Annotated in this window: 55 protein-coding genes (1 of these 55 running past the window's edge); 17 read left to right on the top strand and 38 right to left on the bottom strand. The window is 50.0% G+C overall.

Features of this window, described 5'->3' with window-relative positions:
• From P2H89_RS16685 to P2H89_RS16675, 3 genes are all read right to left on the bottom strand, one after another.
• Positions 1–250, bottom strand: the 5' end (the start) of a protein-coding gene (locus P2H89_RS16685; RefSeq protein WP_275828828.1) for a hypothetical protein. Its footprint begins 629 nt before the window's first position; only the first 250 of its 879 coding nucleotides appear in the window; it begins with the start codon at positions 248–250; the stop codon falls past the left edge of the window.
• A 10-nt stretch (positions 251–260) separates the two neighbouring features.
• Positions 261–989, bottom strand: coding sequence for a hypothetical protein (locus tag P2H89_RS16680; RefSeq protein WP_275828826.1), 729 nt, complete (start codon positions 987–989; stop codon positions 261–263).
• 907 nt (positions 990–1,896) lie between these two features.
• Positions 1,897–3,054, bottom strand: a complete 1,158-nt coding sequence (locus P2H89_RS16675) for a homogentisate 1,2-dioxygenase (protein WP_275828824.1) — start codon at positions 3,052–3,054, stop codon at positions 1,897–1,899.
• Between the two features lie 280 nt (positions 3,055–3,334).
• Here P2H89_RS16675 and P2H89_RS16670 point away from each other — a divergent pair, with 280 nt between their 5' ends.
• Positions 3,335–3,760: an NUDIX domain-containing protein gene (locus P2H89_RS16670; protein WP_275828822.1), complete on the top strand. Its 426-nt coding sequence runs from the start codon at positions 3,335–3,337 to the stop codon at positions 3,758–3,760.
• Between the two features lie 51 nt (positions 3,761–3,811).
• Here P2H89_RS16670 and P2H89_RS16665 read toward each other — a convergent pair whose 3' ends face one another.
• Both P2H89_RS16665 and P2H89_RS16660 read right to left on the bottom strand, forming a co-directional pair.
• Complete coding sequence (locus P2H89_RS16665) at positions 3,812–4,147, bottom strand: hypothetical protein (RefSeq protein WP_275828820.1); 336 nt, start codon at positions 4,145–4,147, stop codon at positions 3,812–3,814.
• Between the two features lie 15 nt (positions 4,148–4,162).
• A complete protein-coding gene (locus P2H89_RS16660) occupies positions 4,163–4,378 on the bottom strand; it encodes a hypothetical protein (RefSeq protein ID WP_275828818.1) in 216 nt (71 codons plus the stop codon).
• 193 nt (positions 4,379–4,571) lie between these two features.
• Between P2H89_RS16660 and P2H89_RS16655 the strand changes: the two genes are divergently transcribed.
• Entirely contained in the window at positions 4,572–5,066 is a 495-nt protein-coding gene (locus P2H89_RS16655) for a metallophosphoesterase family protein (RefSeq protein WP_275828816.1), read from the top strand.
• A 200-nt stretch (positions 5,067–5,266) separates the two neighbouring features.
• Positions 5,267–7,879 carry a gliding motility-associated C-terminal domain-containing protein gene (locus P2H89_RS16650; RefSeq protein ID WP_275828815.1) on the top strand — a complete coding sequence of 871 codons (2,613 nt, stop codon included), beginning with the start codon at positions 5,267–5,269 and terminating at the stop codon, positions 7,877–7,879.
• 1 nt (position 7,880) lies between these two features.
• Here the strand turns inward: P2H89_RS16650 and P2H89_RS16645 are convergent, their stop codons facing one another.
• Positions 7,881–8,291 (bottom strand): hypothetical protein, encoded by a 411-nt coding sequence (locus P2H89_RS16645; RefSeq protein WP_275828813.1) that lies wholly within the window; start codon positions 8,289–8,291, stop codon positions 7,881–7,883.
• Between the two features lie 335 nt (positions 8,292–8,626).
• Between P2H89_RS16645 and P2H89_RS16640 the strand changes: the two genes are divergently transcribed.
• On the top strand, positions 8,627–8,947 hold the full coding sequence (locus P2H89_RS16640; RefSeq protein ID WP_275828811.1) for an antibiotic biosynthesis monooxygenase: 321 nt from the start codon (positions 8,627–8,629) through the stop codon (positions 8,945–8,947).
• A gap of 96 nt (positions 8,948–9,043) precedes the next feature.
• Here the strand turns inward: P2H89_RS16640 and P2H89_RS16635 are convergent, their stop codons facing one another.
• From P2H89_RS16635 to P2H89_RS16625, 3 genes are all read right to left on the bottom strand, one after another.
• Positions 9,044–9,520, bottom strand: coding sequence for a nuclear transport factor 2 family protein (locus tag P2H89_RS16635; protein WP_275828809.1), 477 nt, complete (start codon positions 9,518–9,520; stop codon positions 9,044–9,046).
• Between the two features lie 117 nt (positions 9,521–9,637).
• Positions 9,638–10,342 carry a LytTR family DNA-binding domain-containing protein gene (locus P2H89_RS16630; protein WP_275828807.1) on the bottom strand — a complete coding sequence of 235 codons (705 nt, stop codon included), beginning with the start codon at positions 10,340–10,342 and terminating at the stop codon, positions 9,638–9,640.
• Positions 10,339–11,370, bottom strand: a complete 1,032-nt coding sequence (locus P2H89_RS16625; RefSeq protein ID WP_275830003.1) for a histidine kinase — start codon at positions 11,368–11,370, stop codon at positions 10,339–10,341. The genes P2H89_RS16630 and P2H89_RS16625 overlap by 4 nt, the downstream gene beginning before the upstream one ends.
• 199 nt (positions 11,371–11,569) lie before the next feature.
• Between P2H89_RS16625 and P2H89_RS16620 the strand changes: the two genes are divergently transcribed.
• Positions 11,570–11,989, top strand: a complete 420-nt coding sequence (locus tag P2H89_RS16620; protein WP_275828805.1) for a nuclear transport factor 2 family protein — start codon at positions 11,570–11,572, stop codon at positions 11,987–11,989.
• Between the two features lie 59 nt (positions 11,990–12,048).
• Here the strand turns inward: P2H89_RS16620 and P2H89_RS16615 are convergent, their stop codons facing one another.
• Together P2H89_RS16615 and P2H89_RS16610 are read right to left on the bottom strand one after the other, a co-directional pair.
• On the bottom strand, positions 12,049–12,765 hold the full coding sequence (locus P2H89_RS16615; RefSeq protein WP_275828804.1) for a LytTR family DNA-binding domain-containing protein: 717 nt from the start codon (positions 12,763–12,765) through the stop codon (positions 12,049–12,051).
• The gene (locus P2H89_RS16610; protein ID WP_275828802.1) at positions 12,762–13,793 is read right to left on the bottom strand and encodes a histidine kinase; all 1,032 of its coding nucleotides are present in this window, start codon (positions 13,791–13,793) and stop codon (positions 12,762–12,764) included. The genes P2H89_RS16615 and P2H89_RS16610 overlap by 4 nt, the downstream gene beginning before the upstream one ends.
• Before the next feature lie 183 nt (positions 13,794–13,976).
• Between P2H89_RS16610 and P2H89_RS16605 the strand changes: the two genes are divergently transcribed.
• Positions 13,977–14,702, top strand: coding sequence for a hypothetical protein (locus tag P2H89_RS16605; protein ID WP_275828800.1), 726 nt, complete (start codon positions 13,977–13,979; stop codon positions 14,700–14,702).
• A gap of 77 nt (positions 14,703–14,779) precedes the next feature.
• Here P2H89_RS16605 and P2H89_RS16600 read toward each other — a convergent pair whose 3' ends face one another.
• Positions 14,780–15,250 (bottom strand): hypothetical protein, encoded by a 471-nt coding sequence (locus P2H89_RS16600; RefSeq protein ID WP_275828798.1) that lies wholly within the window; start codon positions 15,248–15,250, stop codon positions 14,780–14,782.
• Between the two features lie 72 nt (positions 15,251–15,322).
• Positions 15,323–16,429: a hypothetical protein gene (locus P2H89_RS16595; RefSeq protein ID WP_275828796.1), complete on the bottom strand. Its 1,107-nt coding sequence runs from the start codon at positions 16,427–16,429 to the stop codon at positions 15,323–15,325.
• A 116-nt stretch (positions 16,430–16,545) separates the two neighbouring features.
• Between P2H89_RS16595 and P2H89_RS16590 the strand changes: the two genes are divergently transcribed.
• Both P2H89_RS16590 and rpe read left to right on the top strand, forming a co-directional pair.
• Complete coding sequence (locus P2H89_RS16590; RefSeq protein WP_275828794.1) at positions 16,546–17,544, top strand: tetratricopeptide repeat protein; 999 nt, start codon at positions 16,546–16,548, stop codon at positions 17,542–17,544.
• Between the two features lie 62 nt (positions 17,545–17,606).
• A complete protein-coding gene (rpe, locus tag P2H89_RS16585) occupies positions 17,607–18,257 on the top strand; it encodes a ribulose-phosphate 3-epimerase (protein WP_275828792.1) in 651 nt (216 codons plus the stop codon).
• 63 nt (positions 18,258–18,320) lie between these two features.
• On the opposite strand, the gene P2H89_RS16580 is transcribed toward rpe, so the two are convergent.
• Together P2H89_RS16580 and P2H89_RS16575 are read right to left on the bottom strand one after the other, a co-directional pair.
• Complete coding sequence (locus P2H89_RS16580; protein WP_275828790.1) at positions 18,321–18,794, bottom strand: hypothetical protein; 474 nt, start codon at positions 18,792–18,794, stop codon at positions 18,321–18,323.
• Between the two features lie 6 nt (positions 18,795–18,800).
• Complete coding sequence (locus P2H89_RS16575) at positions 18,801–19,460, bottom strand: DKNYY domain-containing protein (protein ID WP_275828788.1); 660 nt, start codon at positions 19,458–19,460, stop codon at positions 18,801–18,803.
• Positions 19,461–19,603: 143 nt separating this feature from the next.
• On the opposite strand from P2H89_RS16575, the gene P2H89_RS16570 reads away from it, so the two are divergent.
• Positions 19,604–20,686 carry a Gfo/Idh/MocA family oxidoreductase gene (locus P2H89_RS16570; protein WP_275828786.1) on the top strand — a complete coding sequence of 361 codons (1,083 nt, stop codon included), beginning with the start codon at positions 19,604–19,606 and terminating at the stop codon, positions 20,684–20,686.
• A gap of 3 nt (positions 20,687–20,689) precedes the next feature.
• Here P2H89_RS16570 and P2H89_RS16565 read toward each other — a convergent pair whose 3' ends face one another.
• The gene (locus P2H89_RS16565) at positions 20,690–21,610 is read right to left on the bottom strand and encodes a hypothetical protein (protein WP_275828784.1); all 921 of its coding nucleotides are present in this window, start codon (positions 21,608–21,610) and stop codon (positions 20,690–20,692) included.
• A 133-nt stretch (positions 21,611–21,743) separates the two neighbouring features.
• On the opposite strand from P2H89_RS16565, the gene P2H89_RS16560 reads away from it, so the two are divergent.
• The 3 genes from P2H89_RS16560 (at position 21,744) to P2H89_RS16550 (ending at position 25,686) form a co-directional block, all read left to right on the top strand.
• Entirely contained in the window at positions 21,744–24,227 is a 2,484-nt protein-coding gene (locus tag P2H89_RS16560) for a TonB-dependent receptor (RefSeq protein WP_275828782.1), read from the top strand.
• 210 nt (positions 24,228–24,437) lie between these two features.
• Positions 24,438–24,854: a hypothetical protein gene (locus P2H89_RS16555; RefSeq protein ID WP_275828780.1), complete on the top strand. Its 417-nt coding sequence runs from the start codon at positions 24,438–24,440 to the stop codon at positions 24,852–24,854.
• Between the two features lie 115 nt (positions 24,855–24,969).
• Complete coding sequence (locus P2H89_RS16550) at positions 24,970–25,686, top strand: pyridoxine 5'-phosphate synthase (RefSeq protein ID WP_275828778.1); 717 nt, start codon at positions 24,970–24,972, stop codon at positions 25,684–25,686.
• Positions 25,687–25,754: 68 nt separating this feature from the next.
• On the opposite strand, the gene P2H89_RS16545 is transcribed toward P2H89_RS16550, so the two are convergent.
• From P2H89_RS16545 to P2H89_RS16535, 3 genes are all read right to left on the bottom strand, one after another.
• Positions 25,755–26,375 carry a hypothetical protein gene (locus tag P2H89_RS16545; protein ID WP_275828776.1) on the bottom strand — a complete coding sequence of 207 codons (621 nt, stop codon included), beginning with the start codon at positions 26,373–26,375 and terminating at the stop codon, positions 25,755–25,757.
• A gap of 62 nt (positions 26,376–26,437) precedes the next feature.
• Positions 26,438–26,881 (bottom strand): septal ring lytic transglycosylase RlpA family protein, encoded by a 444-nt coding sequence (locus P2H89_RS16540; protein WP_275828774.1) that lies wholly within the window; start codon positions 26,879–26,881, stop codon positions 26,438–26,440.
• An 18-nt stretch (positions 26,882–26,899) separates the two neighbouring features.
• On the bottom strand, positions 26,900–28,513 hold the full coding sequence (locus P2H89_RS16535) for a L,D-transpeptidase family protein (protein WP_275828771.1): 1,614 nt from the start codon (positions 28,511–28,513) through the stop codon (positions 26,900–26,902).
• A 194-nt stretch (positions 28,514–28,707) separates the two neighbouring features.
• On the opposite strand from P2H89_RS16535, the gene P2H89_RS16530 reads away from it, so the two are divergent.
• A complete protein-coding gene (locus P2H89_RS16530; RefSeq protein ID WP_275828769.1) occupies positions 28,708–29,394 on the top strand; it encodes a M15 family metallopeptidase in 687 nt (228 codons plus the stop codon).
• Between the two features lie 14 nt (positions 29,395–29,408).
• Here the strand turns inward: P2H89_RS16530 and P2H89_RS16525 are convergent, their stop codons facing one another.
• The 15 genes from P2H89_RS16525 to P2H89_RS16455 form a co-directional block, all read right to left on the bottom strand.
• Positions 29,409–29,729 (bottom strand): DUF952 domain-containing protein, encoded by a 321-nt coding sequence (locus tag P2H89_RS16525; protein WP_275828767.1) that lies wholly within the window; start codon positions 29,727–29,729, stop codon positions 29,409–29,411.
• A gap of 4 nt (positions 29,730–29,733) precedes the next feature.
• Positions 29,734–30,732, bottom strand: a complete 999-nt coding sequence (locus tag P2H89_RS16520) for a chorismate synthase (protein WP_275828765.1) — start codon at positions 30,730–30,732, stop codon at positions 29,734–29,736.
• A gap of 58 nt (positions 30,733–30,790) precedes the next feature.
• Positions 30,791–32,086, bottom strand: a complete 1,296-nt coding sequence (gene aroA / locus P2H89_RS16515; RefSeq protein ID WP_275828764.1) for a 3-phosphoshikimate 1-carboxyvinyltransferase — start codon at positions 32,084–32,086, stop codon at positions 30,791–30,793.
• A 3-nt stretch (positions 32,087–32,089) separates the two neighbouring features.
• Positions 32,090–33,109, bottom strand: a complete 1,020-nt coding sequence (aroB, locus tag P2H89_RS16510) for a 3-dehydroquinate synthase (RefSeq protein ID WP_275828762.1) — start codon at positions 33,107–33,109, stop codon at positions 32,090–32,092.
• 3 nt (positions 33,110–33,112) lie between these two features.
• Positions 33,113–33,541 (bottom strand): transposase, encoded by a 429-nt coding sequence (locus P2H89_RS16505; RefSeq protein ID WP_275828760.1) that lies wholly within the window; start codon positions 33,539–33,541, stop codon positions 33,113–33,115.
• Positions 33,542–33,702: 161 nt separating this feature from the next.
• Positions 33,703–34,794, bottom strand: a complete 1,092-nt coding sequence (locus P2H89_RS16500; protein WP_275828758.1) for a chorismate mutase — start codon at positions 34,792–34,794, stop codon at positions 33,703–33,705.
• Between the two features lie 106 nt (positions 34,795–34,900).
• A complete protein-coding gene (locus tag P2H89_RS16495; RefSeq protein ID WP_275828756.1) occupies positions 34,901–36,589 on the bottom strand; it encodes a DEAD/DEAH box helicase in 1,689 nt (562 codons plus the stop codon).
• Between the two features lie 293 nt (positions 36,590–36,882).
• Entirely contained in the window at positions 36,883–37,731 is an 849-nt protein-coding gene (locus P2H89_RS16490) for a prephenate dehydrogenase (protein WP_275828753.1), read from the bottom strand.
• Positions 37,732–37,786: 55 nt separating this feature from the next.
• On the bottom strand, positions 37,787–38,968 hold the full coding sequence (locus P2H89_RS16485) for an aminotransferase class I/II-fold pyridoxal phosphate-dependent enzyme (RefSeq protein WP_275828751.1): 1,182 nt from the start codon (positions 38,966–38,968) through the stop codon (positions 37,787–37,789).
• A gap of 28 nt (positions 38,969–38,996) precedes the next feature.
• Positions 38,997–39,881: a prephenate dehydratase gene (locus P2H89_RS16480; protein ID WP_275828749.1), complete on the bottom strand. Its 885-nt coding sequence runs from the start codon at positions 39,879–39,881 to the stop codon at positions 38,997–38,999.
• Positions 39,882–40,174: 293 nt separating this feature from the next.
• Positions 40,175–40,738: a hypothetical protein gene (locus tag P2H89_RS16475; RefSeq protein WP_275828747.1), complete on the bottom strand. Its 564-nt coding sequence runs from the start codon at positions 40,736–40,738 to the stop codon at positions 40,175–40,177.
• A gap of 223 nt (positions 40,739–40,961) precedes the next feature.
• Complete coding sequence (locus P2H89_RS16470) at positions 40,962–44,426, bottom strand: T9SS type A sorting domain-containing protein (RefSeq protein WP_275828745.1); 3,465 nt, start codon at positions 44,424–44,426, stop codon at positions 40,962–40,964.
• A gap of 361 nt (positions 44,427–44,787) precedes the next feature.
• On the bottom strand, positions 44,788–46,032 hold the full coding sequence (locus P2H89_RS16465; protein ID WP_275828743.1) for a T9SS type A sorting domain-containing protein: 1,245 nt from the start codon (positions 46,030–46,032) through the stop codon (positions 44,788–44,790).
• 209 nt (positions 46,033–46,241) lie between these two features.
• Positions 46,242–47,054 (bottom strand): N-acetylmuramic acid 6-phosphate etherase, encoded by an 813-nt coding sequence (murQ, locus tag P2H89_RS16460; RefSeq protein ID WP_275828741.1) that lies wholly within the window; start codon positions 47,052–47,054, stop codon positions 46,242–46,244.
• Between the two features lie 123 nt (positions 47,055–47,177).
• Complete coding sequence (locus P2H89_RS16455; protein ID WP_275828739.1) at positions 47,178–48,026, bottom strand: N-acetylglucosamine kinase; 849 nt, start codon at positions 48,024–48,026, stop codon at positions 47,178–47,180.
• Between the two features lie 237 nt (positions 48,027–48,263).
• Here P2H89_RS16455 and P2H89_RS16450 point away from each other — a divergent pair, with 237 nt between their 5' ends.
• Complete coding sequence (locus P2H89_RS16450; protein ID WP_275828737.1) at positions 48,264–49,847, top strand: S41 family peptidase; 1,584 nt, start codon at positions 48,264–48,266, stop codon at positions 49,845–49,847.
• Positions 49,848–49,993: 146 nt separating this feature from the next.
• Here the strand turns inward: P2H89_RS16450 and P2H89_RS16445 are convergent, their stop codons facing one another.
• A complete protein-coding gene (locus P2H89_RS16445; protein WP_275828735.1) occupies positions 49,994–50,383 on the bottom strand; it encodes a DUF6249 domain-containing protein in 390 nt (129 codons plus the stop codon).
• Positions 50,384–50,685: 302 nt separating this feature from the next.
• On the opposite strand from P2H89_RS16445, the gene P2H89_RS16440 reads away from it, so the two are divergent.
• On the top strand, positions 50,686–51,270 hold the full coding sequence (locus P2H89_RS16440; protein ID WP_275828734.1) for a sigma-70 family RNA polymerase sigma factor: 585 nt from the start codon (positions 50,686–50,688) through the stop codon (positions 51,268–51,270).
• Between the two features lie 16 nt (positions 51,271–51,286).
• Positions 51,287–51,820: a hypothetical protein gene (locus P2H89_RS16435; protein WP_275828732.1), complete on the top strand. Its 534-nt coding sequence runs from the start codon at positions 51,287–51,289 to the stop codon at positions 51,818–51,820.
• 258 nt (positions 51,821–52,078) lie between these two features.
• Here P2H89_RS16435 and P2H89_RS16430 read toward each other — a convergent pair whose 3' ends face one another.
• Together P2H89_RS16430 and P2H89_RS16425 are read right to left on the bottom strand one after the other, a co-directional pair.
• Positions 52,079–54,370, bottom strand: coding sequence for a Tex family protein (locus tag P2H89_RS16430; RefSeq protein WP_275828730.1), 2,292 nt, complete (start codon positions 54,368–54,370; stop codon positions 52,079–52,081).
• 315 nt (positions 54,371–54,685) lie between these two features.
• A complete protein-coding gene (locus tag P2H89_RS16425; RefSeq protein ID WP_275828728.1) occupies positions 54,686–55,327 on the bottom strand; it encodes an alpha/beta hydrolase in 642 nt (213 codons plus the stop codon).
• A gap of 141 nt (positions 55,328–55,468) precedes the next feature.
• Here P2H89_RS16425 and P2H89_RS16420 point away from each other — a divergent pair, with 141 nt between their 5' ends.
• Positions 55,469–56,830, top strand: a complete 1,362-nt coding sequence (locus P2H89_RS16420; RefSeq protein ID WP_275828726.1) for a pyridoxal-phosphate dependent enzyme — start codon at positions 55,469–55,471, stop codon at positions 56,828–56,830.
• A 41-nt stretch (positions 56,831–56,871) separates the two neighbouring features.
• On the opposite strand, the gene P2H89_RS16415 is transcribed toward P2H89_RS16420, so the two are convergent.
• Positions 56,872–57,426, bottom strand: a complete 555-nt coding sequence (locus tag P2H89_RS16415) for a hypothetical protein (protein ID WP_275828724.1) — start codon at positions 57,424–57,426, stop codon at positions 56,872–56,874.
• Positions 57,427–57,671 lie beyond the last annotated feature (245 nt).

Below are 57,671 nucleotides of genomic sequence, written 5' to 3'. Positions count from 1 at the left end.
TTATCAAACCATGCGCCGAATCCTTATTCAACGTATTGCTAACAGCAGCCAGCATTACCGGGGTCAGCGAGTCGATCTGCAAGCTATCGTGACGAAGCAGGTCGTCATGAGTAAAGCTGATGGATGCATTGTTTTCTGGGGATGTATCGGCCAAAGCATCAGCAACACTCGTGGATGGCTGCGAGTCTTTATGACGCGCTTGTCCGCATGAAACTACCAATACCGCTATTAAAATGCTGATGTATTTCATTCACCAATAATTACAATGTTTGCCGGTTTCTTTGGGAGCGTAATATTTGTTCGGCCCAGGAGATGGTGCTGGCCAATTCTTCGTTTTCATATTCATAGAAAGCAGTTTCCAACCGGGCGATCATGGCGTCGCTCAACAACCAATTGATCAACAACTGTGTTGCGGGGCCCCCTTTCCTTTGGCCCCTATCGAATAACAGGTGTTGTTGTGCATAGACATAGTTGGCCAGGTGTTTTGTAGCCGCCTTTCCCCTTTCACTTTCCCAAACCGTCAGCAACTTTTCGGTTCCGGGATACTCATTGAAAATGGCAGTAAAATAACTTTCGAATTCATCAGCTGCATTTTCTGAATCATCCAGCAAAAGACATTTCCATAGCTCATACATGAATAACTCAATTGCTTCCTGCTCCCGCTTTTCCCAGGATCGCCAGTTACCATATTCCAGTTTTTCAAAAATAACCACTACCCAATAAGGCGGGTCTAATGCTGCTACCAATTCCAGTATGCGCGGCAGGAAATGTTTAAAATCGTCCACATCGCCCCAGGTAGTCATTGCCTTTCCTGAAAAAGTGGCTAATTGATTGGCGGTAAGGTCTCTTAGCGGCGCTGCAAAGAGGTCGCTTGTCCACGACTCTATCCTATCAGCCAGTAACGGACTTGCATGCATTTGCCGGTTGGCGGGATAAACGCTGAATACCTCATAGAGTTCCAATATGGCTGTCAGTAAACGGGGAGTCATCTTTCCAGGGATCATTTAAGCTAACGGCATGGGCGCCACTAATGTAACAAATTAACGACCTCCCTATAACGAATAAGCCGCCATTTTTCGGCCGTAAAACTTCAAAGTTGATAAACTTAACGCAGGTCCAAATTACAAGGGTTTTCAGGGCCCAATCGGCCGCTTTTTTGTATCTTTCTGAAAGGATCGCTGGTTCCTTCTTTTTATGAACTTCTCTCTACTTTTAAATTTCCCTATTTCGAGCAAACCCGCCATGGGACTGCATCCGCCAATTCACTTGGCAAAAAATCCGCATTCAGCCTGCATTTGAGCCCTGTTACCTCACTATTCCCTCGGAGTTCCCTTGGACCTCCCTCAGACTTCCTTTGCCCTTCCCATCGGCTTACCCAGGGAGTACTCTGGACTTGAACGGAGAGTGACCGGGCAGCGATCAGACAGCGATCACCCCAACATCAGGCAACGATTACAACCTGCCTTTCGCGGGGGAATGGCGCCGGCCCGGCACCGAAGTGGTAGCGACATCCGCGGCGAATGCGCACCAGGTCGCCTAAGGGTGCTCAAAGGGTTGTCTGCAGGTTCTACAGGAGTCCTACTCCACGCTGGTTTTTAGAGCACCCTCAGACCACTCCCAGTGAACCCCCAGTGAACTATTAGTGTACAACCCGCGTGCTTCCGGCGCATCCCGGGTGGCCCGGAAGCCTCCACGTTGGCCTGAATACGCCGAAAACCGCCAACTTAAGCACTACACATTGTAGCCAGATTGCCCAAACATAGGATCTATAGATTGACGTTTCAGGCAAGTTCCAGGCAAGTGGCAGGCAAGTTCCAGACAAGTGGCAGTGAAGTGGCAACGGAGAGGAGGTTAATTTGCCCCTCTCCGCCTTCCTTCATTGGTTCTGGCAAAGTTTTATTCGGCCCAGCTCATCGTATAGTCCGGATTTTCAATCATTACTGCCTCCATGGTTAATTGCAGGGGATGGAATGTATCGACCATGACCGCCAATTCTTTGGTTTCCTTCGCCCCGATGCTCTTTTCAACAGCTCCGGGATGAGGTCCGTGGGGTATGCCGCCGGGGTGCAGGGTGATCATTCCGCGGGTCACATTTTTGCGGCTCATGAAGTCTCCATCCACATAATACAACAGCTCATCGCTGTCGATATTGCTGTGGTTGTAAGGTGCCGGGACTGCCTGGGGATGATAATCGAACAGACGCGGGCAGAATGAACAAACCACATAATTGTTACCCTCGAAGGTTTGGTGTACTGGCGGCGGCTGGTGCACCCGGCCGGTGATGGGTTCGAAGTCATGTATACTAAAGGCAAAGGGATAACAGCATCCATCCCACCCTACTACATCAAACGGATGATGACCATAGTGAATGCCATACAACATGCCCTTCTTTTTCGTTTTGATCAGGAAATCGCCCTTCTCATCAAAAGAAGGCAGGTTTTGCGGTGCCCGGATGTCACGTTCGCAATAAGGCGCATGTTCGAGCAACTGACCGTACTTGCTTAGGTATCTTTTGGGGAAACGAATGGGGCTGAATGATTCTACTATGAACAGGCGATTGTGGTTATCGGCAAACTGGATCTGATAAATGGTGCCACGGGGTATCACCAGGTAATCTCCATAGTCAAAAGGCAATTCACCATACATGGTACGCAATACGCCCTTGCCTTCGTGCACAAAGATCATTTCATCGGCATCGGCATTCTTGAAAAAATAGCCGTTCATGCTCTCCGAGGGCGCTGCCAGCACTACATGGCAATCATTGTTGACCAATATCGCCCGGCGGCTTTGCAGATAGTCTTCTTCGGGCTTGATCTTAAACCCTTCAAAGCTCCGGTGTTTCAGCATTTTCTCCTCAGCCACCACCGGCGCTACGTTTATTGGTTCGTCGGTGCTGATGATCTGCGTAGGTGGATGACAATGATAAAGCAGGGAATAGTCGTTGGAGAATCCTTCGGTGGAAAACAACTGTTCGGAATACAGGGTTCCGTCTGATTTGCGGAATTGCGTATGGCGTTTATGGGGTACTTTCCCCAGTTTATGATAGTAAGGCATTACAACTGTTTGATTTGAGGTTTGTAAATTGAACCAATCTCAGCGCCGGCCCTATGAGCAGGCAGGTTGCTGATCGACAGACAAAAACAGCGATATAAGTCGGGCATTACCTGCCGGCGACGGCAAGTGGCGGATTGAGCGGTCAAACAGTTGGGCTGCTTTCGAGAGACACCATCAGGAAATAGTATTTCCAGCGGCGCTTATCGATCCAATAGGTGAAATTGCGGTGAAATGGCATAATTTCAATCGTTGCTATAAAGATAGGAAATACCCGATTACCATGGCACAACCAATTACTACCACGCAACTCCAGACCGTTGGCTTACTCATTATCCGGAACCGGCAGCTTTTGCTGGCTTTCAGCAACAACAAACAATGCTTTTATTTACCGGGCGGTAAGGTCGATGCCGGTGAAACGCCCCAGCAGGCGCTATGCCGGGAAATTGCCGAAGAACTGAACATTCAACTAACTCCTGCTGACCTGGTCTTCTACACCCATACGACGGCCCCCGCCTACGGCGAACGAACGGGAATTATTATGGAGCAGGATTGCTATTTCGTGAACCGGCCGGTGGAACCGGTTGCCTCGGCGGAGATCGGGAAGATCGCTTACTTCACGATCGATACCTACCTGCTGGAAGAAAATCGTGCACCCGGTGCAGTTATGGTCCTGGAGCAATTGAAACAGGATGGGTTTATAGATTGAGGCAGGCAAAGGCTGCTGTTTTGCTTTCGTGCAGGACCAACAAAAATCAGCCTATCCCAGCCTTCTGGCAATAATCGACCGCAGTTTTTCGGGATCGTTCTTATAGGCCTCTATTTCACCAATCTTTGTTCGCACAAACGTTCTCAAATAATCGGTAGGTGCTGTTGCGTGGGACAACTTCTTATTGACCAGGTTAAAACCTACTCCTTTGATCGTATAGACGATCCCCCAGGGAATTCCCCACCAGCCGGCAAATAAGGTGGTGGTCATCGCCTTATTCCAGGTCTTTCTCAATGCTTCGGGACTGCCCACTACAATCTGTGGCCGATACTGGGTAAAAAACACATAACTCTTCACCGTTACGATCATATTAGCATTCAAATCCATATCGGAAGCGCCGTTTTACGCATCGATCTCCGCTACGGTATACTCTTTCTGCTGCGCATCGACTGCATTTGAAAACTGTGCAGAAAGGCCTCTCCTTTCGATCTCGCTCTTAACAACGGCTGTAGCCTCCGGTGTAAGTCCTTCCATCCGCTGCGTAAGGATCGCTACCAATTCTTCATCAGATTTTCTGCGATAAGTATCTTCAATAAATTTCAGGTCAACATTGCTCATGGTCGGGGTTTGGCCCAGCAAAATAGTCAAATTGGGTAACAGTGTCAATCACACCCTTACATTTAGATTTGCGGGCATCTTGCTTTTGGCCTCTTTGCGGGAATAGACAATATTTGTGCAAGCGGATCAACATCACTTCAATCATCCTGTTCACCTGTTCTCTTGTTATCTTCGCTGCCTTATTGTTTCCTGCATGACACGAATTGGATTGATCTCGGATACGCATAGCTACCTCGACCCGGCAGTTTTCAAGCATTTTGACAATTGCGACGAGATCTGGCATGCCGGCGATTTCGGCACCCTGGCGCTCGCCGATCAACTGAAAGATTTCAAACCACTGAAAGGTGTTTACGGCAATATCGATGGCAACGATATCCGGCGCGTGTTTCCTGAAAAGCTGCGTTGGACGTGTGAGGGCGTAGAGGTCTATATGACGCATATCGGAGGATACCCACCCCGGTATACGCCGGCAGTGAAGAAGGAGCTGACGGCCAATCCGCCGCAGCTGTTCATCGACGGCCATTCGCATATCCTGAAAGTGATGTTCGACGACCAACTGCAATGCCTGCACATGAACCCCGGTGCTGCCGGCAGGGAAGGCTGGCACAAAGTGCGTACCCTTATCACGTTCGTGATCGACGGCAAAACCATGCGCGACTGTAATGTGATCGAACTGGGCAACCGCTAAGCCCGGCTTTTTTCGTAACTTACCCTCTCTGCTGCTTACTGCTTTCGCACTATGCCTGATCTGCCCGAAAGTTTAACCCTGATGGGCCAACCTTCTGCCTAAAATTTCGTATATTAAAGGTAGAAGAGACCTTTTAGGAATTTCACCCACCAAATCATACAGTCATTGCTGCCATTGTACATACCAATGGAAACAGTCGCATGAGGACAGGTGGCTTCGTCCTTGTTTTCCTCATGGCTTTTTTGCCCGCCAGCGCAGACCATATCACCGGCGGTGAAACTCACTATACCCTCCTCAGCATCACCAACGGCCAATACCGCTACCATGTTACCGTAAAACTCTTCATGGATTGTTTCAGCAACCGGCAATTCAGCAACCCAGGCGTGATCGGGATCTTCAATAAAGGCACCAATGCCCGTGTTACGGACGTTACTGTTTCGCTGGCCAACCAGGAAACACTCAACCTTACCGATGCCGGTCCCTGCATCACCAACCCGCCGGCCGTTTGTTATAAAGTAGCTTATTATATTTTCGACGTTACGCTGCCAGGTTCAGCCGATGGCTACGTGCTGGCTACGCAGGTCAACTACCGGGTAAATGGCATCAGCAACCTGACCAGTGGCTACAGTAATGTAGGCGCCACCTATTGCGGGGAGATCCCGGGCACCAACTCACACCCCGATGGCCCCAATAACAACAGCGCCCGGTTTACCGGTGATGATATGGTCATCGTATGCGCCAATAATTCGTTCACGTACGATTTTGGTGCGGTAGACAACGACACCAAAGATGTACTGTCTTATTCTTTCTGCGAAGCCTATGTAGGCGGTTCTATCGGTGGCGGCGGTAATGCTACTCCTCCCAACCCGCCTCCTTATTTTCCCGTTCCGTATGGTAATGGTTTTAATGGCAGCGTTCCGTTGGGCATCGATGTAAAGATCAATCCCAATACCGGCATGATCACGGGCATTGCGCCTTCGGAGGGTACCTATGTCGTAACCGTATGCGTGCAGGAGATCCGTGACAGCAAGGTGATCGCCACCCAACGAAAAGACCTGCAGATCAAGATCACCTCCTGTAATGTGGCTGCGGCTTCTATTCCTCCTGCCTATATGCTTTGTGGCAACACGCAAACCATCAACTTGGTGAACCTGTCGACCAGTCCGCTCATCAACAGCCATAACTGGGAGATCTTCAACGAAGCCGGTTCGAAGCTTTTTTCGGCTACCACACCTACGGCTTCCTTTAATTTCACGGATACCGGTACTTATTCCGTTAGACTCGTCATCAACCGCAATGGACAATGTGCCGACTCGTCCACCGCCATTGCGCGCGTGTACCCGGGTTTTGAACCCGCCTTTACGGTGGCCGGCATCTGCGTCAATAAACCCACCCAATTCCACGATGCTACTACTTCCGTGTATGGCATCGTGAATAAATGGTCGTGGGATTTTGCCCAACCGGGTGATCCTGCTGCCCTGTCGATAGCACAGCATCCCATCTATACTTATTCGTCGCTGGGCGTTAAGAACGTGCGGCTCATCGTGAACGATTCAAAGGGTTGTATCGATACTTTGTTTAAACCTATATCGATCGTCGACAAACCGCCTATCTTACTGGCTTTCCGCGATACGCTGATCTGTCCGCCCGACGCGCTGCGGCTGAAAGCCAATGGCGGCGGCATCTTTAGCTGGGACCCTGCGCCTACCCTGACGGATGGCAATACCCCCACCCCAACAGTATCGCCTGTTGTGAACTCCAAATATTATGTTACGCTGAATGACAATGGCTGCATCAACCGCGATTCGGTACAGGTGCGGGTGGTGGACCATGTAACACTGGAGGTGATGGATGATACCATTATTTGCCAGAGCGATGCCATTCAACTGCGACTTACTTCTGATGCGCTGCGGTACGAATGGACACCGCCTCAACAGTTGATAAATCCCTATATGGCCATTCCTACTGCCACTACCCCCATCACTACCCTGTACAAAGTCACGGCCTTTATCAGTAACTGCCGGGCTACAGGAGATGTGGAAGTAAAAGCAGTACCCTACCCGGTTGCCAATGCCGGCCCGGATATCATGATCTGTCACGACGCGATGGTTCAATTGAATGGCAGTACAGATGGGAAGTCGGTGGACTGGACGCCCGCTTCGACGCTTAGCAATCCGAAGATCCTGAATCCGGTGGCCAAACCCAAAGGAACAACCGACTATGTGCTTGCCGCTTATGATGACAAGGGATGTACCAAGGCCGGCCGGGATACGGTGAAAGTAACGGTGCTGCCGGATATCATTGCTTTTGCCGGAAGGGATACGGCGGCTATCGTTGGGCAACCGATGCATTTACAAGCTAGCGGCGGCATCAAATATACCTGGATACCTGCCGAAGGGCTATCGGCTTCCGATATTGCGAACCCTGTTGTAACCCATTTTTATCCTTCGCCCGGTATTAAATACAAAGTGCTGGTGTATAATGAAGCGAATTGTGTAGACTCGGCCTTTGTGATGGTGAGGGTGTTCAAAACACGTCCATCCATCTTTGTACCATCGGCTTTTTCGCCCAACGGCGACCGGAACAATGACGTGTTCCGGTTTATCGCTGCCGGTATGGAACGCATCGAGTTCTTCCAGGTATTCAACCGATGGGGGCAGATGGTGTACAGCACTACTTCGGGTGAAACCGGCTGGGATGGCACGCTGGGCGGCAAACCCCAATCGCCGGGCATGTACGTGTGGTCCGTGAAAGCCGTCGACTATACCGGCGCTATTTATACGCAAAAAGGCACCGTAACGCTGGTGCGGTAGGTTAGCTGTTGATCAACCCCACCCCCAACGTTATCATCGAAACAGCCAGCAGCAAGGCACCTATGTAGAGCATACGGATCCATGCGTTGGGTGTTGTTCTTCCCTTACCGGCTGCCGCGGCGAAAAATCCTCCACTGATCAGGATGGCCGACAGCGGCATGCCGATGCGCACCAGCCACAGCCAGTTGATGGGCAGCGTGGCATAATCGCACAACACTTCTCCGATGAGCGACAGGATCACGATGACGCCGGCGTGCGCATGGCCTGCCCGGAACATCGACTTTTGAAAGGGGGTAAGGCCGAGGCCATCCATCCTCCCCGACAGTACGCGCAACAGGAAGGCACCACCGAATTCGATGGAGGGTACCGTGATGAAGATGATGCCGCAGAGAAGCCTTGACATTTCTGACATATAGCAGGTTTTTAATACCTAAAGGTACCTGATCGGGGAAGCCGTTTCATTGATAAATGTTAAGAAAAGGCATCCAGGCAACTGAGGCAACCAGGCAACGAGGGAAGAAAGGCAGCGAGGCAGCGAGACATTCCCGACATGCGTCGGGACAACTGAGGCACCGAGGGAATACAGGAAATGGGCATTGGGAGGCAGGCGGAGAGAACGTAAGAGCGCTGGAAAGCTGCATCCGGGCGGCGTAAAAGGCTTTTCATAAAAAAGCCGGCACTTGATCGAACCCGGCCGTCCGGCGCCGTGTTAAGGGGCTATCAGCCATTAAAAACAAATAACTAACTATGATCACCCGCATCTGGCACGGCCGCACCCGCACCGCCGACGCCGACGTTTATCGCCAATACGTTATCGACACCGGAATCCCCGACTATTTATCTACGCCCGGCAACCGGGGCGCTCATATCTGGCAAAGAACAGAAGGCGACATTACTCATATCTGGACCGTTTCGTGGTGGGACAGCTACGACAGCATCCGTGCTTTTGCCGGTGATGAGCTGGAAAAAGCGCGCTACTATGAGGAAGACAAAAAATACCTGCTGGAATTTGAACCGCAGGTTATACACTGTGATACCTATGTTTTTCAGGCCGGTCCCTCGGTGTGATGCAAAAGTCTTTCAGCGCCGGGTTTCGGTAGGATACGTATGTTCTCAGGCGAGACCTTCAGTGTGATTCTAAGCATTTCAGCAGGGGCCTTCGGTTTAATCGGCCGCCCGGGCTGTATCGCCCTGGATCTCGACACAGTGCTCGGACAACAACTTCAGCTGACCATTTTGCTTCTGGATCACCAGCCCACAGCGCTGGTTGTCGTTGAAGGTCGTGTCTTTCCAGATACCGTTGCCGCGCCAACGCGAGCTGACGATGGCCGTATTGCCATCGATGATGATCTCCAGCTCGGACCGGTCGGCCTTCAGCACTTTGTAATAGTCCGCCCCCAGCACTTCGAGGTTCTGGGCCCTGGTGCTGGTTCCGCCCACCGATGTGAAGTACACAAAGGACTTGCCATAGATACTCTCCATGGCCGCCACATTCTTCGTATTCCAGGAGCTATCGTAATGACCAACGAAGGCGGCCACTTCTTCCCGGGTAAGGCTGACGGCATTTGGTGTGGCATCGGAAGGCGGTAACTGACTGCAGGCAGCCAGCAGTACCATGTACAGGATGGTCCATGCTTTCATACTGATCGATTTACTATGAATTTAACGTAAAACGGTGTAAGCGGCGCTGGTGCGGCCGTGCAGGAGCTGTATTGACTGCGGACAACTGTATACTGCGTATCAATGCATTACTCTTACCTACAAAAGACCCTTATTGATACACGATAAAAATGCATCCCGGTATTTTTCGCTGACCGGTATCCGCTCCGTACCTACGAACACATGATTGTCTTCTATGCGGCGTATATGATGCCGGTTAACGATATAGGATAGGTGCACCCTCGAAAAATGCGCCGGTAGTGTTTCTTCCAATTCCTTCATCCGTTTGTACACCACATGCTTTGCTTCCTTCGTGTGAAAGATCACATAATCTTTAAGTCCTTCTATCAACAACACATCGTCGTATTCCACTTGCACGATGGCCTTGCCGGTTTTCAGGAACAATTTCCGGGAGCTGTTGGCCGGATCTGCAGCCGCGGCAGGCGTTGCCCCCGACTTCACGACCTTATTGATGGCCAACAGAAAACGCTCGAAGGTGATGGGCTTTAGCAGGTAATCGACCGCATTCTTTTCGTAGCTGTCGACGGCAAATTCGGAGTAGGCAGTTGTGAAGATAAATGGCTGATCGGGCGGCAGCAGCGATACCAGCTGCATGCCCGACAGGTGCGGCATATTGATATCGAGGAAGATGAGATCGGGTTTCGCCTCCTTTAGGTAACTCAATGCCTCCAGTGCATTGTAGCATTTGTGCTGCAAATGGAGGTAAGGCACCTGGCTGATGTATTCTTCCAGCAAGTTCACCGCAAAGGGTTCATCGTCTATGACCAGGCAGTTGATCGTCATGCTACCGGAAATTTAAGGATGGCTTTATAGCAATGATCTGTTTTTTCGGTACTCAAAGTAAAGTCATTTCCAAATAAGATGGTGAGCCGTTTGCGCAGGTTGGTGAGCCCTACCCCACCCTTGCCATTGTGTTCCTGCTGGTGGTGACTGTTGCCGGTTATAAAGTGCAGGTATCCATCGTGCTGCTCCAGGGTGATCGATACCTCGTTCTGCGTTACCGCCTTATCGATGCCGTGCTTAAAGATATTTTCCACCAGCGGAATCAGGAGCATGGGCGGTATCAGCAGGGAATCATTGACGCCGTCGGGATCGAAGGTAAGTGTGGCTTTGTGCAGCATGCGTATCTGTTCCAGCTCGATATAGTTCTTCAGAAACCCGATCTCGTTACGGAGTGGTACGCGTTCCATAGGTGCCTCATCTACAAAATACCGCATGATATCGGAAAGGCGCGCCACCACTTCGGCCGTCTTTTCATTTTTGGTATAAGCCAGGTAGTAAATATTATTCAGCGTATTGAACAGGAAATGGGGCTGCACCTGTGCCTTCAGCAAATTGAGCTCGGATGCCAGCTGCTGGTGCTTCATCTCCTCCTGTTTGCGCAACAGGTGCAGGTAATCGATGGTGATGCTCAGTAGAGCGCCAAACAGGAATGCAAGGAAGTTGGTGATGAATACAAAGGAGAAGTGGGGCAAGCGCCAATCGTAAAATGTGGAATGAATCGGCTTCAATGCCTGTTGCTCCGCATACATGCGCGCGACTACCAATGCACCAACGAATAGGGTACTGATGAGGAAATAAAGGGGTTTACGATCGGTTTTGTAGTACCGGGGTATCAGCCAGGCTGCATTGCCGTATACTGCCAGCAGATAAGTGATGGTGGCAATGGATACCGATAATACACCGAATATCGGCTGCTCCCATTTCTGAATGGAGTATAGGATGAGGAATATATAGAACAATACCCACACGGCTGCCTGTACGCGCAGCAGTCTTCTCCTTAATGCTTTATCTATTGCCGGCACGGTCATATGTATCAAAGTACGCAAATTGCGGCAAACGGACTATTATCCGGGACGGCCTTCGACGGGTGGCCGTTGTTTTTCGACGTTTTCCGGCTGGCGCGAATGGTCGAAAAAATGGCAGTGTGCAGCGAACGTCTTTTTTGCCAGTAGCAGGGTGTGGTAATATTGTTTTACCAAAATCTGTTAATGCTTAATACTTCCAATTATGAAATGCATTTTATCAACCTTGCTGCTGATGGCAGCCATTTTTATCAACCCGATCCATTCGCTGGCACAAACAAATCCGGAAGAAGCCGGTGTTAAAGCCTGCCTGGAGAACTATATGAGCGGCGATGGCAACCGGATGGAGAAGGCCTTCCACCCATCGGCCAGTATGAAATACGTCGACTTCCAGACCGGCGAATACAAGGATGTGCCCATTGCCGATTTCCTGGCACGCATTAAAGCCAACACGAGCAAACCCGACAGAAAGGTCGAGCTCCTGAGTCTGAACATCGAAGGCACAGCGGCACAGGCCAAGATCAAATTAGAGACCGGCCAGGCGATCATGTATGATTATATGAACCTGCTGAAGATCGGGGGCGAATGGAAGATCGTGAGTAAGATATTTTCCCGCCAGAAATAGGAAAGGATAGCCATGAAACAGTATACCCGCCAGTGTGCCTTGGGAAGGCCTGGCGGGTTTTATAATAATCTTTTATTAACCAGGTGGAGAAATGCTTCCCGGTAGGAAGCGCTTACAGGGAGTTTCACCTTGTCGATCACCACCTGATTATCGGCTATGTGTTGTATATGGTCGATGTTGACGATGTAGGAATTGTGGATGCGGATAAAATTGGCGGGCAGTTGTTCTTCCAGTTCTTTCATCCGTTTATAGATCAGCATCTTGCTGCCGGCCGTTACCACGTTCACGTACTCTTTGAGTGCCTCGAGGTAGAGTATCTTCTCGTATTCTACTTTAACGAGTTGCTTGCCCGACTTGACGAAGATATAAGCGGCAGCTGGTGTGGCCGATGGCGGAAGCGGATCGGACTTCACAGGCTGCAGCAGTGACTGAGCTTTAGCGACGGCCTGCATGAAGCGTTTGAAGGTGATGGGTTTCAGCAGGTAATCTACCGCGTTGTATTCATACCCTTCCAGGGCGTAATTGGCATAAGCAGTGCTGAAGATGATGTGCTGTTCTTTGGGCAGCATGGCGGCGAGGTCCATGCCCGATAACTGGGGCATGTTGATATCCATAAAGATGAGGTGCACGCTATCGGTTTTGAGAAACTCCAACACCTCAAAGGCATCGAAGCATTTTGCCTTCAATTGCAGGAAGGGCACTTTGCGGATGTGGTCTTCCAGCAACTGTACCGCATTGGGCTCATCATCTACTATGAGACAGGTTATATTACTCACAGGGGAATATTTAAGTGGGCCATAAACATGCCATCTTTCTTTTCGGTTTCGAGCGTATAATCATTGCCAAACAATAAATGCAGGCGGGAGCGAAGGTTGGGTAGTCCGTTACCACCAGGCTGCGATGCTTCCATTTCTTCGAGGAGGCGGTTGACCACCAACAGATCAAGCCGCTTTGCATCGACCGTTATTTTGATGGCCAGGATATTTTCTTCACTCCGTTTATTGATACCGTGCTTGAACACATTCTCTACCAAAGGTATCAATAACATGGGAGGAATGCTAATACCCTCCACCTCACCGGCAACGTGAAACCTGGTCTCCAGCGGATGCCGCATGCGCATTTTTTCGAGGTGTATATAGTCGCGGATAAAATCGATCTCCCGGTCGAGCCCGATCTTTTCCTTCGGGCCTTCATCGACAAAATAACGCATGATGTTGGAGAGCCTTTCGAGCAGGATGGCGGTGGAGGGCGATTCGCGCTGCGCCACGAAGTAGATATTGTTGAGGGTATTGAACAGGAAGTGGGGCTGCACCTGTGCTTTGAGCAGGTTGAGCTCGGCCTCGGCCGTACGGCGTTGTAATTGCTCCTGCTGTTTGCGCATGGTGAAGTAATCGAAGGCCAGGCGCAGGGGCAGACTGAACAGGAATATCAGCAGGTTGAGAAAGAAGAGGCCCATATACACCCGGGGCTTTACATCGCTGAGCTTTTCCTCCGCTGCGCCATAAATATACTGCTGTGCGAACAGCTCCGTAAAGATCTCGGCCATGGTAACGCCAGCCAGCAGCAAAATGACCAGCAGTACATATAATAGTTTCCGCCGGCGGCGGTAGAACACTGGTACCAGCCAAAGCGAATTCGCATACATGATCGATGCAAAATAGACGGTGTAACATACTGCCCGGATGACGCCCTGCAGTATCTCCTGTTTTTCGTGGTAATACATGGCGAAGATGATCACGGCAAAGCAGGTCCAGATGATCACCTGCATCCTTATCATATTGGCCTTGTGGCTGACTGGTTTCATACGATGTCAAATTTAGCGGCCCCGGCCGGATGCTTACGAATGGATTCAATCATTGTACTGTTTTGTTCAACGGATGGATCGGTTTAATCAATCGGCCGGGCCGTTGAATTTCCGCCCTTATTAATTGAATGTGTTTGCCGGACGTTTTTGCGGGCGCCAATTTTGGGTTCTAAAACATTCCACATGGACAGGTTCCTTTTACTCGCGATGACCTTATTGCTTACGCATATCAGCCATTGCCAATCGCTGCTGAAAGCCGGTGACCCTACGATCCGGTACGAGCTCATCAAGCCCACTGTTACCCTCTACAAGATAGCGACTACCGATTCAACCGGCAAGGTATTGACCGAGTTTACCTGCCGCAATACGGTGTCGGTGAACCCCGACAAGGGCTGGGTGATTGTAACCCAGCAGTTCCACTTGCCCGATGGGCGTACCCTGCTCGACTCGACGATCGCGGATTTGAAGACGCTGGCGCCGGTGCGGATGCGGATGGTGACAACCCCTCATTTCATGAAGATGGACCTTCGCTTTGCCGCCCGGGAAGTATATGCCGTTGCCGACAAGGGCGGCCATCTCATAGATACGCTGCACCGTATGGAGGAGGGTTATTTCGACTCGAACCTGCTCGAGTACCTGATCGGCCTGCTGCCTTATAAAAAGGGTTTCAATGCCCGGCTGAATGTTTACACCTTCGAGCGCAATGGCATGGACCCCTGGCAGGTGGAGTATGTGGGAGAAGATATGCTGGGCCTGGCCGGGGGCGGTACCGTTCAGTGCTATGTAGCCCGCACGGGCAATGCCGGCGTGGCGCCGGATGCGATGGCCTGGATCGAGAAAGCTACCGGCAAAGTCGTGAAGCGGGTGATACCGATGGGGAAGATGTATTATGTGATCACGAAAGTATAGCCATGAAAAAAGCCGCTTATCGAAAGCGGCTTTTTCTATTTTCTTCGGAAGGCGGGTTAGTACCGCCTGATTTTTTTTTAGTGCATGCCTGGGAACAAAGGTCTTGCGATTCCTTCCCTGAAAGGCCAGGGTACAGATACCAGGATGATGAGGAGTGCTATCAAAAAGAACCAGAAGGCCTTTTTGTGGGCTGATGCGTCTACTGCTCTTTTTACCTTTCCACGGCCGATGGTGATCAATACGATGGCGATGAGCATGCCGGTCAGGTGCTCGATGGCGAAGAAGCGGTAAGCGCTGTTCTTCATCACTTCGCCCATGCCGCTCGACTGGATGAGCTTAAGGCCCCAGGGACCAACGATCCACTGATACAAACCAACCAGGAAGGTTGTATGGGCTGCTATCATCAGGAACAGGTCTACCTTTTGGTCGCCGGCATTCACCAGTCTCTTCTTATTCATGCCGCCGAGGTGACGGAACAATGCTACCAGCAATAAAATGAGGATGACCCAGCGAAGCGTGTTGTGCAGATGCAGTAAACCTGTATACATAATGTTTCAGCTTTTGAAGGTGTGATAATTTCAAAATCGGGCCAAAGCTACAACGCAAAACCCAATTTTCCCCTACTCCACCCAGTCGGCCAGAAATATGTTGGTATCGCGGGTGCCGCCGTTGTTGCGGTTGCTGCAGAACACGATCTTCTTTCCATTGGGGCTGAACATCGGGAATGCGTCGAAACCCTTGTCGCGGCTGATCTTTTGCAGGTTGCTGCCATCTTCGTTGATGGTGTACAGGTTGAAGGGAAACCCTCTTTTGTATTCGTGATTAGACGCAAAGATGATCCTTTTGCTATCGGGCATGAATGCGGGCGCCCAGTTGGCCTGTCCGTAAGAAGTTACCTGGTGGGCATTGGAGCCGTCGGCATTGGCCACCCATACTTCCATATTGGTAGGCGCTACGAGGTTTTCGGCCAGCAGGTCTTTGTACTCCTTGATAGCGGCTTCGGTTTGCGGGCGGGATGCGCGCCAGATGATCTTTTTACCATCGGGGCTAAACCAGGCTCCGCCATCATAACCAAGGGTATTGGTGATTCGTTTTTCTTTTCCGCTCTTCAGGTCCATGATGTACAGTTCGATGTCGCCATCCTTGACGCTGGTGTAGATCATTTTCGTTCCGTCGGGCGAAAGTGTCGCTTCAGCATCGTATCCGGACGATTTGGTCAGCTGTTTGACGATCTTGCCGTTGAGGTCGGCCATGAATATATCGAAGCTGGCGTAGAGTGGCCAGATGTATTTGTTGCCGTACTTGGAACGGTCTGGCACCGGTGGACACTCATCACCACCCAGGTGGGTGGATGCATAGATCACGTGTTTGCCATCTTTGGTAAAGAAGCCGCAGGTTGTACGTCCTTTACCGGTACTTACTTGTTTGTACTCGAACTTTTCACCGGCGGCGGGTACCTTTCCGATATACATTTGATCGCAGGGTATCCCGTCTTTGGCACTGGTGCGCTGGAATATGAGGTACTTACCATCGTAGCTGAAATAGGCTTCGGCATTGTCACCGCCGAAGGTCAGCTGCTGAATATTTTTGAAGTGTGTCTCTTCCGGATACTGCAGGGTATCTCCGGCATGGGGCGCCAACGGCGCGGGCTGCGTATTGGGTTTGAATGCAGTGATAGCAGCAAGGGTTCCTGCACTGAGCAGTACTAAGGCAAGGGATCTTCTCATGTTGTTCATTTTTTTAACAAGGCTGTAACAGCGGGCACAAAGGTATTTTGGAGGCTTTCCTTTTTTGTCAGAATATTGTCATAACCAACATGACCAAAATCGGTTAGTTTTGACATATGATTTATAGATCGAAAATGCTCGGCTTTTGCTTCCTGGCCCTGATGGCTGCCGGATGCAAAGAGACCGGGACTGATAAGATGGCTGACCTCCTGAAGAAGCCGCCCTACGAAAGTATTACCGACAGTATCAAGGCTGCTCCTCAAAACGCGGAGCTGTACCTGACAAGGGGCATCCGGCTTTCGCAAAACAACCAGCATGAGTTGGCGACGGCCGATTACGAAAAGGCCTGGACGTTGGCTCCTGCTGAAGGTACTGCGCTGCAGTACATTTCGAACCTGATGCTGGTTGATCAGCCAGGAGAGGCGGTTAAACTGTTGAAATCCTGTATTGAAAAGTATCCCGAAAACCCCACGTTCCGTCGTCGCCTGAGCGAGGTATATACCCAGGTGGGCGCCGGAGAGGAAGCGTTGGCGCAGTACAATGAGCTGCTGGCGAAGGACTCACTCGATTTTGAAAGCTGGTACGAAAAAGGCAATGTGCTGGTACTGATGCGGGATACTGCGGCGGGTATCAAAGCGATGGAGCGTTCTTACGAACTGCAGCCGATCAATTTTACCGGTCTGCCCCTCGCCAACCTGTATGCGGCCACTAAAAACCCGAAGACCATCGCTCTTTGCGATGCACTCATTGCCCGCGACTCCACGCTGGCCAATGATGCCACTTTTCTGAAAGGGGCTTATTATTCCGATACGAAACAATATGCCGCTGCGCTGGAACAATTTGAAGCCTGCATCAAACGCAACTGGAAGTTTACCGACGCCTACATCGAAAAGGGCATCGTACAATATGACCTGAAGCAGTATGACAAGGCTTTGGAGACTTTTGCCATGGCTGCCACGGTTTCCAATACCAGTGCCGACGCCTACTACTGGCTGGGCCGCAGTTTTGAGGCCACCCACCAGCAAGAGAAAGCACTGGAAAATTACCTGCGGGCGGTTTCGCTGGACAAAAACTTCGAAGAAGCCAAAGCAGGGATCAAGAGACTGAAGGGATAGTGGTATCCTGGTTTCTTTTACTATTGCTGAACCCATTATCTTTAAGTCCAAATACATTTTACATGCCGATAGTTGCGCCTTCTCTCCTAGCCTCTAATTTTCTGAAACTGCAGGACGAATGCAATATGCTCAATGAAAGTGAGGCCGACTGGTTTCACCTCGATGTCATGGACGGTGTTTTTGTACCCAATATCAGTTTTGGATTGCCGGTGATCGAACAGATCCGTACAGCCACCAAAAAGGTATGCGATGTGCACCTGATGATCGTGCAACCGGAGCGCTATGCCGAGGCTTTCAAGAAAGCGGGTGCGGATATCCTCACCGTTCACTATGAAGCGTGCACGCATTTGCACCGGAACATTCAGCAGATCAAATCGCTGGGCATGCAGGCGGGCGTTTCGCTGAACCCGCATACGCCGGTAGATGTGCTGAAGGATGTTTTAGACGATATCGACCTGGTGCTGATCATGAGCGTGAACCCCGGTTTTGGCGGACAGTCGTTCATTTTGCATTCGCTGCAAAAGATCAAGCAACTGCGTAAGATGATTGACGAGCGGGCGCTCGAAACACGCATTGAAGTGGATGGCGGTATTACATTGGAGAATGCTGCCAGTGTGGTGCGTGCCGGCGCCGATGTACTGGTGGCGGGCAGCACGGTCTTCAAGTCGCCGGACCCGAAAGCAACGATCAGACAACTGAAACAAATACACTAATTGTAAAGAGGAGCGATGCTCCTCTTTTGTTTTTCGGGCGGCTTATTGCCCGCTATAGTTATTTCAATTACGTCTTTTACGCAGGTGGGGTAGCATAGAGAGAATTCTGCCTTTATCGTAGTCGCTGGATGACCACCCTCCCCACTCTTTTAGTTCTTTTAATACCGCAGGTTTATATGCCTGTTGTAACCTCCAGTTCGTTATCAATTTAGAAGCGATAATAATCGTTATGTATTTCTTTCTTTTCCGGTGCATCCCGGTTACCCGGATCTTTTCGTATCCATCGCCCCAGGCCACCGGATAGCAGTATACTTTGGCACCTGCCACAAATACTTTTGTTCCCCGCTTCAGCTCCTTCTTTTCTCCCCAAGTATGTTCTTCGACTATATTGCCCACCAAACACCAGTGAAAGGTGTCATCATCTTCTTTCTTCCGTGATAAATTATCAGAATACAGCAAAGAAGGTGGCGTCAAGTAGCCAACATCAGGTCGCGTCCTTTTAATTGATAACCAATATTTCCTGATCAAACGCCACATGAGTTCTTATTTAGCTTTGAAGGATTTTGCATCTGCTCCCTGGACCATATAATTTTCATGGTACACAAAGCGGTTGTCCCTAACGTAACTTATGAAGTGGTCTGACGTGTCGGGAGATCTGAGGACCTGTGTGGAAGCCGGGTCAAGGCTATCCAGCAAACTGAATTGAAAGTAGACATGTTCCTTATCGATACCCCAACGGTAATCGGCCAGCCGGCGGAACGTAGCAGGATCTGCGCCAGCTACAATCGACAGGTTACCGCCATCCGAATTGCCATAGTGATAGTATACATGCTTGTTATCCTTCGCAAAATCGGAAGAATCGATAGCCTGAAACGAACCGATATCTATCACCTCGTCCAACCGCTTTTCCAGTCCTTTATCACCAAATCCGTGCGTAAAAAGAGGATCATACACTACAACGAATGCACACCGGCAAGCGCTATCCCTATCCCTGCCCATTAGCAGCTTTCGAAGAAACAGGCGCCCGCCTTTATCAGTATAAAAATCGTATTTAACGTGTTTATAGCTGGCGCTATCGAGCGGTTCACGCGCTGTTACATAGCCAGTCCCATAGCTCCTTTTTTGTTGCTCCGGCCGTTTGTCTTTACAAGCCAAAAGAATAGCTGCGAAAGCAATGCCCAATATGACCTTTATTCTTAACATCTATCAGGTTTAGAAGTTCCATTTTCCTCAATCACCGCTGACCAGGTTCGTGTCAGCATTTGTAAGATAACAATAAGCCAGCTATTGACATATTTTGGCGTGCCGCTGGGAGCAATGGCAAAAAAATATAGCTTTGGCCCACTATGACCAAACTTCGCTCTGCCATCATTGGCTGTGGTAAAATGGCGCGGGTACATGCGCAGGCTTTAATGAATATTGGTGATACCGAGCTGGTGGCGGTGCAAAGCCGCAGCCTCGATAAAGCCAAAGCTTTTGGCGAATCGTTCAACGCTGCACCCTATACCGATATCGCCACCATGATACAGCAGGAGCGCGTTGACGTGGTCGTTATCTGCACGCCGCATCCGGCCCACCGGGAAGCTACCGTTGTAGCTTTCGAAAACGGCGCCCATGTGCTGGTTGAAAAACCACTGGCCATCAGCCTCGATGATAGTGACGCCATGATCGCTGCCGGCAAAGCCGCCGGCCGTCAATTGGGTATGATCAGTCAGCGCCGCTTTATTCCAGCAGCCTACCGCATCAAACAAGCGATCGACGCCGGCAAGCTGGGTACGCCTATGCTGGGCTTTGTGGTGATGTATGGCTGGCGCGATGAAACTTACTATCAAAGCGATCCCTGGCGTGGCAGCTGGGCCGCAGAAGGCGGCGGTGTGCTGGTAAACCAGGCCCCTCACCAGCTGGACCTGTTGCAATGGTATATGGGCAGCGAGTTCGACGAGCTCTATGGCGTGTGGAGTAATATCAATCACCCCTATATTGAAGTAGATGATACAGCCGTTGCGGTGGTACGTTTTAAGAATGGCGCTATCGCCAATATCATGGTGAGCAATGCACAGAAACCCGGCATCTACGGCAAGGTGCATGTACATGGTTCCAATGGCGCTACGGCCGGCGTTCAAACCGATGGCGGCAGTATGTTTTTACCCGGACGCTCCACCATCCAGGAGCCGCCTTTGAATGACCTCTGGACCATTCCCGGTGAAGAAGCGATGTTGCCGCAATGGCAGGAAGCAGACAAAGCATTATTTAACTCGGTCAATGCCGTGGAGTATTTCGTTCGACTGCAACACGAGGATTTCTTCAAAGCTATTCAAGAGAACCGCCGCCCCCTGGTAACCGGCAGCGATGGCCGGCGAACGGTCGAATTGTTCAACGCAATTTACCGCTCTTCCAAGGAGCGTATGCCGGTGAAGTGGCCGTTGTAGTGATCATTTCATCTTGTGGTACATCTGTTCCAGCACACTGTGTGTTTCCATTCTCCAATCGGGCGCGCCTTTGGGCCAGGTGAATTCGTAGTTGATGATCAACTGCCGCAATACCTGGTATCCCTTTTCCGCTTGTGCATCATCGTAAAAACAATGCAGCCAGGAGTTTTTGATGTCTTCCCAATCGGGCATACCGATGCCCCGGCTATACCACTCCAGGATATCGGGTAAGCCTTCGAAGTTGATCTTATCTTTCTGACGTTTGATATTATCGCGGTAGAATAATGCGAAGAACTTCACACAGGCTTTGGCCCTGGCAGCGATGGCGCTGTCTGTTTCGGGCTGAGCCGGCCGGATGCGCCATAAGTTGTTGACGGGATGGAAGGGATCGTTCAGGTGATTTTGATGCACCATGCCATCCGACGACAGGTTGAGGTACAAAGGCTTTCCATCTTCCCCAGCCCTGACGAGGCGGAGGTTGAGAGAATTCAGTTCCTGAATATCCCACACGGTCTCTTTCTTGTCGGTACCGGTGAGTATCAGGGTAAGTTCTTTGCCCGACTTCCTTACCCGCCAGGTGCCGATGCTTACCTGGCCCCTTGGGTTGGCGAGGTAGGTACTATCGGTAAAGATATCGAGGCCGGGTATGGTGGGGCGTCCGTTCTCGTCGCGCAATAGGGCACGCGAGGTGGCGCCTTCCGATTCGCCCGTTTCCCAGTGCTGGCAAAGTATGTCGAGCTCATTCACTTTCTTGATGCCTGCCAGGCGAGTCATCAACGTATCGGGGCCACTGGCAATGGTTTCCTTCAGTACATGGGCGCTTGATCCCGTTTTGTCCTTGACAGTGGCGGCACTATCACCGCAACGGGTGAGTGTACTCATGAATGCGATCAACAACAGTGGAGATATCTTAGAAAATAACATATAGGTCTTCCCGGGGGTTATAGCCAGCCCATACAGGCTGGATTTGGCGGCCAAAATAAAATAAATAATGGATTATTCTGTTTTAGTGTGAGCACAAATTCAATTAATTTCGACAGCATTAAAATCTGACCGGTTGAGATTTATACCCTTACTAATTGGCTGCTTCCTCGCGTGTTTTACCCTTACTGCCGTTGCCCAAAAGAAGCCGGCCTATGTGAGTGGCAAGGTAGTAGATGAGAATGAGCAACCCATTGCCAGGGTTTCGGTCATGATACTTGGCCGGCGTGCCGGTGCGGCCACCTCCGATTCGGGCACTTTCCGACTGCAGGCCCCGGTTGATAAAGCCTTCGCTATCGTTTTCTCTTCAGCAGGTTATAAAACCGAACAGCGTAACTTTCTCCTCAACGAAAAAGAGGAAGAATACATCGTGGTGCGTCTTGAAAAAGGCGCCCGCCAGCTGGACTCGGTGGTCGTTACAGACCAGCGCCAGCGCCGCGAGGCCGGCCTGATCGTGCTGAATCCCAAAAACGCCATCAATATCCCCTCTCCCACCGGTGGCATTGAAAGCCTTATCAAAGTATTCGTAGGCTCTAACAACGAGCTTACCTCTCAATATTCCGTAAGGGGTGGCAACTACGACGAAAACCTCATTTATGTCAACGACTTCGAGGTGTTTCGTCCTTATCTCGTGCGCAGCGGCCAGCAGGAAGGGCTCAGTTTCATCAACCCCGAGATGGCCCGCAACGTTAGCTTTTACAATGGCGGTTTCCAGGCCCGGTATGGCGATAAGATGTCGTCGGTACTGGACATTCAATATAAGAAACCCAAGCAGTTTGGCGGTTCGGCGTATATCGGTTTGCTGGAACAAGGGCTGCACCTGGAAGGCACCAGCCGCAACAACCGGTTCAGCTTCCTGGTAGGCGTGCGTAACCGCAGCAACCGTAACTTATTGAGCAGCCAGGAAACCAAGGGCAACTACGTGCCTTCTTCGGCCGACATCCAGGCTTTGCTGACCTACCAGATCAATAGCCGCAACTCGGTAGAACTGTTGGGTAACCTGTCGCAAACCAAGTTTACGCTGGTGCCTGAATTCAGCCAGCTCACCACTTCCGTATTCTCTCCTTTCTTCAGCGCCAACCTGGGCCTCGATATTTACTTCGATGGCCGGGAAGAGGACAGCTACCGTACGAATATGCTGGGTCTTTCGTGGAACCAACAGTTGCGGAGAAACCTGCGGCTGAAGTGGATGGTGAGCCATTTCGGCAACGACGAACGCGAATCACTGGATATTACGGGCGCTTACCTGTTTGGCGAACGCTCTTTTGATAAGGGTAAACCTGATTTTGGCCTGATCGTGAATCCGCTTGGTGCGGGGCTGTACCAAACCTTTGCCCGTAACCAACTCAATATCGGTGTGTGGAATGCTTCGCATAAGGGTACCCTCGATTTAGGTAAGCACTACCTGCAATGGGGACAAACGATCGAGCAGCAATCGATCGACGACAAGCTGCATGAATGGGAATACCGCGATTCTGCTGGTTATAACCTCCCATACAATCCCAACCTGTTTGAGTTGAGCAAGGTGATCAAATCGAAGGCAGACCTTGACATTACGCGGCTAACGGGTTATTTCCAGGACAATATTGTTTTCAACGACTCTACTGGTTTTACCCTGCAGGCGGGCGTACGGTACAACTACAATACCCTGAACAAGGAATTCCTGGTTTCGCCCCGCGTCGGTTTCTCGTGGAAGCCTGGCCATTGGAAACGCGATATGGTGTTCCGGGGGGCTGCGGGCCTTTATCACCAACCTCCTTTCTACCGTGAGCTACGCCGCTATGACGGCACGATCAATAAAGACCTCAAGGCACAAAAGAGCTGGCAGCTGTCGGCCGGTCTGGACTATAACTTCAAATGGGTGGGCCGCCCCTGGCGCCTGGCTACGGAAGCTTATTACAAGAATATGTGGGATGTGGTGCCGTACGATGTGGACAATGTGCGGCTGCGTTATTTTGGCGAGAACAGGGCCAAAGCCTACGCAGCAGGGTTGGAAATGCGTTTGTTTGGCGAGCTGGTGAAAGATGCGGAAAGCTGGATCAGTATCGGCTTTATGCGCTCGCGCGAAGACCTCGACAAAGACACGTATTACAACTACAAGCTCGATTCGCTGAACCAGCCGATCGACAGCACCCTGACCGAAGGCGGCTGGCTGCGCAGACCTACCGACCGGTTGCTGACCTTTGGCATGTTCCTGCAGGACTACCTTTCGACCAATAAGAACTTCAAAGTATACCTGAACTTCCTCTATGGCAGCAACCTGCCATACAATATCCCCAACAGCGTGAAGTACCGCAATGCCCTGGTGATTGAGCCTTACATGCGGATCGACATCGGCTTCAGCGCCCTGTTGCTCGACAGTGAAAAAAGTAACCGGCGCAGCCATAATCCTTTCCGCAACTTTGAAAACATCTGGGCTACGCTGGAAGTATTCAACCTGATCGATCGGGCGAATACGATCTCTTACCTGCTGATCAAGGACTTCTCGAACAGTACGTTTGCCATGCCCAACCGGCTCACCCCCCGTTTGCTGAACCTGAAGCTGGTTGCCCGGTTTTAACCACACTGGTTATCAGCCCCGTATAATTGCCCGCCGGGGCCTGCCCAGGGTCTCTTATTGTAACCCCGGGGTCTATATTTTTCCCAAAAGGACAATTTTAATTCCCGCTGTGGGAGAGATACGGTCTGTGCCAATTTCATAACTCACTGCCTTTCAAGCATTCACAATTCCGGCATCGGATTAGCAATGTATGGCACAAATCCTTTTCCAGTGAAGCACAATATTAACAACAGCGGTAGTTCAGAAAAAGCAGCACAACAATCAGCGATACAGCGCCAATTGAGCAGGCTGATCCAGGCTAACGCAGACATTGTACCCGAAGCATCCAACAACGTAGAAAAAAATAATATTGTGATCACGAAAGTACAGGTTCGCCCCAACCCATTTTTCACCGCCATCACCCTGGATGTAACGAGTGAGCAAAGCAGACACACGATTGTGCGGATGTATGACCGGGAGGGACACATCGTAAAGATGTTCAGCTGGTTCCTGGTGCGTGGCACCAATGTAACCAGTATACAGGAGGTGAACCTGCTGATGGAAGGGACTTATCACTTAGACATGATCGATAACGAAGGAAAATTATTATACAGTACGAACGTAACCAAGGAAAACTTAGCGCTCTAGGATCTTTGCGCTCAAGAAATAAAGCGGCCGTCCTTTTTCTAAGGGATGGCCCCTTTTGTTTTTGGACGGTGCTGGTAACTACGCTACGTATTCTCAATTCTTTCTACTTTTGGGTATGACCAAATTAAGCGTAAACATTAACAAGTTTGCCACCCTGCGCAACAGCCGGGGCGGCAACAATCCTGATGTTGTGAAGGCAGCGATCGACGCACAGCTCTTTGGGGCAGATGGTGTAACGGTGCATCCGAGGCCCGACGAACGCCATATCCGCTACCAGGATGCGCGCGACATCAAAAAGATCATCACCACAGAATTCAATATTGAAGGCAATTGCCGCGAGCAGAAGTTTATCGACCTGGTGCTCGAGGTAAAGCCTGACCAGGTAACACTGGTGCCAGACGCCGAGGGGCAGCTTACTTCCGACCACGGATGGGACACAATTGCCCATGCGGATTACCTGCGTGAAACGATCGCGATCTTTAAATCGGCCGGTATACGGGTATCCATCTTTGTAGACCCGGTCATCGAGATGGTGAACGGCGCTGCTGCAACAGGCACCGACCGCATCGAACTGTATACAGAAGGATATGCGCGTGAATTCCTGATCGATCAGGAAAAGGCCATCGCTCCTTACCGGGCTGCGGCCATCAGGGCCAATGAACTGGGCCTGGGCATCAATGCCGGCCATGACCTTGACCTGAAGAACCTGGCATTCTTTGCCCGGCAAACCCCCGGCTTACTGGAAGTTTCGATCGGCCATGCTTTGATTGCCGATGCCCTCTACCTCGGCTACGAGAATACCATACAGCTTTACAAGCGGCAGCTTGGATAAATACGAATGGCCCGGCTCGCGATGGCGAAGCCGGGCCATTCAGTTATCATTTCCTCCTTGTATAATACTTATCGCACCGACGGTGCCGCAGATGCGGCCGTTTTACGTTTGTCTACCACCCCTGCCAGACCAATACTGAACAGAAAATGATTGCTGGTAGTGGGCGTTATTCCGAGACGGTATTGTGCATTGAGCAACAGGAATGCTTCATCGAAGATGTTCACCTGCAGGCCAAGGCCGACGGGAATAATTGCGCCATAATACCCCTGGTACTTGGAAGCGCCGATGCCGACCTGGAAATAAGGAGATACAACATACTTATTGGAAAACATCTTGCCGCGGATAGAAGCGTCGGCTTCGAGGAGCAGGTTGTCTTTACCCGATTTCGTTCCATCCTCAAAAGCATAATCGAGGAACGAACCGGTAAGGGTAGACGTAAAGTCGAAACTGGGGCTAAGGCCCTGGATGTAGTTCAATGCCAGTCCGGGTGACATTTCCTTGATCTTACCAAATTGTTTATTGCGTATTGCGGCACCTAGTGATGTGGAGCGGATGGCCTGGGCCGATTTAAAATCATCGAAGATAAAGTGTACACCGAATGTGGGGTTCTGTATATAGTCTCCTTCCTGACAAAATGCAATTGTGTTCAGGAATAGCAAGCCCATTGACAGGCCGTAGATTTTCTTCATAAACCAAGCAGTTTGGTTCGGTAATGAAGCAAATGTAACAGGTAGCAGCTATATGCAGAAAATTATTTATCCTCTGCTGCAGCCTCGTCTGGCGCCGGTTTTTGCCTGCCCAGGTACTCTACTTTTACACGTGTAAGGCCTCTACCGGTATAGCCTAACTTGCCGGCTGCCGTACGGCTAAGATCGATCAATCTTGGATTTTTGGGGTGCATGCGATCCGTAATGCGCACGATCACGCTTTTCTTATTGCGGCTATTGGTAACCCTTACCCAGCAATTGAGCGGATGGGTATTGCTGGCCGCAGTCATATTCTTTTGGCTGAATATTTCGCCATTGGCGGTTTTGCGGCCTTCGAACTTGTTGTGGTAAAAACTTGCCACCCCATATTGGATGCGGCCAACATTCTTCTGTTTAGTCAGCACAATACTATCCTTATGCTCCTGGGCAGCAGCGACCACCGGCATTCCGGCAAGCATTATCAGTGCATACAGAACACGTTTCTTCATAGAATAACAAATGGATTATCACAGGATGGACTTATCGGCGAAATACCGCTCTCTCAGCACCTTATCTTCGGCATAGACGTCTTCGTATATCTTGAGTTTTCCGCTTTTTCCCTCACAGGTAAAATAGCGGATATAGATAGGAACCTTCGGAAAACCCCAAACGGTATGTTTCTCCTGCCGCGTTATCCAGGTCCTTAACGTATCGGGGTGGTATTTGAGTGTGTCTGCCCGCACAAGAAAATCGGCCAGCTTAAGAAATTCCTTTACCCGTACACAACCATGGCTCAGCGCCCGGTTGCCCCGGCTGAATAACCAGCGGGCATTGGTATCGTGCAGGTATACGCTGTATTTGTTGGCAAAATTGAACTTCAATACCCCCAGGGAGTTATCGTCGCCCTGGCGCTGTTTCAGCAGGTAGGGGAAATGATTCTTGCTGAGCTTGCTCCAATCGATGGTATAAGGATCGATAATGCTATCGTTCTTATCTACCACCATCAGGTTTTCCTTATTGAGGTATTCCACATTCTTTTGGATCTTAGGCAGCATTTCCTTGAAGATGATGCTGTAGGGTACCGTCCACTGCGGATAGATGATGAAGTTGGATACATTGGAGGTGAGCAACGGGGTCCTTGTTTTGGGCTGCCCTACGATCACTCTCGATTCCATGACCATGGTATCCATGTTCACTACCCGCATGTAGAAGGCAGGTATGTTTACCCAGATATAGGTGAGCGGCAATGTATCGGGCAGCAGCTTATACCGGTCGAGGTTGATGGCCACGCGCTTGAATTTTTCCCAATCGGTATTGTTGAGGCTGTTGACTGTATTTTCATTGACCTTACCGGTAGGCTTAAGTCCTTTTGCCTGCTGATACCCCATCAGGGCCTGGCGCCACACGGCGGTATCGATGGGTTCGGTGGCCGATGGTACGATATCGTCTTCGAACAAGCGGCGCTGTAAGGCATGGCGCAGGGAGGCAGAATCCTTGTTGGGATAGTTGATGTAGGTATAGCGCTTGAAGGATTGTATGGAGTCGAGGAAAAACTTCAATCCTATTTTGAGCGAATCGTATCCGGTATGTTTAGGTTCGAGGTCGTGCAGGGTTGTTTTGACGTTTCCGGTGTGTCGCACAAGGTGAAACACTTCAGTGAAGAACTCGTTGTTGACGGCCGAGTCGTTGCGCATGGTGAGGCTATCTCTGTCCAGGCGGCCGAGCTTTAAGTGACGGGTGGCGAGGAAGAAAGCGTCGGTGAGCATCAGATCGGCGCGCGACCAGAGGGCGGCGTCTTTGCGAGCGATCGAATCACCATTCATTTTGTTACGGATACCAGCCAGTGCCCTGAAATGGTAATCGGAAGGGAACAATCCATATTCTTTCGATTGCTCAATGAACGCGTACAATGAATCGCCCAGGGGTGACCAGTTTTCCTGTGCACACCAGAGGGGTTGAAAGTTTTCCTTCTCGTATAAACCGTAAACCAGGGAATCATTGGCCAGGAGTACTGTATCGTTGAGACGGCCTTTGTTATCGACAATGAAAGAAAGCGCTTTTTTCAGGTTATCGCTTACCCGCACCTCAAATTTCTCAGGCACTTCCACGATATCCTTTTCGGGAGGCTTAACAGTAGGCATACCGCAGGACAGAACAAAAAAAATGCAGATTAATAGAACACCACCCATCGTGCCTGCATGCGTACTCTTATTCATTGTTTGACTTAATTGATCAGGGCAAAAGTTTCGTATCTTTCAACAGAGATGGATTTAAGCATCAATCAGTTGCAATGATATACAAAATAGCACTTCAGCGTAATATTTTCGTATGCTTCATGTTATTTTTTTTCCACCAGCATGGGGTACAGGCTCAGGATATCGACATTAAACGCTACGGTGTGCCGGTTATTGGCGACCTTGACACTTATCAGGCGCAAGTACAGGGTGATTCGTCAAAAAAAATGGTTGAACTGAAGTCGTTAATGCCTGATCTGGTGTATGATTTGCGCTATGCAACCACCAACAACTTCATGCACCGCCGCATGTACAATCCCCCACCCCGCGTTACTTTCTTACGCGCTCCTGCTGCCCGCGCCCTGGCGCGCGTACAGGCCGAATTAGGACCCCAGGGTTATGGCTTGAAGATATTTGATGCTTACCGGCCCTATTCGGTCACCGTGGCCTTCTGGGAGCTCGTAAAAGACGAGCGGTACGTTGCTAACCCCGCCAAGGGTTCGGGTCATAACCGCGGCCTGGCCGTTGACCTCACGATCGTTGACCTGAGCACGGGCAAAGAGCTGGATATGGGCACCGGGTTCGATAATTTCACCGATACGGCGCACCAGGACTTTAAGGCACTTCCTGCACAAGTATTACAACATCGTGAAACCCTGACCAACGTGATGCGGAAACATGGCTTTACAGCCATTGAGACGGAATGGTGGCATTTTTACTGGCCCAATGACCGGCAATATGAAGTACTGAATATCCCCTTTTCGGTGTTAAGTGCTGGTAAAAGATAATAACCGCACTACTATCAAAGAGCAGTACCTGCCGTAGTGATCTTTTCTACTGCGGTTACGGCATTCGTATTGAGGGGGCCGTATATATGCGGAAATGTATCGGCGGTTGATGGCGACCACTCGTAGATGAAGCGGCTGGTAAGCTTTTCGGTGTCGATGACCAGCTTTACGAGGTTTTCCTTCCCATTGAAATAACGCTGCAGCACGCCGGGGATCTGCGATTCCTGCGAACAATGGATAAATCCTTCTTCTTTGAGGGAAGCTGCCTCGTACGCGCCTTTCGCGGAGGCCGCATCCCATTCGGCCTGGGTGGTGATGTGGTAAATGGTCGCCATGATCTTATATGGTTCTTTTGATGTGTTGCTCCAGCATGTAGAAGTCGGCCATCACCATCGCCGTTACTGCTTCCAATACCACAGGCACGCGCAACGCTATACAAAGATCGTGGCGTCCTTTCACGGAAAAGGTTTCCTGTTCACCAGTTTCCCAGTTCAGGGTGATCTGTTCTTTCGGGGTTGATGAGGTTGGCTTTATCGCGATACGGAATACCAACTCGTTGTTGTTGGTGATGCCGCCCACTACCCCACCCGCATGGTTGGTACGCGTTTTACCGGTATTATCTTCAATGGCATCATTGTGATCGGCACCGAACATACGCGCTGCCGCGAATCCTGTACCAAACTCGACGCCCCTTACGGCCGGTATGGCAAATACGGCGTGGCTCAATACAGATTCTACTGAATCGAAGAAGGGTTCACCCAATCCCAGTGGCAATCCATTTACACGACACTCCACGATACCTCCGATGGTGTCTTTGGCATCGATGGCTTTTTGCAGGCCTTTATCCAGGTCGCTTTCGCCGCCTATTTCGAGGATAGCTGCCTTGACATCGCTTTGTTGGGTAGCCAGCAGTTTTTTGGCAATGACGCCGGCGGCTACCAGGCATACCGTAAGGCGGCCGCTGAAATGGCCACCGCCCCGGAAATCTTCATGGCCGCCGAATTTCTGGTGCGCTACAAAATCGGCATGGCCGGGCCTGGGTACCGAACGTTGCTTTTCATAATCGCCCGAACGGGTGTTCTTGTTCTCGAACAGGATGGTGATGGGTGCACCGGTTGTCTTGTTGTTGAATACGCCGGCCTTAAAGATGGGAATATCATCTTCCTTGCGGGGTGTTGTACCCTTTTGCTGTCCACCTTTACGACGCTCTATATCGGGCATAAAGTCTTCCACAGTGAGGGGAAGTCCGGCCGGACAACCATCGATGTTAATACCTACGCTTTCGCCATGCGATTCACCAAAGATGGAGACCCTGAATATTCTGCCAAAACTGTTCATTCCTGTTGTTTGTAACGTTTACCGGGCCAAGGGCCCCGTGTAGTGTTTGTTGATCCTTTTAGTGGTGCGCTTTTTCACCTGTCACTTCTACCGCTGCACCTAACTGTTGTATGTGACTGTAAAAGTCGGGATACGATTTATTGATCGCCTGTGCCTCTTCGATGGTGGTAGTGCCCGTTGCTTTCAATCCAGCAACCGCGCAAGCCATCGCGATGCGGTGATCGTGGTGCGAATGCGTAGCAGCACCATGTACGCCGGTTCCTCCATGAATGATCATGAGATCATCCTGCAGATCGATCTTGATGCCCATTTTACCAAACTCTTCCTGTAGCGTGAGCGCACGGTTGCTCTCTTTATGGGTAAGACGGTTGGCGCCTTCAATCACTGTTTTGCCTTCGCAATAAGATGCCAGGGCTACCAGCGGCGGAAACAGATCGGGGCATTCGGTGGCATTGAAATGGAAGGCCTTTAAAGGCGCTGGTCCGATCTCAATTTGTTCTGCCTGTACGGATATCTTAGCGCCGCTGCTGATGAGGGCCTGCAGTATCGCCTTATCGGCCTGGGTAGAATATACATCGAGCCCCTTTACGGTGATATCGCCGGCTACAGCGCCTGCCACGAGCAGGAAAGCTCCCCCGCTCCAGTCGCCTTCTACCGTATATTGAATGGGTTCTGCAGTTGTTTGTTTGGTGACCGCTTCCCCGAAATAGAATGATTCGTAGTTCCTGTTCTCCACATCCCAGCCAAAGTGTTTCATCACTTGCAGGGTGAGGTCGATATAAGGTTTGCTCTTCAGGTCTTTTACGCTGAGGGCAACATCGCTGGCACCTGAAGCGGCATAAGCGAACAGCAATCCGGTCAGGAACTGAGAGCTCAAGGATCCATCTACCTCGATAGGCGCGGGCTTAAGCGGTCCCTTTACTTTCAGGGGCAGTTTGCCATCGTTGGAGATGATCTCCACACCCAATTGGGGCAGTACAGTATCGAAGAAATCCATCGGGCGGGTAAGCAGGCTGCCTTCGCCATTGATGGTGATAGATTTATTGCTGAGGGCTACGAGGGGGGTAAACATACGGATACCCAGGCCGCTTTCGCCGCAATTCACTTCGCCTGCATCGGGATTTACGCCTTTGCTGGTGATCTTGATGGAACCATCGGGCAGTTGTTCCGCATAAGCTCCCAAACCACGGATAACACCCAGCGCCGCTTTGTCGTCGTTGGAGCTGCCGGGGTTTTTAATGATAGTAACACCATTGGTCAGCAGGGCTGCCGCACAAGCTCTTTGCATGGAGCTTTTGGAAGTGGGCGCCTGTATACTGCCTTTTATGGCGGAGGGTTGTATCGTTGCGATCATAAATTAGCTTTGTAAGATTATTTGTTCCAGTTGCACCATCGGGATCGACTTCACAATTCCCTTGCCGATCTTGTCGAGCAATACATAGTTCATGTCTTTTCGCTCCCGCTTTTTATCCATCTTCAATATATCGAATGCCTTCTTCCGGTCGTAGTCGGTATGCACCGGCAATCCGTATTGCGCCAGCACTTTAATGACGCGCTCACTGTCTTTGAACTTCGCCAGCTGTGCAGAGATGCTGCAGGCAACGACCATCCCTATGGAAATGGCTTGTCCGTGCGACAGCGCATACATATTCTCGATGGCGTGCCCCAGTGTATGGCCGAAATTCAGCAGGCGCCTTTCGCCCGTCTCGAACTCATCCTTTTCCACGACGGTCGACTTGATCACGGCATTGCGGCGGATGAGCTTGCCCAGGGCCGCTTTATCTTTCTGGTATTTTTTCAGTTTGTTGGCTTCCAGTTCCCGGAACAGGGCTGCATCTTTTATACAGCTGTGCTTGATGATCTCGGCAAAGCCGTTGATCCATTCGCTTTCGGGTAATGATTTCAGGAAGCTATAGTCGTAGAGCAGGAAATCGGGCTGGCGGATGGTGCCTACCAGGTTCTTATAGATGCCTACGTCTACCCCGTTCTTACCACCGATCGATGCATCGACCATGGCCAGTACGGTAGTGGGTACAAACCCTACTTTCAAGCCCCGCATGTATACGGCGGCCACATAACCAGTGAGGTCGGTTATTACACCGCCCCCTACTCCTACCAATACCGTCTTGCGGTCGGCACCCATTCCGATCAATTGTTCGATCACGGAGTTGGCGGTAGCCTGCACTTTGTGCTCTTCGCCGGCTTTCAATACGATCGTCTTCCAGCCTTTGAACTTTTTGGGTTGTGCCCGAAAGATATTTTCGTCGGTCACCAATATGGTATGGTCCTTATCTATGAGTTTAGCGAGATAAGTAAAGTCTGCATCGAAGTAATAATCTACTTTCTTAGCAGTGAACTGATACGTTTTCTTTTGCATGCGCTACAGCTGTATTTTATCAAACACCTCCAATTCACTCTCCAGCGTCTTCGTCTTATGATATTCTTCCTGCCGGCCTATGTAATCGACCACCTGTTTGATGGTACTGGGATTTACAGAGAGTGCGGCATAATGTTCTTCCCATTCAAATGGGGCATTGATGAGCTTGGTTTCGTTCACCCATTCCATCGCGTCAGTTCGAATGCTCTTCACCACCTGCAACAGGTTTTGTGCCGGGTGCAGTTGTATCAACGCGTGCACGTGATCTTCCACCCCGTTTACCGCCAGGACGTTGATGCCTTTTTCACTTCCCCGTTTCTGGATATGGGAAAACAAGATTGTACGGATGGGCTTGGTGAGCAAGGGCTCACGGTTGTGTACGCTCCAGATAATATGGACAAACAGATAAACTTTATTCTGGGTATTTATCATGCGTATATTATTGCTGAGCGGTGGCAGGTATCGCTTGGGAATACACTGATTGACAGATCATCCAGGAAGTATTTCAAGGTGTCTACCTGGTAGCCAGTATGGGCCTGCCGCTATCGTTTTCGCACGCGATCGCTGGAAGCGGCAGGCCTATGGCTGAATATTTAGGAATTCATGATCTTGTTCTGGTGGTTGATACTTTCCATGTGCACCGCGTCGAAATACTTGGTGATGAATTCTTTGGAAAGTCCCAGTTTGTCGCCTTTCTTGAAAGCGCGATCGAGTATCTCGTTCCAGCGGTTGGTTTGCAGGATCGTGATATCGTTGTTCTTCTTGTACTCACCGATCTTTTCGGCGATCTTCATACGCTGGCCGAGGATCTGCATCAGTTCATCATCGAGGTGATTGATCTGCTGACGCAGTTTTTCCAATGCAACGTGAAACTCTTCCGATGGGCTGTCTTCTTTACGCCAGGTGATAGAATCCAGCATTTCGGCCAGCTTTTCGGGAGTGATCTGTTGCTTGGCATCGCTCCAGGCATTATCGGGATCGATATGGCTTTCGATGATCAGACCGTCCATATCGAGGTCGATGGCTTTTTGCGCAACTTCCTGCAGGATGTCACGACGGCCACAGATGTGGGAAGGATCGTTGATCATCAGCATGCCGGGGTTACGACGCTTCATTTCGATAGCGAGGTGCCACATGGGTGCATTGCGGTATTCGGTGTTGCCGTATGCACTGAAGCCACGATGGATGAGGCCAATGTTCTTGATACCTGCTTTGGCAACCCTTTCTACTGCACCGATCCAGAGTTCGAGATCAGGGTTGATGGGGTTCTTGATCAATACAGGCACATCTACACCACGCAGCGCGTCGGCCACTTCCTGTACACTGAATGGGTTTACGGTTGTACGTGCACCAATCCACAGTACGTCTACATCGAAGTGAAGGGCATCTTCTACCTGCTTTCCGGTGGCAACTTCTACAGTTACGGGTAGGCCGGTGAGTTGACGGGCTTTCTGCATCCAGGGCAATCCCTTGGTTCCGATGCCTTCAAAGCTACCGGGACGTGTACGGGGTTTCCAGATGCCTGCACGTAACAGGTCTACCTTACCGGTATTGGCCAGCCTTTGTGCTGTTTCCAATACCTGTTCTTCTGTTTCTGCGGAGCAGGGACCTGAAATGATCAGGGGACGTTTATTCCACTTGCTTTGAACAAGTTCCTTCAAATTGTTGGTGTCGATCGCTTGCATAATATAGTGATTGATATGTTAACAAGTTGTTCCATTGCTGGTGTTGACAGTTGTTTGAATTACAGGTGGTATGTCTCCTCCCTCCTGGCAACATTCAACTTGTCAACTATCGGCGGCTATCCGCGTCGTTCATCCTGATCCTTCTGCCTTTGTAGTTCTTACCATCAATGGCAGCGATCATTTGCTTGGCCGCTCTTTTATCGATCTCGATCCAGCTGTTCATTTCCTTCATGTCTATCCTTCCCAACACCTCTTTGCGCAAATCGCTCATGTCGAGGATAAACTGCAGGAAACTGGCTTTATAGAAGCCGTCTTTGGTACCGAGGTTCACAAACAGGCGGGCATAGTCTCCACCATTGCCGGCACCGTATTGTTTTGCTCTTGCATCGCCACGTGCCGCGCCGCGGTCGCCACGGTCGGCTGTTCTTCTATCACCGGTGCTTCTGTCGAAACGCTCTCTGCGCTGATCGTAGATATTCAGGTCTTCCGCATTTTCATAATACTTCAGGAACCTGTCGAACTCCATCGCAGCTACGCGCTTCAGCACTTCTTCTTTGCTCACATCGGCGAACTTCTCTTCCAGCATGGGTACATAGCTTTCGTAGTCACCATGGCTGATATCGGTTTGCAACAGTTTTTCCATGAAGTGGAAGAACTGCTTGCGGCATACATCCTTTCCGGCAGGGATATCCAATTTATGGAAAGGCACCTGTACGATACCCTGGATATGACGCATTTTACCCATTTCACGAATGTGGATGATCGACATACAAACACCGGTATTACCAGCGCGTCCTGTACGACCACTGCGGTGCGTGTACACTTCCACATCATCGGGCAATTCGTAGTTGATTACGTGGGTAATACCCTGTACATCAATACCACGTGCTGCTACATCCGTTGCTATTAAGAGCTGCAGGGTTTTCTCCCTGAATTCACCCATTACCTTGTCGCGTTGCTGCTGGGTAAGGTCGCCGTGCAATGCATCGATATCGTAACCTTCACGGGTCAGCTTTTCGGCGATCTCCTGAGCATCGGCCTTGGTACGGGTAAAAATGATGCCATAAATACCCGGGTTAAAGTCGATCAACCTTTTCAGGGTCTGGTACCTGTGCTGGGCACTGGTCACAAAATACTGGTGGTCGATATTCTTGTTGGCCGTATTGGTTTTACCTACGGTGATCTCCATTGGTTCTTTCAGGTACTTTTTGCTGATGCGGCGGATCTCCGGCGGCATCGTTGCACTGAATAACCAGGTGCTTTCTCTGTTGGGTGTGTTCTGAAGGATGAACTCGATATCATCCTTGAATCCCATGTTCAGCATTTCATCCGCCTCGTCCAGCACCACATATTTAATTTGTTCTAAATTGATCGCTTTGCGCTCAATCAGATCAATCAACCGGCCGGGGGTTGCCACTACGATCTGCACTCCTCGTTTCAGGTCGCGGATCTGCTGGCCAATGGAGGTACCACCGTACACAGCCACCACATTCATCCCTGTCTGAAACTTCTTAAACAGATCCACTTCATTCACTATCTGCAGGCATAATTCCCGGGTGGGGCAAACCACGAGAGCCTGTGGAAACTTCTGTCCTTCATCGATCAGGTGCAGCAGAGGTAGTCCGAATGCGGCTGTTTTACCGGTACCGGTCTGCGCAAGGCCTACCAGGTCCTTAGTGCCACTTAAAAGAACAGGAATCGCCTTTTCCTGTATGGGGGTTGGGTTTTTAAAGCCTAATGCGTCGGTAGCCTGTACCAGCTTCGCATCCAAACCCAACTCTGCGAAAGTCATCATAACAATTAAAATTTGCGCAAAGGTACTGCTCTTGCCGCCTATGGCCTAAATAATCCTCTTAATCCCCTGAAATACACTTCAAAAGGGCTACCGGCGGAGCAGAAACCACGCCCCTATTGCCACAGCGATCAATCCACAGCTCAAATTCACGATCTTTTTGTAATGAATTCCCAGCTTATCCTTCATGACTTCCGACTCCTTACTGCCCCAAAAAAGCCACTTAGAGCCTGATAATCCGAGATATAGGCAAATCAGGCCAAAGGCCAGGAAAAATATGGAGTCGAAATTCCAGTTCATTTTAAAATGCGTCTTATTTTATTGGCGTTTTCGATCAGTTCCTGTAAATACTCGTAATTCTCCTTTTCCAGGCAGCTTTTAAACTTTCTCAGCTGGCTGATATGCTCATTCAGCACATCCAGCACGTTTTCCCGGTTCTGCATAAAAATGGGTACCCACATGGCCGGGTTACTTTTAGCGAGTCGCACCGTACTTTCGAAACCACCACCTGCCAGTTGAAAAATGGTATCTTCTTCCCTTTCTTTCTCCAAAACCGTGTTGGCCAGGGCAAAAGAGGTTATATGCGAAATATGACTAATATACGCTGCGTGCATGTCATGCTCATCGGCGCCCATATAGGTCAGGTGCATGCCCAGCAGCTTGTATACGTCTTCTATTTTCCTCACCGCTTCGGGGTCACTTTTTTCCTTTTCACAGATCACACAGGCCCGGCCGATGAAGGCATCCTTAACGGCCGCTTCGGGGCCGCTGTATTCGGTTCCCCACATGGGGTGCGTGGCCACAAAGCGACTGCGCATGGGATGATCGTTCAACGCCGCACATAAGGCGTGCTTGGTAGAGCCGGCGTCGGCAACGATCTGCCTGTCGGTTACGAGGTCCATTACCTGCTTCATCACCGGCAGGGTGGCATCGACCGGGATGGCCACATAGATCAGGTCGCTTTGGCGTATTGCCTCTTCGAGCGGAAGGGCTTCATCGATCAATCCCAGGTCCAATGCTTTTTGCTGGCTGGCGGGTGTGCGGCTAACGCCGATCACTTTTTTAGCGAGGCCTTTTTCTTTCAGCGCGATACTGAATGAACCGCTGATGAGCCCCACCCCCACTATCGTAACCGTATTAAACATTTGTAGCTTGTCTTTTTCCTTTGTAATGTTTTACTCCTTTCTGCTGCCAGGTGAACTATTTGGCAACCTGGGCTGCCTGGTGTTCTTTTACCCGTTTAATGCTGTCTGTGAGTTTCTCTTCGGGACTGCAGAGACTAACCCGTATATAAGGATCGCCTGCATTGCCAAAGATGCCGCCCGGTGTGATGAACACATTGGCGTTGTACAGTATCTCGTCACTGAGGGCAAAGCCATTCTTGTACCCTGCCGGGATCTTCGCCCATACGAACATGCCTGCCTGTGTTTTGTCGTACACACAGTCCAACAGGTCGAGCAATTCAAACACCTTCCTGCGGCGGGCTGCATATACTGCATTCACGCTATCGTACCAATCCTTGCCGAGGCTCAATGCTTTGGCCGCCGCCAGTTGTACGGGCAGGAACATGCCGCTGTCCATATTGCTTTTAAAGCGCAACACTTCGTCGATACGTTCTTTACTGCCTACCAGCATACCTACACGCCAGCCTGCCATGTTCTGCGACTTGCTGAGCGAGTTCAGTTCGATGGCCACCTCTTTGGCGCCTTCTACACTGAGCAGGCTACTGGGCGATTCGTTCAGGATAAAGCTATAGGGATTATCGTGGCAGATCAGCAACTGATGCTTCTTACCAAAGGCTACCAGCTTTTCGAACAATGCCTTTTCGGGCAATTTGCCGGTGGGCATTTGCGGGTAGTTCACCCACATCAGCTTAAAGCCTCCCTGGCCAACGAGTTGATCGAGCGCTTCGAAGTCGGGGTACCAGTTATTCTCTTCCTTCAGTTCATAATCTACACAGGTACCGCCGGCGAGCTTCACCGCACTTCTATAGGTTGGATACCCGGGATTGGGCACCAGTACTTTATCACCTTCATTGAGGTAGGTCATGCAGATGTGCATGATGCCTTCCTTGCTACCGATCAGGGGAAGTATCTCGGTATCGGGGTTCAGGGACACGCCATACCACTTGCCGTACCAATCGGCCACAGCAGTACGCAACACCGGCGAACCTTTGTAGTTCTGGTAAGCATGTACGTTGTGCTTCGCGCTTTCGTCCTGGAGGGTTTTGATGACCTCGGGATGCGGCGGCAGGTCGGGACTTCCTATACCCAGGTTGATGACCTGTTTGCCCTGTTTGTTCAGCTCATCTATCTCTCTCAGTTTTTGAGAGAAATAGTATTCACCGATACCTTCTAACCTTTTTGATGTAGCTATATTCATGGTGCTGCGGCTTTGAATCCTGATTTACTTATTTACCATTTTTGTACACGCCATAGATCTTGAGCTCGGCCGTGATGGGCCTGATCTGTTCTATCACCTTATTGAACTGATCGAGTGCATCGAACTCCATATCTGCGTGAAAGCTGTATTGGAAATCGGTTCCCGGAATGGGGAAACTTTGCAGTTTGCTAAGGTTAATGCCTCCGTCTGCAATGCGCGACAGCACACGGGCCAGGCTTCCGCGGGAGTGATCGGTATGGAAGTTGACCGACGCTTTGTTGGCCTCCGCTACCGGCCTGGCTACCCCTTCGGGCTGCAGCACCAGGAAACGGGTGTAGTTGCTTTTCATGGTATGGATATTGGGAGCCGCCACTTCGAGTTCGAAGAGGTCGGCCGCCAGCTTGCTGGCGATGGCGGCAATATGCTTGCTGCGATGCTGGTGCAGGTGTTTGGCGCTAAGCGCGGTGTCTTCCGTTTCTACCAGCTTCCAGTTGTATTTATCGAGGTATTCCAGGCATTGCTGGATAGCCATATGATGAGAATGGACTTCCCGGATATCTTCGAGCTTTACGCCGGGATTCACCAACAGTTGTTGCTTGATGGGCAGGTAAACCTCTCCTACAATGGTAAGGTTGCTCTTTTGCAACAGCGAATAGTTGGGCAGGATGCTTCCGGCTATCGAGTTCTCGATGGCCATTAACCCAGCTTCGCTTTCCTTTTTATTGGCTGCTATCTTCACCACTTCGCGAAAGGTGGCGCAGGGAATTACCTCTACTTCTTTGCCAAAAAACTGCTGTGCTGCTACCTGGTGAAAGCTGCCTTCATAGCCTTGAATCGATACGCGTACTCCCTTTCCCTGCAGACTGGGTGAAGAACTGGAGTTCAAAGGGTCCATTTGTCGCTGTTGTTCCATCCGGTTGTTTTTAAAGCCTACTATACTGATAGACAGTAGTATTGGCACAAAAAAATCCCGGCCTTTTGGCCGGGATCCTTATGTTGATTTTATCTTTTTTATTTTGAGTTCAACAAAAGCATTCCCGGCCTACTTGTAAAGTAGAAGTAAAAATAAAAGTAAAAGAAACCGTATGCTCTTGTCGTTAACATGAATCAAAAATAATCAGTAATCGGGAAAAACAAAATTCTTTTTTTAACCGGCATTTACGATGGCCAAAGCGCCCTTTTCTTAGACAAACTCTTTACCAGCCACTATTCCAGCCGTTTTTGTATCTCGCCGTCAATCTTTTTAAACAGGTGAAATGGCTTGTAGGTGCGCCAGTTTTCCAGCTGCATCAGCTCGATATAGCGGTTCAGTTTGGCCCGGCGGAAATCGTATTGTGTTTGTTCGGGCATATTGAGGATTACGACCCAACCATTCTCATCGGTCACTTCATCGAACCACTCCTGGTAATAGTCTTTGTCGCCGCTGTGGAAGTTGAGTACATTTTCGCCGATGAAGATGAATTTCGTGATCCCCATACTAAAGAAGGGGTCTGCTACTTCCCGCTTCAACTCCATGATATCGTTCTCGATCGCATCATTCCATTCGCCGATCAGTTCAATGATCACATAATGCTCGTCGTAGTCGGCCATCAATACTTTCAGGTAGAGGGTACGTGAACCGAAGTCGTCCCATTGCGGATGGATATAGTAATTATAAATGGTTTGGGAAAAGGTAAACTCCGAGTACACCCTTCCATAAAAGGGTGACCGCTCATCCTGCTCACTGGTATATATATGACGCCAATTATAAAATGGTTCTATATCGTGCATGATACAATTTACATGTTCCGGCAGGCCGTTTCCAAATATTTATAGCCGATTTCATGATTATTTGGCCCCCTGCCGGGTGGTGATTAAAATATCTGAATACAAAATTAATATGCCAGCCGGAACCCGCCAAGCCAGCCATGGTATGGAGCCGGCGAATGTTAAAGTCTATGTAAAAAAAAGGGCCGGCTTGGTGAGCCGGCCCTATCAATATGATCAGGTTTCCTTACTGTTTAATCAACGTGCTTTGGTATTGCTTGCCATCAACAAAGACGGTAAGGTAGTAGGTGCCTGGTTTCCAGCCGGCGCAATCGATGGCGCGACCAGCTACCAGTTTCTCCTGCTTTACGGCGATACCACTGGCCGTGTAGGCCACCAGTACTGCCTCCTTAGCAGTGCCGGGCCATACGATCCTTACCAGGCTTTGTGCCGGGTTGGGCGACAGGCTGATCTTTCCGGAAGCCGTGGCCGGATTTACCAGTACGGCATCGGAATAGGTATACCTGCCGTCGAGGTCGGTTTGTTTCAACCTGTACCAGGCCTTACCGGTAGCGCCTTTCACATCGGTATAGTTGTACTCGATCTTACGGTCGCTGTTGATGGCTCCCGGCAGTTCCTTTACGACTGCAAAGCTGCCGCCATTGGTGCTCTTCTCGATCGTAAAGAATTTGTTGTTCGACTCCTGCGCTGTTGCCCAGTTAAGGACCACATCACCATTTTCTTCACGGGCTTTGAAATACAACAGGTGGATGGGCAGGCTTCCTGCTGCCATCGCAAAACCCGATGATGCGGTGAGGTTATAAACCGGTGCAGCAACTCCATTGTATTCAAAGATGCTGTAGTGGTAGGTTTTGTTGGCATCGAGGCCGGTTACCGTAACCGCATTGCCTGTGCCTGCGTACACTACATACTCTCCAGCGGTTACCTGTGAGCCAATTTTGAATACGGCATTGGCCGGATAGGCACTGCCGGTTGCCGGTGAGCTGGTAACTGCGGTTCCTTCTTTCATTACTACCAGGCGTGAAGTACCACTTCCGTTGGTCCAGCTAATGGACAGGCTGCTCGCTCCTGCAGTAACTACGGGGGAGGAAGGCGCCGAAACAGGGGCCGACAATGTCGATGCGGATGCAGTGAGTACCGATGTGGTAAGATAACGCAATAAGGTACCGGCTCCGTTGTATTCAAATACGGTATAATAGTAAGTACTTGCAGGTTGCAGGTTTGTTATATCTACTGTATTCGCGGTGCCGTTCATTACAGTATATTGTCCACCGCCAAGATCAGTACCATTTGCAAATGAGGCATTGGCTGTATAGGTTGTAGCTGCGGCCGGTACGAAGGTGACCGGGCTGCCCTGCTTCATCACCACCAGTCTTTTTTCACCATTACCGTTGGTCCACTTCAGGGTAAACTTATTGCCATCGATGGCTGAAACAATCGCAGCGGTGGAGGCTACCGTGGGCGTTGTAGCTCCCGGCACATCGGTAGTCGTGAAGCTGGTGGTAGAAGGTGCTGTGCGCAGGTACGCCGGTTCATTGGAACCATTGAACTCAAAGGCACTTACATAATAGGTAGTATTCGCTTCCAGTCCGTAGATATTGGCTGTACCTCCACTGCTTGCAATGGCAAATACGTAGTTACCATCGCCCAAGTGCGAACCAGCAGTACCGAAGGTCCCGTTGTAACTGTACTTGGTAAGATCCGTTGGCGTAACGCTTACAGGAGCACCTTTCTTCGCTACCAGCAGTCGGGAAGTTCCGTTGCCGGCGGTGAAATTAACAACAGCCTGCGTTGCCTGTATTCCACTAACGCTGGTTATGGTTGGCTGTGTGGTGGGCCAGGTGATGGTAGACCCACTATGTGTCAGGAACGAAGAAGTAAGATAATCTGGTTTGCCGCTCGCATCCACATTGTATTCGAACACGGCAAAATGATAAGTAGTACTCAGCTCCATGCCTTTCAGGTCGACATAGTTGTTCGAATTATTCGATACGACAAACTCTCCCGGAGCGATTTCCTGTCCCAAGCCGAAATTATCGTTGCCTGTATAGGTTGTGAGATCGACCGGACTGGCAGTCACCGCACTTCCCTTTTTGGCGATCACCAGGCGGGCAGCGCCATTGCCATTGGTCCACTGAAGGCGGAATGATTTTCCTTCGGGCCAGAAGATAGCAGGCGCTGTTGATTTGGCTGTTGGCTCTACGGGTACCGTAAAGCTGAACGTAGCCCCCGTGGCAGAATATACCGGATATGAATTACCATTGAACTCATAGATAGAAACATAATAGGTGACACCCGCCAACAGCTTGTTTACCGTAAACGATGAACCATTCATGCCACCCTGGATACAGTAGTTACCAGGACTCACCTGCGTACCGGAACCAAAGTCGGCATTACCGGTATACCGGGTAAGGTTGGCTGGCACGGCATCTACGGGACTACCGGCTTTCATGATCGCGATGCGGTAAGTGCCGTTACCGACAGTAAAGCCAATGGAGGCCGTGCTGCCAGAGAGGCTGTTGATCTTTAAAGCAGAACAAATAGTAGACGGCGTGGTACTGGTGCTGCCACTCTTTACAGCTGATCCGCCCGTAAAATAATAAGGATAACCTGCTGCATTCACATCATATTCAAAAACACGCACGTGATAAGTCGTGTTCGGCTCCAGGTTGTTCATATCGGTCCAGTTATTGGCCGTTGCGCCAACCACAAATTCGCCGGGTGCAATTTCGGTTCCCGCTCCGAAGGTGCTGTTGGCTGTATAGGTGGTACCCGTTACCGGTGTTGCCGTAACGGCCGCCCCTTTCTTAGCAATGAACAGCCGGCGGGTGCCGTTGCCTATTGTAACATTCACCCGGTAGCTATTGCCTTCCACATAGGAGTAGGTAACATTCGATGGCGCCGTACCCGGGCCTGCATTGGTGGTAGCGTTGGCTACGGCGCCAGGTGTCAGGTATACCGGGTATGATATACCATTGTATTCGAGCAGCGAAAAATAATAAGTAGTATTGGGCTCCAGACCTTTCATGGTTACACTGGTGCCGGTGCCTGCATAGATGATGTAGTTATCGGTGCCAAGTTTAGAGCCTGATCCAAATACGTCATTGGCACTGTAGTTCCCTGCATCGACAGGATGGCCATTTACCGGAGCGCCTTTTCTGGCTATCAGGGTGCGGCCCGTTCCATTACCTTTTGCCCAGCTGAGGGAGAGGGTATTGCCTGTTGAAGCAGTAACCGTTATTGCACTGGCCGGTGCAGTGGGCGCCACTACGGTAGACTGGCTGCCAGTAAGTGGCAGATTAAGATAGGTGATACCGGCACCTGATCCGTTGTATTCGAAGATGGCTACGTAGTAAGTAGTACCAGGTTTCAGCTTTTCGGCAGAAAAGGTAGCCCAGCCCGACCGGCTTACTACATATTCTCCGGGTGCAGAAAACTCCGTTCCGGCGGTTCCGAAATTAAAATGGGCTGCATAGTCTACACCGTTCACTGGCACGCCCGTAACCGGACTGCCTTCCTTTACTACAACGATACGGCCTGCGCCGTTACCGGCGGTGAGTGCGCCATAGAAGCGCGAACCGTCAATGGTATTGAACGTCAAATTGCTGGCGGGCACGGTAGGTGCCGCTGCGGCCAGCACTGCCTGCTGAATAATGGTGGAGAAGAGTAATAGCGTAAAAATCCGTTTCATAAGTAACGTGTGATTTTAGGTAATACAATTTCGGCCGGCAGTATCCGATGATTTGCCGGTAATGAGGTTTATACAGGAAGTGGAGTTGATGGCCAGTAAACCTGTGTGTGCAGGACTGGGATGTGCATTGAGTAATTCGTGCACAAAACTATACGGCTCAATCAGCCGCACAAGCCAATTCGATCCGAATTGAAAAATTGGATCACCCAAGCGGCATATTGTCGGATGAAGCGTAGACTGGCATCGGATAAATACACAATCCGGGCGCAGGCCAGAAATCTGGTCAGCCTTTTAACGATGCGCCAATAAAAAAAGGCCACGCAATTGCATGGCCTGGGTAATATTACCTATTCAGCAAGAGTTAATCGGTAGTCACTAACAATTGATCAACATACACCGCTTTCTTCGCGTTGTTGAGCACCTTTACCAAATAAGACCCCTTCGACAATTTAGCAGGCACTGTTATTTCTGCCACCTGGCCTTCGTTGCTGACGGATACCACCTTTTGTGCTACCAATCTGCCCGACAGATCGACCAGTTGAACATTATAACTACCTGCTTCCGTATTGAAGCTGACCCGGAATACACCTTTGGTCACAGGATTTGGGTAAAGCGCGATCTTATCGTTGGTGATGCGCTGGCGGTCGATGAAGGCCGGTATGGTAAGCGTTCTTTTGCTTTCAAAGGCCAGCAGACCGTTTGCCAGATCAGAAGCATTGTATACATTGCCGTTATTGGGCACTATCATTGCCTTCCAGTCTTTCATATCCACTTCATAATACCCTTCTACCGAGTTCGCACTGCTCACAACAAGTTTATCGTCGGCCACTACGGCGGCCCCGTTGGTCGTAAATGATGCAGGAAGACCATTGATCCTGCTTACGAAGGTAGCCTTGCGGGTATTGATATCTACTTTAAATACATAATGACTGGCAGAGATCACATAGAGGTTGCCCAATGCATCGGCGATCATATCGCCTCCCCAGCTGGATGGGCGGGTATGTATCGACACATCGCCATTGGCCTTATCATCTTCGAGTGCGCCCAGATCGGTGATGACCGGTTTACGGCCGGTGGTGAATTTCAGCAGGTGGTTACCGTCATTGCTTAAAGCATATCCCTGACCGTCTACTGCAATGGCCATACGCGTAATATGGTTGGCTTCGTCTTTCAGGTCCTTGGCTACCCCAAAAGCTTCGCCGGCGAAATAGGAAACTGTCGCCTCTGGCTTGTCCAGTTTGATGACCCGCAGTTCGGGTATACCCATCGGTGTGTAGAACAGCTGATTGCCTGCCTTATCATAGGCACAGGCCGCCGAGAAGGTGCTGAAGGGTTGCTGGTTGGCATCGATGAAATTGCCCGTAGGGTCCTTCAGTTGAATGGGCTTTCCTGTTCTTGCATGCGTAACCGTGATATTGGTTTGCTTGCTTTCGTATACGGAACGTACAACATTGCCATTGGAGAGATCGATCAGTTTCACTTCCGTCCAAACAAAGGATCCTTTCGTGGCGGCAGTAATGGCATATGCCTGGCGGGCCGGCTGTTGCGCCAGGGCCTCAACCAATGAAAATAATGTAATGGTGGTGAGTAAAATTCTGTGCTTCATAGACCGGTTTATTAATGATTATTGGTGTGGTTGTCTAGAAAGGTACGAATATTTCGTAGACAATCCGAATTAAGTTTTCACGAATCTGCCCGGAAACACAAAAGGCCGCCAGCTTTGAGACCGGCGACCTTTTTATAAGCAAAGTGTAGGTAGTTCGGGGTGTGTGCGAACTATTCTTGACCTGGCGGGTGTTGATGTCCGCAGGATTATTATCCCAGTGAATCGACTGCTTTCTTCACGCTGCCATACTGGATGAGAAGCGCTTTCGCTTTATCGTAATCGTTAATACCTGTTTTTTCCATGACCATCTTGGTGCCACGGTCTACCAGTTTGCTGTTGGTAAGCTGCATGTTGACCATCTTGTTATCCTCTACCCGGCCAATCTGTATCATTACGGAGGTGGATACCATATTCAATACGAGCTTTTGGGCAGTACCGCTTTTCATGCGTGTGCTGCCGGTCACGAACTCGGGCCCTACTACCACTTCTACGGGAAACTCGGCAGCGGCAGCGAGCGGAGATCCCTGGTTGCAGGTGATGCACCCTGTTACGATGCCCTGTTTACGGGCTTCATTAAGCGCTCCGATCACATAGGGTGTTGTGCCGCTTGCAGCAATCCCGATCACTACGTCATTGTCCGATACCTGGTGCTGCTGCAGATCGAGCCAACCCTGTTCCCAGCTGTCTTCGGCTTGTTCCACCGGACGCTGAATGGCTATCTCCCCACCGGCGATCAGGCCGATCACCAAACCATGGGGCATACCATAGGTAGGCGGTATTTCGGAAGCATCGAGGATACCCAGGCGGCCGCTGGTGCCAGCACCCATATAGAACAACCGGCCACCGGCCAACATCTTGTCACTAATGGCTGATACCAAAGCTTCTATTTGCGGTATTGCTTTCTCCACTGCCACCGGTACCAGTTTGTCTTCTTCGTTGATATGAGTCAGCAAGTCATGAATGCTCATCTTTTCCAAATGCCTGTAATGACTCGACTGCTCTGTTACTTTGTTGAATGACATGTATGCTATTTCTTCTTGTTGTTATACGTATATCCTGCACGAGCGGATCCTGGCCACAAGAGGCACAATCCGCTGATTTTTAATAACCTTTCCGGCCGCAGTGACCGTGTTGCATCCGGAACCTTACTTGTCAAGGTGGTATTTGATCAGGCCCTCCATCGGGTTTTTCAAGATCTGCCCCAGCTCAAACTCATAGGAATGGCACAATTCAGTTACTTTATCCCTGAAGGCATATGACACGCCTCCTGTAAAGTGTATGGGTAGTTTCCAGCTTTCGCCATATTTGCAAAGATGGTTAAAGAAAAAGTCATTTAAGCCATCTTCAATGATATTTTCAATCATGAAATGTCCGCGGTTCTCTGCCAGGAAGAGGGTGTAGGTGGCGAGGTACCGATTGGGGAAAGGTTTCTTGTAAACGTTCTCCAGTATCTCTACAGCGTTAATACCCTTGTACTTAGCTTCGAACTTATAACGCAGCTCTTCATCGTAGGTATTGTAGAGATAATACTGTATCACCTTTTTGCCTAGGTATGCGCCGCTGCCTTCGTCGCCCAGCACATAGCCCAGTCCGGGACTGTTCTTAACGACCTTCGAGCCGTTGTAGTAGCAGGAATTGCTGCCGGTGCCCAGGATGCTGGCGATGCCTTTTTCCCGGCCGCAAAGGGCACGTGCCGCACCAAACAGGTCGTGCGTTACTTCTACTTCGGCGTCGGGAAATACATTCGCTATCGCTTTCTTTACCAGCTTGGCATTAGCAGGGTTGCTGCAACCTGTTCCATAGTAATACACTGCGTCGACCGATGCTTTTTTCAATCCGGGCAACAGCTCATTACGGATTATAGCTTCAATCTGGGGGGTGTTCAGAAAATAAGGGCTGATACCCTGAGTAAATACAGTCTTGCTCTTCTTCCTTGATTCTGCCAGGCTCCATTCACATTTGGTAGCCCCGCTGTCCGCAATCAAAATGGCCATAGATATATCCGTTTAAGCATTCATACTCAGCAGCAACCATTTAACGAAGGTAAAGCGTGGAATTGAGAATTAATTATGAACTTCGCCCCTAAATTTTAAAATTGAGCGACCCCGCATGAAGTAATCTGCCAGATCGCTGTTTCTATAAAAAAGCGGCAAAAAAACGCATATCTGCCCACTTTTTAGGAGAAAAGCACCAGGTTATGACATCCGACCTTTAAAAAATATTAATTCCCGATGAAGAAATTACAGGTTTGGCTTCCCCTCTTATTTGCTTTGGTACTCATTGCAGGTATGTGGATCGGCTTTAAGTTGCGCAACAACATCCCAAATTCCCGGGGTCTCTTTGAAACTGCCCAACGGTCTTCCGTACAGGAGGTGATCGACCTCGTGAACAATCGCTATGTCGATAAGGTAAACTCCGATTCGCTGACCGAAGACGCCATCGAAGCCATGCTGGCTCATCTGGACCCCCACTCTATTTTTATCCCAGCCAAATACCTCGACGAAGTGAACGAAGACCTGCAGGGCAACTTCGAGGGCATCGGCGTAGAATTCTTTATCATCAACGATACGGTCAATATCACGAATGTACTGGCAGACGGACCCAGCGATAAGGCCGGACTTAAAGTTGGCGACCAGTTCCTGAAAGTTGGCGACTCTACCGTTGCCGGCAAGATCGATGCCGACAGGATCAAGAAGCTATTGCGAGGCCCAGGTGGCAGCCAGGTGCCGGTTACCGTATTGCGCAACAAACAGACCGTAAACACCACCATCACCCGCGGTACTATTCCTTTATATTCAGTGGATGCTGCGTATATGATCGATGCCACCACGGGTTATATTCACCTCAACAAATTCTCTGGCACTACTTACGAAGAGTTCATGCAGGCTACCGAGAACCTGCAGAAAAAAGGCATGAAGCAACTCATCTTCGACGTACGTGATAACGGAGGCGGCATATTGGGTGAAGCCGTTGATATCGTAGACGAATTCCTCAATGACAATAAACTGATCGTTTATACCCAAGGCGAAAGGCAGCAACGCCAGGAGTTCCGTTGCAAACGTCCCGGCTTACTCGAAGAGGGCAAAGTAGTGTTGCTGGTGGATGAGAATTCTGCCTCAGCCAGTGAAGTGGTTGCCGGTGCGTTGCAGGATTGGGACAGGGCCACCCTGATCGGCCGCCGCACATTTGGCAAAGGCCTTGTGCAGGAACAATACGACCTGAGCAATGGCGCCGCTCTGCGCCTTACCGTAGCCAGGTACTATTCGCCACTGGGGCGCAATATCCAGAAACCTTACAACAAAGGCAGGGATGCCTACCACGATGAAGTAGCAGAACGCTTTCATAATGGCGAGATGCTGAAAGGCGATACCAGCACCAACCACACGGGCCCTTCGTTCAAAACGCCCAAAGGCAGAACTGTGTATGGCGGTGGCGGCATTACGCCCGATATCTTCATCCCTTTCGATACTACCGGCTATTCGCGCCCGGTATATGAACTGTTCAGTAAACAAACCTTCGGACGTTTCATCTACTCTTATTATATTCAGCATCGTGACTACTTCAGCCAATTTAAGAATGCCGGCGATTTCGCGCAGCGCTTCGACCAGCAGGAACTGGCCTGGAATAGCCTGGTTGCCTATGCAGCAAAAGACTCTGTACAACTGGCTGGTGTTAACAGCCGTGATAAGCAGGAAGTAGAGCGCCGCATCTCCACCTGGCTGGCCCGCCAGATATGGCGTATGCCCGGTTACTTCGAGGTCAACAACAGGAATGATACGATGGTGAAGAGAGCCCTGGAAGAATTGAAGAAATAAGAGAACCCGCTAAAAATACAAAAGCAGCACTTCTGAAGAGGTGCTGCTTTTTTGTTTTTCTGATGGCTGATACTATCCTTTGATTGATTGTTCTTCGATTGGCTTATACTGGTGTGATCCTTTTTTTCTGTTGGCTATACCGGCGCCTAGGCGGCTTTGTAATCTTCGGGCCGGTCGAGGAGCTCTTTCTTCTCGATCTTGTAGGAGGAGATGAGTCCTAAACCACCGCCGATGGCGATCAGGGCAAAGTAGACGGCAGGATTGTCATCGTGGTGGCCCCATTTGTCGGTGCGGTAGAGTACATATTCTGAAAGGATGTAAGCTACCAGGAGTCCTGCACCGGCGCCAACCAGGAGCAATCCCCATTTCAGGTTCACGAATGGAGCGGGGCGGGCACGGTTGAGCTTGGGATCCATCCCTTTTTCGATCATCGCCATATTTTCCCGGCTGCGCAGGTAGCGTATTCCAAATATCATTAAAAAGAGCGCTAAACTGCTGAGTAACAACCAAAGTATCGCTAATTGACCTTCATCCATGGCTTAAAGTTTTTATTGTTTTAAAAGGTTTGTTTTGTTTCTTTCTGTATCAGACTACTGCTTTCGAACCCGGGTTACAGCTTTTTGAAAGTTTTTTTCTCAGTGCCTGTTACATAAACTAGGACCACCGCCGGCCCCGGCAGGTTACAGGCCGGGCCATAAATTTTTCTACCTGCAGGCCCCTCCGTCCATCGCCTTACCTGCACTCCATATATATGCAGGTGGTCCAATCCGGCAGGCTTTTAAATTTCTTACCTTGCCCCTGTAACCAAAACCACCCGAACGTAGTCTTATTAGCAGCAATGAATACCGGAACGAATGATAATGAGATCATTAGCAGAGTGCTGCGTGGTGAACAATCGCTGTATGCCGACCTGGTGAAACGATACCAGAATTTCGTTTTCACCATTACGCTACGGTACACCAACAACCGGGAGGATGCCGAAGAAATTGCCCAGGACGTATTTATCAAAGCCTATCGAAGCCTGGCCGATTTCAGGGGCGAATCACGGTTCAGCACCTGGCTTTACACCATTGTGACCACCACTTGTATCACTTTCCTGCGTAAAAAGAAGTTAGACACCCATTCGCTGGATAATGAACAGGTATTTGAGGTGGCCGACAGTGTGGATTCGGGATTCAGGGCCAACCAGGTAGAACAGAAGTCGAAAATACAGATGGTCAATAAGGCCATTCGGCTTTTAAGTGCCGACGACGCCAAATTGATCACCTTGTTCTATCAGGGGGAACAAAGCCTGGAAGAAATAGGGCAGATCATGGGACTTGAATCCAATACCGTTAAGGTGCGCCTGCACCGGGCGCGGCAAAGACTCAAGGAAAAAATGGAGACCCATTTTGTACAGGAAGTAAAAGACATTATGAACTGATCTAAAATGCAGTAGTATGAATACGCAACCATCCATTGAAGAGCGTTTGTGGGATTATATTGACGGGCTTTCCCTACCGGAGGAGAAGTCGGCCATCGAGCAGCTCATCGAGCGCAATATCGAGTGGCGTAATAAATACCGCGAACTGCTGGACGTTCATCAATTGATGAGCAAGAGCCTGGAGCTGGATGAACCCTCCATGCGCTTCACCCAGAACGTGATGGAAGATATCGCCAAACTGCATATAGCCCCTGCTACCCAGTCTTATATCAACAAGCGTATTATCTGGGGCATTTTCTCCTTCTTCATCTTAATGATCGTAGGTTTCCTGATCTATGGTTTTGGACATATCAACTGGACAAGTGGCGGTGGAAGCGGTAGTCAGTCGGTTCCCTTCAACATAGACCGTGTAAGCAGTTTTGATTTCAGCAAGGTGTTCAACAATGCCTACACCAGTGTCTTTATTATGATCAATGCGGTAGTGGGGCTGGTATTGCTCGACATGTACCTCGGTAAGAAGAAAAAGCAATTGCACGAAAACCACACATAGGCTTCGGGAAACAACACCACTTAACGTAAATACATCTTCTTTTATAGTCAAACGCTGCGGACTGCGTGATACCCTATTCATGCAGCAGGGTATGCTTATGGCCTGCCCTGCTACATGGTGATCAACTTATCACTATGTTCCGGTATGCCCCTCCGATTCTTCGGAGGGGCTTTTACATACAAACGGCCGCCTCATCGATGAGGCAGCCGTTTATCTATTGTGATCAGCAGTGTTCAGCCGCACTGCCAGATAACTTACTTAGTCTTTGAACTTCTTCTTCAGTTCCATCAATTTGGCCTGGAATGGATTGAGGGGCTCTTGTTTCTTAGACTGGCCCTTATTGGCATCTGGTTTGTTGCCGCCGGGCCTGTTGCCACCACCTTGTTGCTGGCGTCCCTGTTGCTGACCGCCACTTTTTTGTTGATCGCGCATGGTGAGGGCGATACGCTTGCGGGCCACATCCACTTCAGTAACAGTGACCGTTACCTTCTGGTTCAGCTTGATCACTTCATTAGGATCGGACACATAGGTGTTGCTCAATTGAGAGATATGCACCAATCCATCCTGTTTTACTCCGATATCGACAAACGCACCGAAATTGGTGATATTGGTTACGATGCCAGGCACCGTCATACCGGGTTTCACATCTTCGATCGTCTTGATGGTATCGTCGAAACGGAACTCCTCGATCGGAGCACGGGGATCACGACCGGGCTTTTCCAGTTCTTTGAGGATATCGCCGATGGTGAACTCACCGATGGTTTCGCTGATGTATTGCTTCTTATTGATCTTCTTGCGCAGTTCGGATTGTTTGATGAGGTCTTCAAGCGATGCCTGCAGGTCTTTTGCCATTTGCTCTACCACGAAGTAACTCTCCGGGTGTACCGATGAGTTATCGAGCGGATTGGAAGCACCGGGTATACGTAAGAAGCCCGCACACTGTTCGAAAGTCTTTGGTCCCATCATGGGCACTTTCTTCAGCTCTTCGCGCGATTTGAAGGCTCCGTTCTTGGCACGGTATTCCACGATATTCTTTGCCAGTGTATTGCTGAGACCCGATACATACAACAGGAGGTGCTTGGAGGCGGTGTTTACGTCCACGCCCACAAAGTTCACGGCGCTTTCCACTACCCTGTCGAGGGCATCCTTCAGCTTGGTCTGGTTCACATCGTGCTGGTACTGACCTACACCAATGGATTTGGGATCGATCTTTACCAATTCGCTCAATGGATCGAGGAGGCGGCGGCCAATGCTTACGGCACCACGCACGGTTACATCCTGATCGGGGAATTCTTCACGGGCCACTTCCGAGGCGGAATAGATAGAGGCGCCGCTTTCATTAACCTGGAACACACTTACCGGCCGGCCGAAGTCGATGCCACGAACCAGTTGTTCGGTTTCGCGGCCGGCTGTACCGTTACCTACGCCGATGGCTTCGATGCCAAACTTGTCGACCAGGAACTTTACTTCGGCTTCACTCTTCGACCATTCGTTCTGCGGCGGATGCGGATAGATGACGCCATTGTACACCAGGTTGCCCTGTGCATCGAGGCATACTACCTTACAACCGGTACGGAAACCGGGGTCGAGGGCCAGTACTTTCTTCGAACCGAGCGGCGAAGCCAACAGCAACTGACGCAGGTTTTCGGTAAATACATGTATCGCTTCCTCATCGGCCTTGTTCTTGCTGACGAGGCGGAATTCGTTTTCTATAGAAGATTTCAGGAGGCGATCGAAACTGTCATCGATCGCTTTCTTTACTTCAGCACTATTGGGATTGGACGACTTGATAAAGATCCTGTCCAGCTCATCGACAGCAGTTTGCTTATCGATGTTGATGTCCATGACCAGGTATCCTTCTTTTTCACCGCGGCGAATGGCCAGTACCCGGTGAGAGGGGCTTTGAGAAAGGGGCTCGTTGAACTCGAAATAATCACGGTATTTCTGCGCTTCCTCTTCTTCTTTTTTGCTGGAGAGCACTTTCGCCGTGAATACAGCGGTTTCGGTGAACAGCTGGCGTACTTTGTTACGTGCCTGCTCATGTTCTGATACCCACTCTGCGATGATATCGCGGGCGCCCTGCAGGGCTTCCTTGGTGTCTTTTACCTGGTCGTTCAGGAATTTGTTGGCTTCAGTACCCGGATCTTCGGCGCCTTGTTCGAAGAGCAACTTAGCGAGTGGCTCCAATCCTTTTTCGATGGCCTGGGTAGCCCTGGTTTTACGTTTGGGTTTATAGGGGAGGTAAATATCTTCCAGTTCGGTAGCGTCGTAGCAATTCTCGATGCGCTCTTTCAGTTCCGGCGTCAGCTTGCCAAGTCCGTCGATGGTCTTGAGTACGGTTTCTTTGCGCTTATCGAGCTCATTGAAATAAGTGATCTGCTCCACCACATTGCCAATGGCTACCTCATCAAGGTTGTTGGTGGCCTCTTTACGGTAACGTGCCATAAAGGGGATGGTGGCGCCTTCTGCCTGCAGATCGTGGATATTGGTAATCTGTTTCAGTGTAAGGCTTAGCTTTTCTGCGATCTTCTGTGTGTACTTTAATTCCATGGTCTGATACAGTTGTTTATTCCGAACCGTGCCGGGAGAACAAAGTAAGTCATTATTTATGGGCTTTGGACATGGTGGTTGCCATATCTTCTACATCCCATTTTTGACGCGTTTACTTCGCCTGATCCCATCCAAAATCGGGCAGCAAATGTAAGTGAAGGAATGAAAGGAAAAATTTTGTTTTATCAACAGCAACGATTAGTCCTGCACACATCACAAAAAGCAGTGATTCAAGGCACTTGCTGTACCCTGATCGCATAGCACCATCGCATCAAAGCGGCCGCTTTTCCAATGTTTTTATGATTATTTACGAGCTTATGCCAGGCACTGTTGCAACAGGGCATTCACTTCCTGCGGACGGCTCATGACGAGCAGGTGTCCGCCCCGGGGGATTATATGTGTGGGCTTCGTGTACCTGACCGGCAACACTTCATCGCGCGTACCGTGAATTTGTACTACAGAAGGCGGCAGCACTTCGTTCTTCCAGCTCAGCACCGCGTTCATGCTCCAGCGGATAAAGGCGGGATCACTGCTGTTAATGATCTCCCAAAGCAGCTTTTTATCTTCCGAAGTTTCATTGGTGATGAATCGCTTTAGACGGGCAGCGATCTTGACTAATCTTATAGGCACTATTTTATGCAAGCGCAACGTAGCGGCTACCCGGAAATAGCGGGGTAGGTGTGCCGATAATGGTATACTGGAGATGAGTATAGTTTTAAGCGGATTGGTTTGCTTGGCGATCTCGGTAACGAGCATGCCGCCGAACGATAACCCGACCAATGCGAATGGTTGGCTTTGATCGATCCGTTCCGTCATACGTTCCGCATAGGAGGTTAGCGATTCATCCTTTTGTGGTTTGATCCAGGTGAGGTGAACGATCTCACATCCATCCGGCAACCGAACGTATTTGAATACCCGCTCGTCGGCGGCCATACCACTGATAAAATAGGCTTTCACGCTTGTCTTTTAATCTTAAAGAATAATACAAATTTAATGCGTGACAAAGGCAGGCGCAAGTACCTGGCAAATTTTAACAATCAGCGACAGTTTGCTGCCCCTCGCCCCTATTCCGTACCTTTGCTATTATAAACAACAGTAATGGATATCAAGAACAACATACTGGAAACGATTGGCAATACGCCATTGATCAAGCTGAACAAGATCACCAAAGACCTGCCTGCTACCGTACTCGCTAAAGTGGACTATTTTAACCCCGGCAACTCCATCAAAGACCGCATGGCTTTGAAAATGATCGAAGTAGCCGAAAAAGAAGGAAAACTGAAGCCTGGCGGCACTATTATCGAGTGCACCAGCGGCAATACCGGCATGGGCCTGGCACTGGCCGCCTGTGTAAAGGGGTACAAATGTATTTTTACGACAACCGATAAGCAATCGAAAGAGAAGATGGATATCCTCAAGGCGGTAGGCGCAGAGGTGATCGTTTGCCCCACGAATGTAGAGCCCGATGATCCGCGCTCCTATTATTCCATTGCCCGCCGGCTCGCCAAAGAGATCCCGAACTCATTCCATTGCAACCAGTATGATAACCTGGCCAACCGCCTGGCGCATTATGAAACCACCGGCCCCGAGATTTGGGAACAAACCGATGGCAAGATCACACACCTGGTATGCACCGCCGGCACCGGTGGTACGGTTACCGGCACAGCCATGTACCTGAAAGAGAAGAACCCCAATATTCAAATATGGGCCATCGACGTGTATGGTTCCTTGCTCACGAAGTACTTCCGTACCGGCGAGGTCGACATGGGCGAAGTGCATCCCTATATTTCCGAAGGTTTTGGGGAAGACTTTGTGCCGGAGAACTACGATATGAGTGTGATCGATTATTTTGAACAGGTAACCGATAAAGATGGCGCTGTAATGGCCCGTCGCATTGCCAAAGAAGAAGGTTTGTTTTGCGGATACAGCGCCGGCAGCTGCCTGCAGGGACTTATGCAACTGAAGGACAAATTGAAGAAAGATGACCTGGTGGTTTGCATCTTCCATGACCATGGCAGCCGTTATGTAGGTAAGATCTACAACGACCAGTGGATGATGGAAAGAGGCTTCCTCGATGTGAAGACCTTTAAGGACATCGTGAATGGGCGTCCGGCCAAACAGAAGCTGGTTACCGTTGAACCGAAGCATACCGTAGCCGATGCGGTAGAACTGATGCGCAAACATGATATCGAGCACATTCCTGTAGTGAACGGCAATGGCCCTATTGGCGCCATCAGTGAAAGTGGTTTATTCCAAAAGGTATTTTCGAATCCCGACATCAAGAATGCCTCTGTTGAGAGTGTAATGGAACCAGCTTTCCCTGTAGTGGAATTCAATACGCCGATCGAGAAATTGCGCACGCTGATCAATAAAGACAATGGTGCGGTTTTGAGCAAGGATGATGCAGGCCACTTTCATATCGTGACCAAGTACGATGTAATTCAGGCACTCGGCAACTAATTTCCAACAACTTTATACAGCCATAGTCCTTACCTGATCAATCAGCCAGGGGCTATGGCTTCTTTATTCCAGGTATATTCATGGAATGTTCGGTTGTATTCCCGCCGGAACTTTTTATCGTGCAGCTGCCAGGCACGCAGGTCGAACGAGCCGCGCTTTGCTGGCTTCTTCTTAACATGGCCGGCTACACCATGCCGTAAACGTGCAGACTGCGAACGGGCATTTGCCCGCAGACTGGTTACAGGATACTGCTTTTCCAAAGCACCACAGTCAGCATATCGGACGGTCAGGTATTCAACGATCTCATGCTTCGTCCACTGGTATTTCATCCAGGTCATTACCTCACCGGTGATGGCGTTAAAGAGTGCTTTGCTTTTACGATGTAGAGGAACCATTGTATACAACCCGGAGGCAATGGTTGAAGCCTTTCCCAACAGATCGGCATATTGCATGGTCTTCGCGAACACCGGATCAGTTTTCACTCTTTCTGCGGTCAAAGAACTGCGTGTGCGGATAAAATATCTTTCATACATCATATACACCGTCACAGGCCCGATGGTGCCAACAAAGGGCGGAATGGAGGTAAGTCTTGCCATAACGTTGGATTTTACTTAAAGTTACTGCAAAGGCCTACGATGAAGAGCACCATTGGGTGCAACCCGTGGCATTCCGTGGCATTTAGTGACTTTCGGTGCCATTTAGTTACTTTTTGGCAGGGTGTCCTTTACCAAAATAGCTATACAGTTTCCATAAAACACGACATTTATGGAGCATATGGTCAAAAAGGTAACAGGATCCGAAAGCCGTGAGAGTTACCGGTTTTCAGAATCGCAGAAAAAAA

The organism is Paraflavitalea sp. CAU 1676 (genome assembly GCF_029223285.1).
Taxonomy (GTDB): Bacteria; Bacteroidota; Bacteroidia; order Chitinophagales; family Chitinophagaceae; genus Paraflavitalea.
This window is presented reverse-complemented; position numbering and strand designations above follow the sequence as displayed.

Coding starts and splice junctions, on each gene's coding strand:
- P2H89_RS16540 (WP_275828774.1), bottom strand. CDS start 26,881: ATGAAGAAACGTGTTCTGTATGCACTGATAATGCTTGCCGGAATGCCG.
- P2H89_RS16645 (WP_275828813.1), bottom strand. CDS start 8,291: ATGTCAGAAATGTCAAGGCTTCTCTGCGGCATCATCTTCATCACGGTA.
- rpe (WP_275828792.1), top strand. CDS start 17,607: ATGCCGATAGTTGCGCCTTCTCTCCTAGCCTCTAATTTTCTGAAACTG.
- P2H89_RS16670 (WP_275828822.1), top strand. CDS start 3,335: ATGGCACAACCAATTACTACCACGCAACTCCAGACCGTTGGCTTACTC.
- P2H89_RS16610 (WP_275828802.1), bottom strand. CDS start 13,793: ATGAAACCAGTCAGCCACAAGGCCAATATGATAAGGATGCAGGTGATC.
- P2H89_RS16470 (WP_275828745.1), bottom strand. CDS start 44,426: ATGAAACGGATTTTTACGCTATTACTCTTCTCCACCATTATTCAGCAG.
- P2H89_RS16430 (WP_275828730.1), bottom strand. CDS start 54,370: ATGGAATTAAAGTACACACAGAAGATCGCAGAAAAGCTAAGCCTTACA.
- aroA (WP_275828764.1), bottom strand. CDS start 32,086: ATGATCGCAACGATACAACCCTCCGCCATAAAAGGCAGTATACAGGCG.
- P2H89_RS16465 (WP_275828743.1), bottom strand. CDS start 46,032: ATGAAGCACAGAATTTTACTCACCACCATTACATTATTTTCATTGGTT.
- P2H89_RS16575 (WP_275828788.1), bottom strand. CDS start 19,460: ATGTTAAGAATAAAGGTCATATTGGGCATTGCTTTCGCAGCTATTCTT.
- P2H89_RS16675 (WP_275828824.1), bottom strand. CDS start 3,054: ATGCCTTACTATCATAAACTGGGGAAAGTACCCCATAAACGCCATACG.
- P2H89_RS16590 (WP_275828794.1), top strand. CDS start 16,546: ATGATTTATAGATCGAAAATGCTCGGCTTTTGCTTCCTGGCCCTGATG.
- P2H89_RS16525 (WP_275828767.1), bottom strand. CDS start 29,729: ATGGCGACCATTTACCACATCACCACCCAGGCCGAATGGGATGCGGCC.
- P2H89_RS16495 (WP_275828756.1), bottom strand. CDS start 36,589: ATGATGACTTTCGCAGAGTTGGGTTTGGATGCGAAGCTGGTACAGGCT.
- P2H89_RS16570 (WP_275828786.1), top strand. CDS start 19,604: ATGACCAAACTTCGCTCTGCCATCATTGGCTGTGGTAAAATGGCGCGG.
- P2H89_RS16505 (WP_275828760.1), bottom strand. CDS start 33,541: ATGATAAATACCCAGAATAAAGTTTATCTGTTTGTCCATATTATCTGG.
- P2H89_RS16580 (WP_275828790.1), bottom strand. CDS start 18,794: ATGTGGCGTTTGATCAGGAAATATTGGTTATCAATTAAAAGGACGCGA.
- P2H89_RS16485 (WP_275828751.1), bottom strand. CDS start 38,968: ATGAATATAGCTACATCAAAAAGGTTAGAAGGTATCGGTGAATACTAT.
- P2H89_RS16680 (WP_275828826.1), bottom strand. CDS start 989: ATGACTCCCCGTTTACTGACAGCCATATTGGAACTCTATGAGGTATTC.
- P2H89_RS16660 (WP_275828818.1), bottom strand. CDS start 4,378: ATGAGCAATGTTGACCTGAAATTTATTGAAGATACTTATCGCAGAAAA.
- P2H89_RS16635 (WP_275828809.1), bottom strand. CDS start 9,520: ATGAAAGCATGGACCATCCTGTACATGGTACTGCTGGCTGCCTGCAGT.
- P2H89_RS16595 (WP_275828796.1), bottom strand. CDS start 16,429: ATGAGAAGATCCCTTGCCTTAGTACTGCTCAGTGCAGGAACCCTTGCT.
- P2H89_RS16445 (WP_275828735.1), bottom strand. CDS start 50,383: ATGGATGAAGGTCAATTAGCGATACTTTGGTTGTTACTCAGCAGTTTA.
- P2H89_RS16530 (WP_275828769.1), top strand. CDS start 28,708: ATGTTATTTTTTTTCCACCAGCATGGGGTACAGGCTCAGGATATCGAC.
- P2H89_RS16545 (WP_275828776.1), bottom strand. CDS start 26,375: ATGAAGAAAATCTACGGCCTGTCAATGGGCTTGCTATTCCTGAACACA.
- P2H89_RS16455 (WP_275828739.1), bottom strand. CDS start 48,026: ATGGCCATTTTGATTGCGGACAGCGGGGCTACCAAATGTGAATGGAGC.
- P2H89_RS16650 (WP_275828815.1), top strand. CDS start 5,267: ATGAGGACAGGTGGCTTCGTCCTTGTTTTCCTCATGGCTTTTTTGCCC.
- P2H89_RS16630 (WP_275828807.1), bottom strand. CDS start 10,342: ATGACGATCAACTGCCTGGTCATAGACGATGAACCCTTTGCGGTGAAC.
- P2H89_RS16640 (WP_275828811.1), top strand. CDS start 8,627: ATGATCACCCGCATCTGGCACGGCCGCACCCGCACCGCCGACGCCGAC.
- P2H89_RS16420 (WP_275828726.1), top strand. CDS start 55,469: ATGGATATCAAGAACAACATACTGGAAACGATTGGCAATACGCCATTG.
- P2H89_RS16665 (WP_275828820.1), bottom strand. CDS start 4,147: ATGGATTTGAATGCTAATATGATCGTAACGGTGAAGAGTTATGTGTTT.
- P2H89_RS16480 (WP_275828749.1), bottom strand. CDS start 39,881: ATGGAACAACAGCGACAAATGGACCCTTTGAACTCCAGTTCTTCACCC.
- P2H89_RS16520 (WP_275828765.1), bottom strand. CDS start 30,732: ATGAACAGTTTTGGCAGAATATTCAGGGTCTCCATCTTTGGTGAATCG.
- P2H89_RS16625 (WP_275830003.1), bottom strand. CDS start 11,370: ATGACCGTGCCGGCAATAGATAAAGCATTAAGGAGAAGACTGCTGCGC.
- P2H89_RS16415 (WP_275828724.1), bottom strand. CDS start 57,426: ATGGCAAGACTTACCTCCATTCCGCCCTTTGTTGGCACCATCGGGCCT.
- P2H89_RS16550 (WP_275828778.1), top strand. CDS start 24,970: ATGACCAAATTAAGCGTAAACATTAACAAGTTTGCCACCCTGCGCAAC.
- aroB (WP_275828762.1), bottom strand. CDS start 33,109: ATGCAAAAGAAAACGTATCAGTTCACTGCTAAGAAAGTAGATTATTAC.
- P2H89_RS16500 (WP_275828758.1), bottom strand. CDS start 34,794: ATGCAAGCGATCGACACCAACAATTTGAAGGAACTTGTTCAAAGCAAG.
- P2H89_RS16475 (WP_275828747.1), bottom strand. CDS start 40,738: ATGCACGATATAGAACCATTTTATAATTGGCGTCATATATATACCAGT.
- P2H89_RS16450 (WP_275828737.1), top strand. CDS start 48,264: ATGAAGAAATTACAGGTTTGGCTTCCCCTCTTATTTGCTTTGGTACTC.
- P2H89_RS16620 (WP_275828805.1), top strand. CDS start 11,570: ATGAAATGCATTTTATCAACCTTGCTGCTGATGGCAGCCATTTTTATC.
- P2H89_RS16535 (WP_275828771.1), bottom strand. CDS start 28,513: ATGCCTACTGTTAAGCCTCCCGAAAAGGATATCGTGGAAGTGCCTGAG.
- P2H89_RS16440 (WP_275828734.1), top strand. CDS start 50,686: ATGAATACCGGAACGAATGATAATGAGATCATTAGCAGAGTGCTGCGT.
- P2H89_RS16655 (WP_275828816.1), top strand. CDS start 4,572: ATGACACGAATTGGATTGATCTCGGATACGCATAGCTACCTCGACCCG.
- P2H89_RS16435 (WP_275828732.1), top strand. CDS start 51,287: ATGAATACGCAACCATCCATTGAAGAGCGTTTGTGGGATTATATTGAC.
- P2H89_RS16565 (WP_275828784.1), bottom strand. CDS start 21,610: ATGTTATTTTCTAAGATATCTCCACTGTTGTTGATCGCATTCATGAGT.
- P2H89_RS16490 (WP_275828753.1), bottom strand. CDS start 37,731: ATGTTTAATACGGTTACGATAGTGGGGGTGGGGCTCATCAGCGGTTCA.
- murQ (WP_275828741.1), bottom strand. CDS start 47,054: ATGTCATTCAACAAAGTAACAGAGCAGTCGAGTCATTACAGGCATTTG.
- P2H89_RS16600 (WP_275828798.1), bottom strand. CDS start 15,250: ATGTATACAGGTTTACTGCATCTGCACAACACGCTTCGCTGGGTCATC.
- P2H89_RS16605 (WP_275828800.1), top strand. CDS start 13,977: ATGGACAGGTTCCTTTTACTCGCGATGACCTTATTGCTTACGCATATC.